This window comes from Gammaproteobacteria bacterium (assembly GCA_013697705.1).
Taxonomy (GTDB): domain Bacteria; phylum Pseudomonadota; class Gammaproteobacteria; order UBA6002; family UBA6002; genus UBA6002.
Window position 1 is genome coordinate 57,672 of sequence record JACCWJ010000027.1, and the last position, 57,671, is coordinate 115,342.

At 40.2% G+C, this 57,671-nt stretch carries 56 protein-coding genes and 1 tRNA gene (1 of these 57 only partly in view); 27 read left to right on the forward strand and 30 right to left on the reverse strand.

The features are described from left to right. The 3 genes from H0U71_06660 to H0U71_06670 form a co-directional block, all read right to left on the reverse strand. Positions 1–3,780 carry the 5' portion of a hypothetical protein gene (locus H0U71_06660; protein ID MBA2654731.1) on the reverse strand. Its footprint begins 2,694 nt before the window's first position, so only the first 3,780 of its 6,474 coding nucleotides appear in the window; the start codon lies at positions 3,778–3,780; its stop codon lies beyond the left edge, outside the window. Positions 3,781–4,022: 242 nt separating this feature from the next. Next, positions 4,023–4,763, reverse strand: a complete 741-nt coding sequence (locus tag H0U71_06665; protein MBA2654732.1) for an amino acid ABC transporter substrate-binding protein — start codon at positions 4,761–4,763, stop codon at positions 4,023–4,025. A 48-nt stretch (positions 4,764–4,811) separates the two neighbouring features. Beyond that, positions 4,812–5,357 carry an HdeD family acid-resistance protein gene (locus H0U71_06670; protein ID MBA2654733.1) on the reverse strand — a complete coding sequence of 182 codons (546 nt, stop codon included), beginning with the start codon at positions 5,355–5,357 and terminating at the stop codon, positions 4,812–4,814. Positions 5,358–5,954: 597 nt separating this feature from the next. Between H0U71_06670 and H0U71_06675 the strand changes: the two genes are divergently transcribed. The 5 genes from H0U71_06675 (at position 5,955) to H0U71_06695 (ending at position 7,983) form a co-directional block, all read left to right on the forward strand. After that, positions 5,955–6,737 (forward strand): DUF3298 domain-containing protein, encoded by a 783-nt coding sequence (locus H0U71_06675; protein MBA2654734.1) that lies wholly within the window; start codon positions 5,955–5,957, stop codon positions 6,735–6,737. After that, positions 6,700–6,909 (forward strand): DUF3775 domain-containing protein, encoded by a 210-nt coding sequence (locus H0U71_06680; protein MBA2654735.1) that lies wholly within the window; start codon positions 6,700–6,702, stop codon positions 6,907–6,909. The genes H0U71_06675 and H0U71_06680 overlap by 38 nt, the downstream gene beginning before the upstream one ends. A gap of 153 nt (positions 6,910–7,062) precedes the next feature. Beyond that, positions 7,063–7,296, forward strand: coding sequence for a hypothetical protein (locus H0U71_06685; GenBank protein ID MBA2654736.1), 234 nt, complete (start codon positions 7,063–7,065; stop codon positions 7,294–7,296). 14 nt (positions 7,297–7,310) lie between these two features. Next, positions 7,311–7,682 carry a phage holin family protein gene (locus H0U71_06690; protein MBA2654737.1) on the forward strand — a complete coding sequence of 124 codons (372 nt, stop codon included), beginning with the start codon at positions 7,311–7,313 and terminating at the stop codon, positions 7,680–7,682. Between the two features lies 1 nt (position 7,683). Then, entirely contained in the window at positions 7,684–7,983 is a 300-nt protein-coding gene (locus H0U71_06695) for a hypothetical protein (GenBank protein ID MBA2654738.1), read from the forward strand. Between the two features lie 51 nt (positions 7,984–8,034). On the opposite strand, the gene H0U71_06700 is transcribed toward H0U71_06695, so the two are convergent. Continuing rightward, positions 8,035–11,427 carry a PAS domain S-box protein gene (locus H0U71_06700; GenBank protein ID MBA2654739.1) on the reverse strand — a complete coding sequence of 1,131 codons (3,393 nt, stop codon included), beginning with the start codon at positions 11,425–11,427 and terminating at the stop codon, positions 8,035–8,037. Continuing rightward, positions 11,420–12,295, reverse strand: coding sequence for an SDR family oxidoreductase (locus H0U71_06705; GenBank protein MBA2654740.1), 876 nt, complete (start codon positions 12,293–12,295; stop codon positions 11,420–11,422). The genes H0U71_06700 and H0U71_06705 overlap by 8 nt, the downstream gene beginning before the upstream one ends. A 161-nt stretch (positions 12,296–12,456) precedes the next feature. Here H0U71_06705 and H0U71_06710 point away from each other — a divergent pair, with 161 nt between their 5' ends. From H0U71_06710 to rpmE, 3 genes are all read left to right on the forward strand, one after another. Continuing rightward, positions 12,457–13,722, forward strand: coding sequence for an MFS transporter (locus H0U71_06710; GenBank protein MBA2654741.1), 1,266 nt, complete (start codon positions 12,457–12,459; stop codon positions 13,720–13,722). Between the two features lie 97 nt (positions 13,723–13,819). Then, positions 13,820–14,242, forward strand: coding sequence for a hypothetical protein (locus H0U71_06715; GenBank protein ID MBA2654742.1), 423 nt, complete (start codon positions 13,820–13,822; stop codon positions 14,240–14,242). A 136-nt stretch (positions 14,243–14,378) separates the two neighbouring features. Next, the gene (gene rpmE / locus H0U71_06720; protein MBA2654743.1) at positions 14,379–14,609 is read left to right on the forward strand and encodes a 50S ribosomal protein L31; all 231 of its coding nucleotides are present in this window, start codon (positions 14,379–14,381) and stop codon (positions 14,607–14,609) included. A gap of 48 nt (positions 14,610–14,657) precedes the next feature. Here the strand turns inward: rpmE and dusA are convergent, their stop codons facing one another. From dusA to H0U71_06740, 4 genes are all read right to left on the reverse strand, one after another. Then, positions 14,658–15,647 (reverse strand): tRNA dihydrouridine(20/20a) synthase DusA, encoded by a 990-nt coding sequence (dusA, locus tag H0U71_06725; GenBank protein MBA2654744.1) that lies wholly within the window; start codon positions 15,645–15,647, stop codon positions 14,658–14,660. 26 nt (positions 15,648–15,673) lie between these two features. After that, positions 15,674–17,395, reverse strand: a complete 1,722-nt coding sequence (recJ, locus tag H0U71_06730; GenBank protein ID MBA2654745.1) for a single-stranded-DNA-specific exonuclease RecJ — start codon at positions 17,393–17,395, stop codon at positions 15,674–15,676. A 76-nt stretch (positions 17,396–17,471) separates the two neighbouring features. Then, on the reverse strand, positions 17,472–18,428 hold the full coding sequence (locus tag H0U71_06735) for a hypothetical protein (protein ID MBA2654746.1): 957 nt from the start codon (positions 18,426–18,428) through the stop codon (positions 17,472–17,474). Then, entirely contained in the window at positions 18,425–19,618 is a 1,194-nt protein-coding gene (locus H0U71_06740) for an aminotransferase class I/II-fold pyridoxal phosphate-dependent enzyme (protein ID MBA2654747.1), read from the reverse strand. Before H0U71_06740 ends, H0U71_06735 begins: the two co-directional genes overlap by 4 nt. 169 nt (positions 19,619–19,787) lie before the next feature. Here H0U71_06740 and H0U71_06745 point away from each other — a divergent pair, with 169 nt between their 5' ends. Together H0U71_06745 and H0U71_06750 are read left to right on the forward strand one after the other, a co-directional pair. Continuing rightward, complete coding sequence (locus tag H0U71_06745) at positions 19,788–20,156, forward strand: Mth938-like domain-containing protein (protein ID MBA2654748.1); 369 nt, start codon at positions 19,788–19,790, stop codon at positions 20,154–20,156. A 21-nt stretch (positions 20,157–20,177) separates the two neighbouring features. Further along, on the forward strand, positions 20,178–21,818 hold the full coding sequence (locus H0U71_06750; GenBank protein ID MBA2654749.1) for an NAD+ synthase: 1,641 nt from the start codon (positions 20,178–20,180) through the stop codon (positions 21,816–21,818). A gap of 236 nt (positions 21,819–22,054) precedes the next feature. Here the strand turns inward: H0U71_06750 and H0U71_06755 are convergent, their stop codons facing one another. Continuing rightward, positions 22,055–22,810 carry an outer membrane protein assembly factor BamD gene (locus H0U71_06755; GenBank protein ID MBA2654750.1) on the reverse strand — a complete coding sequence of 252 codons (756 nt, stop codon included), beginning with the start codon at positions 22,808–22,810 and terminating at the stop codon, positions 22,055–22,057. Between the two features lie 83 nt (positions 22,811–22,893). Between H0U71_06755 and rluD the strand changes: the two genes are divergently transcribed. The 3 genes from rluD to H0U71_06770 all read left to right on the forward strand — a co-directional run bounded on the left by rluD (position 22,894) and on the right by H0U71_06770 (position 26,034). Further along, complete coding sequence (gene rluD, locus H0U71_06760; GenBank protein ID MBA2654751.1) at positions 22,894–23,853, forward strand: 23S rRNA pseudouridine(1911/1915/1917) synthase RluD; 960 nt, start codon at positions 22,894–22,896, stop codon at positions 23,851–23,853. Positions 23,854–23,909: 56 nt separating this feature from the next. After that, positions 23,910–24,653 carry a peptidoglycan editing factor PgeF gene (pgeF, locus tag H0U71_06765; protein ID MBA2654752.1) on the forward strand — a complete coding sequence of 248 codons (744 nt, stop codon included), beginning with the start codon at positions 23,910–23,912 and terminating at the stop codon, positions 24,651–24,653. A gap of 142 nt (positions 24,654–24,795) precedes the next feature. Beyond that, the gene (locus H0U71_06770) at positions 24,796–26,034 is read left to right on the forward strand and encodes a Do family serine endopeptidase (GenBank protein ID MBA2654753.1); all 1,239 of its coding nucleotides are present in this window, start codon (positions 24,796–24,798) and stop codon (positions 26,032–26,034) included. A 71-nt stretch (positions 26,035–26,105) separates the two neighbouring features. Here H0U71_06770 and H0U71_06775 read toward each other — a convergent pair whose 3' ends face one another. The 8 genes from H0U71_06775 to H0U71_06810 form a co-directional block, all read right to left on the reverse strand. Then, positions 26,106–26,969, reverse strand: coding sequence for a hypothetical protein (locus H0U71_06775; protein ID MBA2654754.1), 864 nt, complete (start codon positions 26,967–26,969; stop codon positions 26,106–26,108). A 117-nt stretch (positions 26,970–27,086) separates the two neighbouring features. Further along, entirely contained in the window at positions 27,087–27,842 is a 756-nt protein-coding gene (locus H0U71_06780) for a Nif3-like dinuclear metal center hexameric protein (protein MBA2654755.1), read from the reverse strand. 115 nt (positions 27,843–27,957) lie between these two features. Next, positions 27,958–29,220: a UDP-N-acetylglucosamine 1-carboxyvinyltransferase gene (gene murA / locus H0U71_06785; protein ID MBA2654756.1), complete on the reverse strand. Its 1,263-nt coding sequence runs from the start codon at positions 29,218–29,220 to the stop codon at positions 27,958–27,960. Continuing rightward, a complete protein-coding gene (locus tag H0U71_06790; GenBank protein MBA2654757.1) occupies positions 29,220–29,540 on the reverse strand; it encodes an STAS domain-containing protein in 321 nt (106 codons plus the stop codon). The genes murA and H0U71_06790 overlap by 1 nt, the downstream gene beginning before the upstream one ends. A gap of 2 nt (positions 29,541–29,542) precedes the next feature. Beyond that, positions 29,543–30,124, reverse strand: a complete 582-nt coding sequence (locus H0U71_06795; GenBank protein ID MBA2654758.1) for an ABC transporter substrate-binding protein — start codon at positions 30,122–30,124, stop codon at positions 29,543–29,545. 17 nt (positions 30,125–30,141) lie between these two features. Then, positions 30,142–30,606, reverse strand: coding sequence for an outer membrane lipid asymmetry maintenance protein MlaD (gene mlaD / locus H0U71_06800; GenBank protein ID MBA2654759.1), 465 nt, complete (start codon positions 30,604–30,606; stop codon positions 30,142–30,144). Next, positions 30,606–31,382: a lipid asymmetry maintenance ABC transporter permease subunit MlaE gene (gene mlaE / locus H0U71_06805; protein ID MBA2654760.1), complete on the reverse strand. Its 777-nt coding sequence runs from the start codon at positions 31,380–31,382 to the stop codon at positions 30,606–30,608. The genes mlaD and mlaE overlap by 1 nt, the downstream gene beginning before the upstream one ends. A gap of 2 nt (positions 31,383–31,384) precedes the next feature. Then, entirely contained in the window at positions 31,385–32,194 is an 810-nt protein-coding gene (locus H0U71_06810; protein ID MBA2654761.1) for an ABC transporter ATP-binding protein, read from the reverse strand. 156 nt (positions 32,195–32,350) lie between these two features. On the opposite strand from H0U71_06810, the gene H0U71_06815 reads away from it, so the two are divergent. From H0U71_06815 to H0U71_06855, 9 genes are all read left to right on the forward strand, one after another. Further along, positions 32,351–33,322 (forward strand): KpsF/GutQ family sugar-phosphate isomerase, encoded by a 972-nt coding sequence (locus H0U71_06815; protein ID MBA2654762.1) that lies wholly within the window; start codon positions 32,351–32,353, stop codon positions 33,320–33,322. A 10-nt stretch (positions 33,323–33,332) separates the two neighbouring features. After that, positions 33,333–33,866, forward strand: coding sequence for an HAD hydrolase family protein (locus tag H0U71_06820; GenBank protein ID MBA2654763.1), 534 nt, complete (start codon positions 33,333–33,335; stop codon positions 33,864–33,866). Further along, positions 33,863–34,435, forward strand: a complete 573-nt coding sequence (gene lptC, locus H0U71_06825) for an LPS export ABC transporter periplasmic protein LptC (protein ID MBA2654764.1) — start codon at positions 33,863–33,865, stop codon at positions 34,433–34,435. Before H0U71_06820 ends, lptC begins: the two co-directional genes overlap by 4 nt. Continuing rightward, a complete protein-coding gene (gene lptA, locus H0U71_06830; GenBank protein ID MBA2654765.1) occupies positions 34,413–34,922 on the forward strand; it encodes a lipopolysaccharide transport periplasmic protein LptA in 510 nt (169 codons plus the stop codon). Before lptC ends, lptA begins: the two co-directional genes overlap by 23 nt. Further along, a complete protein-coding gene (lptB, locus tag H0U71_06835; protein ID MBA2654766.1) occupies positions 34,919–35,644 on the forward strand; it encodes an LPS export ABC transporter ATP-binding protein in 726 nt (241 codons plus the stop codon). Before lptA ends, lptB begins: the two co-directional genes overlap by 4 nt. Continuing rightward, positions 35,622–36,182, forward strand: a complete 561-nt coding sequence (locus H0U71_06840) for a hypothetical protein (protein ID MBA2654767.1) — start codon at positions 35,622–35,624, stop codon at positions 36,180–36,182. The genes lptB and H0U71_06840 overlap by 23 nt, the downstream gene beginning before the upstream one ends. Beyond that, positions 36,179–36,583, forward strand: coding sequence for a PTS sugar transporter subunit IIA (locus H0U71_06845; GenBank protein ID MBA2654768.1), 405 nt, complete (start codon positions 36,179–36,181; stop codon positions 36,581–36,583). The genes H0U71_06840 and H0U71_06845 overlap by 4 nt, the downstream gene beginning before the upstream one ends. Next, entirely contained in the window at positions 36,576–36,845 is a 270-nt protein-coding gene (locus tag H0U71_06850) for an HPr family phosphocarrier protein (protein MBA2654769.1), read from the forward strand. The genes H0U71_06845 and H0U71_06850 overlap by 8 nt, the downstream gene beginning before the upstream one ends. A 113-nt stretch (positions 36,846–36,958) precedes the next feature. Further along, positions 36,959–38,302 carry a hypothetical protein gene (locus H0U71_06855; GenBank protein ID MBA2654770.1) on the forward strand — a complete coding sequence of 448 codons (1,344 nt, stop codon included), beginning with the start codon at positions 36,959–36,961 and terminating at the stop codon, positions 38,300–38,302. 5 nt (positions 38,303–38,307) lie between these two features. Here H0U71_06855 and pmbA read toward each other — a convergent pair whose 3' ends face one another. From pmbA to H0U71_06890, 7 genes are all read right to left on the reverse strand, one after another. Next, positions 38,308–39,633, reverse strand: a complete 1,326-nt coding sequence (pmbA, locus tag H0U71_06860; GenBank protein ID MBA2654771.1) for a metalloprotease PmbA — start codon at positions 39,631–39,633, stop codon at positions 38,308–38,310. A gap of 49 nt (positions 39,634–39,682) precedes the next feature. Then, positions 39,683–42,097: an endopeptidase La gene (lon, locus tag H0U71_06865; protein MBA2654772.1), complete on the reverse strand. Its 2,415-nt coding sequence runs from the start codon at positions 42,095–42,097 to the stop codon at positions 39,683–39,685. 38 nt (positions 42,098–42,135) lie between these two features. After that, positions 42,136–43,392 (reverse strand): ATP-dependent Clp protease ATP-binding subunit ClpX, encoded by a 1,257-nt coding sequence (clpX, locus tag H0U71_06870; GenBank protein ID MBA2654773.1) that lies wholly within the window; start codon positions 43,390–43,392, stop codon positions 42,136–42,138. A 99-nt stretch (positions 43,393–43,491) separates the two neighbouring features. Then, positions 43,492–44,130, reverse strand: a complete 639-nt coding sequence (clpP, locus tag H0U71_06875) for an ATP-dependent Clp endopeptidase proteolytic subunit ClpP (GenBank protein MBA2654774.1) — start codon at positions 44,128–44,130, stop codon at positions 43,492–43,494. Then, positions 44,126–45,445, reverse strand: a complete 1,320-nt coding sequence (locus tag H0U71_06880) for a trigger factor (GenBank protein ID MBA2654775.1) — start codon at positions 45,443–45,445, stop codon at positions 44,126–44,128. Before H0U71_06880 ends, clpP begins: the two co-directional genes overlap by 5 nt. Before the next feature lie 29 nt (positions 45,446–45,474). Then, positions 45,475–45,558: transfer RNA gene (locus tag H0U71_06885), tRNA-Leu, on the reverse strand. Between the two features lie 172 nt (positions 45,559–45,730). Beyond that, the gene (locus H0U71_06890; protein ID MBA2654776.1) at positions 45,731–48,142 is read right to left on the reverse strand and encodes a protein kinase family protein; all 2,412 of its coding nucleotides are present in this window, start codon (positions 48,140–48,142) and stop codon (positions 45,731–45,733) included. A 280-nt stretch (positions 48,143–48,422) separates the two neighbouring features. Here H0U71_06890 and H0U71_06895 point away from each other — a divergent pair, with 280 nt between their 5' ends. The 3 genes from H0U71_06895 to H0U71_06905 all read left to right on the forward strand — a co-directional run bounded on the left by H0U71_06895 (position 48,423) and on the right by H0U71_06905 (position 50,693). Then, positions 48,423–48,731, forward strand: a complete 309-nt coding sequence (locus H0U71_06895) for a hypothetical protein (protein ID MBA2654777.1) — start codon at positions 48,423–48,425, stop codon at positions 48,729–48,731. A gap of 137 nt (positions 48,732–48,868) precedes the next feature. Then, positions 48,869–49,393, forward strand: a complete 525-nt coding sequence (locus H0U71_06900) for a hypothetical protein (GenBank protein MBA2654778.1) — start codon at positions 48,869–48,871, stop codon at positions 49,391–49,393. Positions 49,394–49,475: 82 nt separating this feature from the next. Next, positions 49,476–50,693 (forward strand): hypothetical protein, encoded by a 1,218-nt coding sequence (locus H0U71_06905; GenBank protein ID MBA2654779.1) that lies wholly within the window; start codon positions 49,476–49,478, stop codon positions 50,691–50,693. A 57-nt stretch (positions 50,694–50,750) separates the two neighbouring features. Here H0U71_06905 and H0U71_06910 read toward each other — a convergent pair whose 3' ends face one another. The 4 genes from H0U71_06910 to H0U71_06925 all read right to left on the reverse strand — a co-directional run bounded on the left by H0U71_06910 (position 50,751) and on the right by H0U71_06925 (position 54,573). After that, positions 50,751–51,236 carry a PepSY domain-containing protein gene (locus tag H0U71_06910; protein ID MBA2654780.1) on the reverse strand — a complete coding sequence of 162 codons (486 nt, stop codon included), beginning with the start codon at positions 51,234–51,236 and terminating at the stop codon, positions 50,751–50,753. A gap of 159 nt (positions 51,237–51,395) precedes the next feature. Then, positions 51,396–52,337 carry a hypothetical protein gene (locus tag H0U71_06915; GenBank protein MBA2654781.1) on the reverse strand — a complete coding sequence of 314 codons (942 nt, stop codon included), beginning with the start codon at positions 52,335–52,337 and terminating at the stop codon, positions 51,396–51,398. 252 nt (positions 52,338–52,589) lie between these two features. Beyond that, complete coding sequence (murJ, locus tag H0U71_06920) at positions 52,590–54,197, reverse strand: murein biosynthesis integral membrane protein MurJ (GenBank protein MBA2654782.1); 1,608 nt, start codon at positions 54,195–54,197, stop codon at positions 52,590–52,592. A gap of 7 nt (positions 54,198–54,204) precedes the next feature. Then, on the reverse strand, positions 54,205–54,573 hold the full coding sequence (locus H0U71_06925) for a hypothetical protein (GenBank protein MBA2654783.1): 369 nt from the start codon (positions 54,571–54,573) through the stop codon (positions 54,205–54,207). 603 nt (positions 54,574–55,176) lie between these two features. Here H0U71_06925 and H0U71_06930 point away from each other — a divergent pair. Together H0U71_06930 and H0U71_06935 are read left to right on the forward strand one after the other, a co-directional pair. Then, a complete protein-coding gene (locus tag H0U71_06930; protein MBA2654784.1) occupies positions 55,177–55,965 on the forward strand; it encodes a hypothetical protein in 789 nt (262 codons plus the stop codon). A 109-nt stretch (positions 55,966–56,074) separates the two neighbouring features. Further along, positions 56,075–56,257 carry a PLDc N-terminal domain-containing protein gene (locus tag H0U71_06935; protein MBA2654785.1) on the forward strand — a complete coding sequence of 61 codons (183 nt, stop codon included), beginning with the start codon at positions 56,075–56,077 and terminating at the stop codon, positions 56,255–56,257. A 111-nt stretch (positions 56,258–56,368) separates the two neighbouring features. On the opposite strand, the gene H0U71_06940 is transcribed toward H0U71_06935, so the two are convergent. Continuing rightward, entirely contained in the window at positions 56,369–57,628 is a 1,260-nt protein-coding gene (locus tag H0U71_06940; protein ID MBA2654786.1) for a dicarboxylate/amino acid:cation symporter, read from the reverse strand. Positions 57,629–57,671 lie beyond the last annotated feature (43 nt).

Genomic DNA, 57,671 nt, shown 5'->3' on the forward strand with positions numbered 1-57,671 from the left:
AGTGAGATCAACCACTTCTTTGCTAACCGCTTTTAACTCAGGTAAGGCTAACTTACTATTATCACTTTTGAACCATTTTGTTTCGAATCCATCGAGATTCCCCAGAAACTCAGTGACGTTATCCGAAACTCTCTTTTTAAGGGTTACGAATGACTCTGAGAGCTCTTTTTCAACCATCAAAATATTTTTCACATGGCTACGTAATGATGTGAAACTCTCAGAATTGTATTCTTGCGTCTCATCAAGACACATTGACTTATATAGCGCTAATAACTGGGCTGTATAGTCACTTCGTTCCTGCTCACTTAAATTCTTGAGATCAGCGGAGGACCAAATAAAAGTATGTGACAATTTTTTTAAATTTTCATATTGAGCTCTACCCGCGGAGCCTAAAGCATTAAATTTCTCAAGATTGAATAAAATTGTTGAGCCAGTGATTAGAGGCGAGCGAGATTTTTGGACATTAGTTTTTATATAATCTATTGTCCTATCTATATCCTCTTTATCAACCATAGAGGTTAACCCTTTAGTAAAGTGAATTGGTTCTATAAGAAAATTCTCAAAAAATTTCAAGCTAGCTTCAGGGTTTTCTAGTAATGCTGGGGGCATTGTAGCAAACTCGAGTGGCTTAAACGCTTCTTTGTTGAAATATCTATCCGGTAATTTTTGAATGAAACGGATGATATTAGCATGTTGCCCTAAATTATTAAATAAATTGTCAGCAGCCTCATTAAGAGCCTCGACATCGGTTGCAGCTACGGAATTACATGCCGCGTATCTACGCAAATAAGCCAACATACTTGGAGTTGAAAGGTAACGCGGGTCTATTTTAAATATTAACGCTGCATCCCCTGCAAAAATTTCCGACACCTCACTACTAGCATCAGGATTTTCGACTAATACGGAGGGCATTTGAGAAAAATCGAGTGGCGTAAACACTTCTTTGTTGAAAAATCTATCTGGCGATTTATCAATGAAATCGAGGATATTTTCATGTTGATTAAACTTTTCAAATAAGCTGCCCGCAGCAGCATTAAAAGCCTCGACATCGGTTGCAGCTACAGGATTACATGTCGCGTATCTACGCAAATAAGCCAACATACTTGAAGTTGAAAGGTAACGCGGGTCTATTTTAAATATTAACGCTGCATCCCCTGCAAAAATTTCCGACACCTCACTACTAGCATCAGGATTTTCGACTAATACGGAGGGCATTTGAGAAAAATTGAGTGGCGTAACCACTTCTTTGTTGAAAAATCTATCTGGCGATTTATTGATGAAATCGAGGATATTTTCATGTTGATTAAACTTTTCAAATAAGCTGCCCGCAGCAGCATTAAGAGCCTCGACATCGGTTGCAGCTACGGAATTACATGCCGCGTATCTACGCAAATAAGCCAACATACTTGGAGTTGAAAGGTAACGCGGGTCTATTTCAAATATTAACGCTGCATCCCCTGCAAAAATTTCCGACACCTCACTACTAGCATCAGGATTTTCGACTAATACGGAGGGCATTTGAGAAAAATCGAGTGGCGTAAACACTTTTTTGTTGAAAAATCTATCGGGCGATTTATCAATGAAATCGAGGATACTCTCATGTTGCTTAAACTTTTCAAATAAGCTGTCTGCAACAGCATTGAGTGCCTCCACCTCTGTTGCATCTACAGGATTACATGCCGCGTATCTAAGCAAATAAGCCAACATACTTGAAGCTGAAAGGTAACGCGGGTCTATTTTAAATATTAACGTATGATCCTCTGCAAAAATCTCCGTCATCACACTACTAGCATCAGGTTTTTCTAGTAATGCGGAGGGCATTTTAGAAAAATCGAGTGGCGTAAACACTTTTTTGTTGAAAAATCTATCTGGCGATTTATTAATGAAATCGAGGATACTCTCATGTTGCTTAAACTTTTCAAATAAGCTGTCTGCAACAGCATTGAGTGCCTCCACCTCTATTGCATCTACAGGATTACATGCCGCGTATCTACGCAAATAAGCCAACATACTTGGAGTTGAAAGGTAACGCGGGTCTATTTGTAATACTAACTCATCATCCCCTAAAAGAAACTCCGGTATGATAGTATGAGAATCTAACATCTGCTCAAGGATTACTAGTCTATCCGCACTACCTAATTGGGGGAAAAATAAATTGTTCAGTGCCTGGATGTCAAAATTTTCCTCTGACAAGGGGAGTTGAATAGCTTTAGAATATCCCAGTCTTGCACTTTCTAGGGTTACTATATTAATACCTGCTCCATCGATTACAAAACATAGCACTTTATTTAGGTCGGTTAATGTCATGCGGTTTTCTACTAAAATCGAAGCCTCGTCCTCAGAATCTTGAGACATAATCACTTCGAACTTATAAGCGTCTTCCATTTTTTTATATAGCTTTCCCGCAATTTTAGTCCTCATATTTACGAGAGTTTCTGCAAACACTTTGCTTTTTTTCTGTATGCTTTCCGCTTCTTGTCTGGCCGTTTCTTCTTTTTGTTTAGCTTCTTCTTTAGGTGACAATTTTGCTTTATTCTTATCATCCTTTTGCGGTTTTTCCGTCAACTCTAGTAATTGCTTACTATATTTTGTTACTAATTCTTTTGCGAGTTTCTCAATCCATTTTTCTGAGTCAGGATGCCTCTCCTTTTTCTCAGAGGGTTTATTGCGCTCAATGATTTTTCTTAGTTTTAGCAAAGCCTCTATTTCTGATATAAACGGCTCAAGGCTCATAATAGGAGCGAGATTATCTTTCTGCTTTACTAAGTAATTTACCCCCGCGGCAGTTTTAGCAAAGTCGTTAAAAACAACGACCTGCTCTGCAGACATAGCACATTTTAAACGACTCAGAAATTTAAAGCCTTCCGCAGTTGAAAAAATTCGGCTACTCAATGTGCTGAGTATTGTAACGCCCTCCTCTGACAACCAAGAAAAAGATTGAGGTGCCGATTTTTCATTAAAGGGAATCTGACGGAGAAAAGGTACCAAAGTTAAATCCACATAATCAATGTGGGGAGATAATGTATTCAAAGCTTTAATATACACAGGGGTAATTGGATATGTCTCATTTATAGCTATAATCAGACTAGCCATTTTTGTAGTATAGTATTTTTGATCTAATTTCAGAAGCAAAGGCGCAATCTTCCGGGTAGGTTCACCCTCAAAGCTGATTGGAGATTCAAACAATCGCTTAAATTTTGCTACATCTTGGCCCACTAAATCTTTTGCACCAAAACAATTTAAAAATCGCAAACCCTCTGGGGTATGAAATTGGCCATCCAAATTATTTAAAAATTTAACAACCTCTTCCGTATTATTGGAATTAATTATTATGATTTTATTTAACAAAAGAATAGCTTCTTTACTTTCCAGATAAGTGGGTTCCAGAGGAATTTGTTGAGAAAGGATATAGAGGATAACGTCTCTATTCGCTCCCATAATAATCGCTGTGTAAACTGAGCTAAATGTTTCCGCATTATCTTTATAGAGGGTGGCACGTGCCTCTGATGCAAAAAGAGCTAAAGCTTGCTCTTGAAAGATAGTGGCTAGCTCACTATGCGCAGGGCTTTGGGGGGCGTTTTTTTTGATGTCCAGAAAATTATAAATAGCTTCTAAATTGCGGTTAGTTATAGCACCAATAGGGGCGTTGCGCAGCGGTCGTATTAGTAATCTATATTGAGAGCTGAGCATAGAGAATTTGCTGGCCCAGTTCACCTGCTCCTCGGGGGTAAGATTCGTAAACTTACTAAATATATTCTGGAATTCGGAATTTTTAAGCATATTTAATCTCTTAGAAAAAATTGACAGTTAAACAATTCTATCTGTTTATAATTAACGATTTATTAAGTGGGACTACTCAGATCACCAATTTGCTGAGCTCAGGATGCTGGGTAGCCGAAAAATCCGCAATAACGCTCCCTTGACAGCGAACTGGCTATCAAGAGAACCTTTTAATTTGGCTCCATTGCAAAGCATCCAGCCTATGGATGCCGATAGGGGCAAGGAAGTAGGCCTAGAGGGAATTAATTTGAAAAGTAGGAGCTCTTAATCTTCGCAAAAGTCCCGTTTTGAATAATAGTATTCAGTGCCTGATTTAGTGCCCCCGTCAAAGCGGTATTATCTTTTTTAAGAAGGATCGCGTAACCTTCATCAAAAGGCAGAAAAGTTGGAGTGCCAACGCTTTTTAAGACCCCAGCACTGTATTTTATCCAATAATTAGCAGCGGGACTATCCAATAAGATAATATCAACCTCATTATTAGACAATGCCGTTACTACTTCTTGGTTAGTGCCATAGGTCACTAATTGGATGGCACCTTCATATTTGTTTCTCAAATAATTATAAAAGGTACTGTCTTTTACCACTCCCACCCGCTTGCCTTGGAGATTATCAACATTCAAATTAGTATTGGTTAATGTTACATAATCCATGGTGCTCCTAAGATAGGGCCGGGTGAAGGCATATGCGAGTTTGCGCTCAGGAGTCAACGAAATCGCCCCCATAATTGCATCTATTTGATTGGCCGCCAAGGATGAAAATAATTGATTAAGAGGCATTGAAGTAAAAGTACATTCTGTCTTGAGCTGCTGACAGAGTGCTTTAGCCACTTCTATGTCAAACCCATATGTGGGCTGCGACTTCGAGGAGAAAACAAAGGGGGGGTAAAAATCAATGACACCAAAACGTATGGGATTGGCATGGCTCGTCACTGTAAACACACATAGGCTGATACTCGTGAGAACTTTCAATATCAATTTAATCATTTGTCCATCCTTGTTCCAAATTAGGGACTTCTCCGCCTCGTCAAATATCTAAGCTAACAGGGATCGCTTTTTTACGAATAGAGCAATCATAATGAGAGACAACCCAGCAAACAAAAAATCAATACCTAAAAACAAACCTATCACCCACAGACTCGCAGTAGGCCAGTGTATCAAAATCAAAACCCCAAGCAGTATACCAATTACCCCGTTTAATATGTACCATCCCCAGCCTTTGAAACGATAAACGAGCCCTCCTATTATATTAAACAGACCACTGCTTAATAAAAATGCCGCAATTAATATTGTTAAGGTGGCTAAGGTGACAGCCGGACTTGCCAATATGAGAAACCCAATCACCAATGTGAAAGCAGCAATCACTAGATGTATCCAACGATGTTCAGAATTTTTTTCCACAAGCGCTGTGATAGCGTGTACCACTCCAGCCGCAATCAATAACCCTCCGAAAACGACGACTGATGCAATACTGGCGACTATTGGAGAAGCGAGTAAAAAGAAACCTAATAGCATTAAAATTATGCCAAATACCAGCCAAAGCCCCCAATTCTTTACCTTCAAACTACCTACTGTATTCATATCTTGCCCCTTTTACCTTTTAATTGTCTTTTATAAAATATAGCAAAATGTAGCCAACAATTTAATTCATTACAAAAAATAACTATCTTCAATCAATAATATATAAATTCGCAGATGGCAATGAAGTTTCACTGTACTAACCTTAAAGTGACTAAGCGTATTAGTCTCCTTTTTAAAATTGCGGAGGAAATAAAATGTCAAGAGATAAAGGTGAACAAGACAAAAAGCAACAACGCATCAACCCAAAAAGTGATGAAAGAAAAGAAAAAGGGAAAGAACAACCTTTTAAACAACGGTAATAAATCACATCACCTAATGTTGGAGAAATACCTCGGGTATTTCTCCTCCTTAATACACTGATATTACGCATTCACTCCTGGAACATTTCCACATCCCCGGTCATAATCTTTAGACACAGACAAAGATCTAATGCCTATCGCTTCAATATCAAGTAAAATGGGTTTACTTTTGAAGTTTTTATTTAACAAGCATTGTTTGTTTAATCGTAAGTTTCCCCAGCAAACGTTAGAACTGGCAACAACCTTCCTATTTGGGCTGAACATTTACATTTAATCTTATATTAAGAAAGGAAAGCATATGAAAAAAATTTTAGTACTTATTGCAACGTGTTTTACCTCCACATTGCTCGCGAATTCTTCCTTAAATTTTTACACAAAAACAATTTCCTTGGATCAAAAACAACCAAAATACCACATTCAAATTAGCTATCCGCAAATTAATGCGCCTGCGACAAAAAATGAACGACAATTCAATAGTGTGGCTAAAGAATGGGCTCAGAAACAAATCACTGACTTCAAAAAATCTTTTAAAAACTGGGATGAAAATCAATATTCACCACAAATGAAGGCAATTCCTAGTACGTTGACTATCACCTATGACCTTGCAACGTTAGATCCCAGGGAAATGATTAGTCTGAGATACAGCGTGAATAAATATATGATGGGAGCAGCCCACTCCTCCCATATCTATACATCGATTAATTATGATCTTGATAATGGTAAGGAGCTATCTTTAGCTGATTTATTTAAACCTAATGCCCCTTATCTACAACTCCTTTCAAAAATATCCGAACCCCTTATAAAAAAGAAATTAGATAAAGATGCCAATGGTCCAGCTGAAATATTTAAAGAGGGGTTAGCGCCCACCACTAAAAATTATAGTGTATGGAACCTTACGCCAGAGGGCATCAGATTCACTTTTAATGAGTATCAAGTTGCAGCTTATGTATTTGGGCCGCAAGAAGTGACTATTCCTTACACGCAGGTGACGCAACTTATGGAAGACAAAACTGCATTATCAAAATGTATTAAGAATAAGGATTGTGAAATTAAGGAACGAAAAACAAGCTCAACGAAATAATTCTAAAAAGGTTTTCGCCAGGGATTTCGAGAAAGCAGAATGGGATGCTGCTTATGAAGAGGCTCAGCGAGTATGGAATCACCAAACTGCTGAATATTTACTCACCAAGCCGTTACTTGCCGATTTTCTGGAAGAGGCTCTCGATCAATTTGGTCAACACTGTAACGAATAGAAGATCATCAATTTTCTCAGGATGTAACCTATAAATTCGACGCAAGTTGCCTTTTAAAAATCTCATCTTGAAGTGTAATGGGTATAGACTATACTGATAATTGCAAAAAGGCTGCGAGCCTTTTGCTATTAAAAATCAACAGGAGGATTTCACATGGCTAGTCAAAATCAACATACCCAACATTCTCAAAAAAGCCGCCGGGAAAGTGAACACAATGGCGAAACGCATTTTGGTGGCGATATTCTACGTGATACCATTGAAGAATTTAAAGAACGTAGTGAAGATGCTAAAACATTAGTAACTGAATACGTCAAAGACAAGCCCTTTCGTGCACTTGGCATAGCTGCTGCTGCAGGTGTGGTTTTGGCCCTTTTAATGAAGCGATAGTTTCGGAAGCGTGAATGAACGATAATAATTTTGAACATACGCGTCTACTGACTTCAGTAGAACACATCTGGAAATATTCGCTCGGTGTAGTGCGAGATATTTTTAAGCTATTTGCGCTTGAGGTTCAATTAGCAGGCAGAAGTTTAGCGATCATTATCATCTTAGCAATTGTGGCTACATTGCTACTCTTATCAAGCTGGTTTAGCTTATTAGGAGCTTTGTTAACATGGATAATGACTTTCCATCTAAGCTTAATAGTGGGGCTACTCATTCTGTCTGCTATTAATCTCATTATCGCTATAGCAATCGGACTCTATATCGTGAGGATCTCGAATAACCTACACTTTAAAGAGACTCGTAAACAATTAGAAATGATGAGAGAGTAAAATGAAACAATTACACCAGAAAATAGAAGCACGTAAAGACGAAATTGAATTAAAAAAGCAGCATCTTGGTCAAGATTATCGATCAGCCAAGCGGCGCCTTACCTCCTCGCGCATGAAACTTTCCACCATTGGGGGATTAGTGCTAGGATTTTTATTATTACCTAAAAAGTTTAAGCTCATCAAAGGAGCGCTAAAAGCCTACACAATGGCAGCTACCGTTAAACAAATGCTGGATTTAATCCCACACTCCTCTACGACCAAAAGAAGCAGAAGCAAAAGTAAAAATACCACGCATCATTAATTTGATTTATACATCCGTCATGCTGATATAAGTTGGCATGACCTGATGTTTTTACAAAGATTCTCTTTTATGCTGAGGCTCAATCGCTTCTTTAACGACATTTATCAACTGTTGGTTAGTCGTTTTAGACTTAACAAGATGGTCAGCTACATATTCATAATAATTTTCAGGGAGGTCATAAGCAGAAAAAATGATGACAGGAATTTTACGCTCGCTTAATTCCGACAGTAACTCAAATCCATAACCATCTGGCAGCATTATGTCCAGGATGACCAGATCAAAGGTCATCGTAGCAAGCTTTTCTTTTGCCTTTGCGAGAGTCTCTACAGAGGTCAAATTAGAGCCATCTCCCAACATTTTACTGAGAATTAAAGCTATATCAGGATCATCTTCAACGTGCAATATCATGGGATTTTGCTTGTTAAGATACTCTAAAAGATTGTTGAATGCTTGAGTGATACGCTCCCTACTCAGGGGCTTAGTTAGCCAATCAATAATGACAAAGCTATTTCCTTGAACTTGATTAGTCGCTTTATCATCCAGAGCAATAACGATAATGGGGATTTTTACTCCCATTTTTAAATTTTTGATTTCGCTAATGAATTCGAAGCTGTTAGACATCTTAAGATCAATAATTATTGCACTGATATTATCTCGTGAAAGTACGTTCTTAACTATATCAATATTCGTTGCCACCTTAGCTTTGAGTTGGTGATCCCCCATTAACTGCTTAAGATTCGCAATGATATTTTTATCATTGGCACAAAGTAAAATGGTATTTTCAATGCGAGGTAAAGACGCTGGGTGTAGAAGACTTGAAATAAGGGGTAATTCAAAATAAAATTTAGCACCTTGCCCATTATTAGATTCAAAACCTATTCGGCCCCCCATTTTTTCGATAATTGCCTTACTGATACTCAATCCCAGACCAGTCCCTTCATGTATCCGTACCGTGGAGGAATCGGCTTGAGCAAATTTTTGGAAAATTGTTTTTTTGAAATTTTCCGGGATGCCGCTACCTTGATCCCACACTTCTACACGCGCTTTATCGCTATCGAGCTCCGTTTTTATAATCACCTCACTGTGGGGGGGTGAAAACTTAACCGCATTTGAAATCAAATTAGTCATAACCTGTAATAATTTATCAGGGTCCCCGTTAACCAGAATATCACTATCATTGTTAATCGCATGTAGCTTAACGTCGAATTTGTCGGCAAATGGTTTGGTAGCATGTAAGGAATCTTCAATTATTGATTTAATTGCAACGGGCTTTAATGTGAATTCCATTTTTCCGGACTCAATTTTTTCTATATCCAGAATGTCATTAATGAGTCGCACTAAGCGGCTACAATTATTTTCTGCTATGACGAGCAATTTGCGAGCCTCTGCTGAAAGCTCACCTACAACACCCCCTAGTAAAAGACCGAGCGAACCTTTTATCGATGTTAGCGGGGTGCGTAATTCGTGGCTGACCACTGATATGAATTCATTTTTCATTAAGTCAATACGTTTGCGGTCAGTAATATCTCTTATAATTCCAGAAAAAAACCGTTCATCATTTATTTTGAATTCACTTATAGAAAGCTCTAAAGGAAAAATTGATTGATTTTTATGCAGCCCTTTCAATTCTACTGCCCCTTTACCCACCACATGCGCTTCACCGGTAGTGAGAAATCTATGGAGACCATGTAAATGCTTATCGCGGAATTCGGGGGGCATAAGCATCGTAATATTTCTATCGATGACTTCATTTTCCTTGTACCCAAAAATTTTAGCTGCAGCCGGATTGAGTGATTCCACAACCCCTTTATCATTAATTGTGATCAGACCATCACTTACGTTCTCAATAACTGTTCTGAATTTAACTTCACTGTTTTGCAGATGCTTATTACTCAATTCAACCAGATGATTCGAATCTAATAACGCTTTTACTAAAGGTTTAATCCGCCAATAAATGAGACTGAGCCCTATTAATATCATTGACAAAATCACGGGTAACACGGCATACAGTTTTTGACGAATAGGCAGAAATAATTCCGAAGAATTGATTTTAGCAACGATGCCTAATCCAGTATTTCCAATAGGGCCATATGCTCCCAAAACATGTGCTGCCCTGTAATCAACTGCTTCTATAACCCCTTTATTGCCCTGCAGCGCATACTCCATGGGTATCGCTGTTTTGTTAATGTGCAGAGAAGTGATCGGATTGCTATTAAATGCGGAAGGAAGACATTTTGCTGATTGAGGATTAAGTTTGGTGCATATTCTTATTTCACCTGTATTTCCCAAACGTGAATTTAACAAGATGCCTGCAATTTTTAGCGGCCACTCTACCACAATGGTATTCACTTCATTGCTTTTGTTAATCGAATATTCGAGGTCAACAAATAAACCTTTGTTCCAAATTAGCTTTGCAGGTAATTCCAACTTAATAGGAATGACAATTTTAGGTATTACAAAAGTGCCTGCAGATTCTACCAGTTTATTTTTCCGGTATACTTTATACCCCGTAAAGCCCTCACTCATTAATGCTTGGCCAATAGTTTTTTCTTGTGATTTCGAGAATGTATTCAAAAAAGACTGGTGACTGGTTAGCGCCAACAACTCCTTGATCGGACGTTCTACTTCAGTCAAGAATAAATTTATTTTATTATCGCGAGATTCTGCCAATGCTGATTCAGCTAATTTTGCGTACTGTGTGCCCAACATACTAAAACCTACAAATCCTGAAATTAAAGCAATAGTGATTAAAATCAAGGCAGCCCGTAAGGTAACTCGATTAGGCGCACTTTCCTTTATATCACTTGAGGGAAATTGGAGGTTATGCATTTGAAATAACCCTAGGCTTAGAATCAGTCCGCCCATAGAAGTTTGTATTGGCATACGTGTGTAGGAATATAAATTTAAAAAATGTTCAACGTCGAGAGCGTAGCCGATAACACTCAAACTGCAGATTAAAAATATCAAATAGATAGCCCCTTTTTGGGTTGCAGCTGCTATCGTACTTTTGGTATCAGAGAGGAAAAAAACAATTGCTGCTAACATGAAAATAGTTGATGTTAAACCGCTCATCCTACCCAGATGAGGGCCATAATTATAAAACCAGTCATTAACAAACAACTGATCTATTTCTAGATTAATATTAAATATGTATTCAATTAAAGTAAGACTGGCGATAATTAATAATATGCTCGCCATTAGCTTAGTAAACATTTTTTTAAATCTAAACGTCATTCCGTAAACTAAAAATGCAATCCCTGTAATAAAAAAACACAGACCACTATTGAACATAATTGGAACGGATTTTTCGGTTACTTGGATAATAGGAACAATCTTATAAACCCAAGCAATCATTACAGCTAAACCCAGAGCCAGCAAGAGCGCTCCAATCAGGACGATAATAATATGTTGCCAGTATCCAAACGTTTGGAATTTATTATCCATTAATGATCTCACCCCCATTTGGATGAAGCACTTGCCCTGACATATAACTGGAATCATCACTGGCAAGAAACACATAAGAAGGCGCTATTTCTTCAGGTTGCCCTGGCCTGCCAATGGGAACATCTTGACCAAATTTTTTGATATGAGCCTTACTAAAGGTAGCAGGAATTAACGGTGTCCATATAGGTCCAGGAGCAACTGCATTGACACGTATTCCTTTCTTTATCAGCGACAAAGATAAAGAACGAGTGAAAGAAACTATAGCGCCCTTAGTCGCCGAATAATCAACCAAGTGATCACTGCCCCTGTAAGCAGTCACTGATGTGGTATTAATAATAGTAGAGCCTTTTTTCAAATAAGGCAGCGCCGCTTGGGTCATAAAAAAATAGGCAAACACATTTGTTTGGAAGGTCTCTTTCAATTTTTTTGATGATATATCAGCGAAATTTTTATGTGGATGTTGTTCCGCAGCATTATTTACCAGGATATTAATCTGTTTAAAGTGACGTATACTTTTAGCAATCACTCGATGACAAAATTTCTCATTAGCCAAGTCTCCAGAAATCAGCAGACAAGAGCGTCCCTCCTGTTCGACTAATTCTTTGGTTTTTTCAGCATCCTTATGCTCATTCAAGTAAGGCACTACGATATCGGCACCCTCTCTGGCAAAAAAAACCGCCACTGCGCGACCTATGCCACTGTCTCCACCGGTAATAATAGCGACCTTATCTTTTAATTTATTTGACCCTAAATACGTTTTATCATTTGTTTTAGGCTTTGGCTGCATTTGACTTTGCAAACCGGGCTGCCTCTTTTGGGTGTGCTTAGTTTTTGCAATTCTTTTGGAGAGTTTATCGAGGATTGTCATCAGCGCATCCTTGGTTAATAACAATTAAGCTATCTAGTATAGCAGAGGGCAGTTGGTATGAAAAAAGGATATTCGTCTAGAGGTCTTTTTAAAAAAAAGCTATGATTAGCCTTGTCTAACTGACCATTCATTCTTATCGCCAGATTACTACCAGAGGTAACATGTCTAGCAAAAATAATTTTTTCATTGCTGCCGCTCCATTACTGTTAATACTGTTTATTGATGGCATGGGTCTTGGCTTAGTCTTCCCTATATTAAATAATTTAATAGTGGATCCTTCTAGCCATTTTATTGCTTTGTCATATTCCGAGTCAGCTCGAAACTTTATTTTTGGAGCAATTGTAGCGAGTTTTATGCTTAGCTGGTTTTTCGGTGCCCCATTTTTAGGCGACTTATCCGATAATATAGGGCGAAAAAAATCTCTTATGATCTGCTTGATCGGAGCAACATTAGGCTATTTAATTTCAGCAGTCGGCATAATGGGAAATAGCATTGTACTGCTTATTCTGGGAAGAATAGTGGCCGGCTTTACCTCTGGAAGCCAACCGATCGCCCAAGCAGCAATTATTGATATAAGCGAACCTCAACATAAAACACGCAACATCAGTTATATACTTTTAGCCTTGTCTTTAGGTTTCATTTTTGGACCCTTATTAGGGGGTGTTTTATCGGATAAGTCTATCCAGCCCTGGTTTAATTTTTCATTACCCTTCTTTTTCGCCGCGGGTATTTCTCTATTAAATGCCCTTTTCCTACAATTTCTATTTATAGAAACCTTCACTAAAACCCAAAATGTTAAAATCAAATTACATCGAGCAATTGAAATTTTTATCGCCGCATTCCGTCATGAAAAAATACGAGTGCTTTCGTTAATATTCCTTATTATGGTTTTTGGTTGGAGTAGTTTTTACACTTTTATCTCGATGTATCTATTAAAGAAATATAACTTTGACGCCTTCCATATCACGTTATTTATGGCTTTTATGGGTGTAGGCTTTGGCATAGGAAATGGATTTTTAGCCAATTTTTGCGCCAAACGTTTTAACCTACGAGCAACCGTCATTGTCACCTTATTTTTGGGTTCTGTAGGAATTCTTATAACGGTTATGGCAGAACGCCCTCTTTATGCCTGGTGGAGTATTATTCCTATTGCAGCATTATTATCAGTCGCTTATGCGCTCATTCTAACCATATTCTCAAATCAGGTGAGTGACACTGCTCAAGGGTGGGTGATGGGTATAACCGGGGCTATTATGGCATTGACCTTTGGTATTAATAGCTTAATGCTAGGACTTCTCTCAACTCTTGGCGTCAATGTGCCTCTTTATATATCAATTTCAGGGTTAGCCGCCAGCGCAATGCTGATGTTTTTATTCAAAGATCCCGGCGATAAATCAAGGGTATATAATCCAATTACGGGCCACTAAAATACAATTTTTTCTATCATTTACACGAAAACTATCCTATATTTAATATTATTTATTATTGTAGAAGGACCTTATCTCATTCTTGTATGAGGTTACTATGTGGTTAGGCGAAGGCGATAAAGCCCAAAACGACATCTTGATAGACAAATTAAACAAATGTCTACAAATCCTCGAAAAGAATGAAGGTAAGACAAATCACGCATTTCATCCTTTTTTCTTTCAACATTTTAAAGAAATAGTGATGGGTTTATTGCATGATTTGCAGGAACTCAAAATCTATAACAAAGAAGATTTGAAGGAATTAAAAAAGCTCAGCAAGCATGGCCCGGAAATTTTCACGGACAAAGAAAGACTCAAACATGGCTCTTTTATAATGGTATGTGATCAACTTTATTCGACCCTAACCGGGGGAGCAACTCATCGACCTCATACTTTATTTAAAGGCACCGAGGCTAAACAGGAAAAATTCATTGAACGGATAGACAGGGATTTATCCAAGGGAAAATCAAGTTCGAAATGAATGCGGGCGTAGTTTTAATAGACATTTATTTAAAAATTGAGCATACTGAATGCCCTTAGAAATCCATACAAAATGCGCTTAACTTGAAGTCATTTGTATATTTATTAACATTTTCGTCAACCCATGAGATTATCCTATGAAGACGGACATACATCCTGAATATTCTGAAGTAGCAGTTACTTGTAGCTGCGGCAATGCGTTTACCACGCGTTCAACTATGCACAAAAAGAGTCTTCATCTCGAAATTTGCTCTGAGTGCCATCCGTTCTACACGGGTAAACAAAAGCTGATAGATACCGCCGGTCGTGTTGAGAAATTCCGCGACAAGTATAAAAAGCAAGCCAGCACCCAAGAAACCGCTAAATAATCAATTGCTAGCGCTATTCCCCGCTGGGAATAGCGCCTATTGAATGACTCATCCCTGCATTTGTTCCAGCGCCTGTTGTATTATTTCCACCCCCGCGCCTTTTTGCGACCCATTTGAACCTAAATACTTGCGCCAATAACTTGCTTTAGGCTTTTTATGGAATAATTTCACTAAATGGCGTGTCATGGCGGTGAGCTTGGTACCCCGAACGAGTTCATTTTCAACATAGTTCATATAAGCAAGTACAACTGCTTCTTCCGATATACCCACATCGCCTCCAAAATAGCGACTATCGACTTGATGGAGCATATAAGGATTATTATAAATGGCTCGTCCTAGCATTACTCCGTCAACTCTAACCAAGTGGCTATCCACTTCGTCAAAATGCTGTATGCCTCCATTTAATACAATGGTGAGATGGGGGAAATCTGTTTTGAGACGATAGGCTCTTTCATAATCAAGGGGGGGTATTTCTCGATTTTGCTTAGGACTGAGACCCTTCAGCCACGCCTTACGTGCATGAATGATGAATTTAGAGCATCCTTGTGCAGACACCACCTTAATAAACTCCGCAAGATGCTCGTAGCTATCGTGATCATCCACTCCCAAGCGACATTTGACCGTTACGGGTACTGTAGCAATCTTTACCATTGCTTCAATGCAGGCCGCCACGGTCTTAGGTTGCAACATCAAGCACGCGCCGATGCCTCCCTGCTGGACTTTATCACTGGGACAGCCCACATTTAGATTAATTTCATCGTACCCTTCCTGAACTGCCAACTGAGTGCAATGCGCTAGCAAGGCAGGATCACTGCCACCTAATTGAATTCCCACGGGATGTTCAATCGCATTAAGCTGTAAGGCGTAACCTGTCTTATCACACAATATTTCTTTAATCGTCAGCATTTCTGTGTAGAGCATGGTTTTGCGCGAAATTAGACGTGCTAAATAACGAAAATGTCGATCGGTACAATCAATCATAGGGGCGACGGAGAAGAGGTCTCGATCATGGCAATGAATAACAGGGGATAAGAGCATAATTCACACTAAGAAAAAAAAGAAAATTATACCACATCAAAATACTCGATAAGTAATTGCGCACTTTTATTCCCGCGATATTCATTCACATCCAACCGATATGCAACATGAAGAGTATCGTTTTCATTGAGGAGCATTTTTTTTGGGTCTACGTTGAAGGCTATCGCGTCTATATTAAAATAATCATCTAAGCTGCCCAGCACTAGTTTGAGATGTTTTTCTTTTAAAATCCGATGGGTGATAACCTTAAATTGGCCATCGAAGATGGGTTCTGGAAATCCCTGGCCCCAGGGCCCCGCTCCCTTAAGCACCTCAGCCGTGGCTAATGTTAAAGTATCACAGGTCAACTCCCCATCAGAATGAATAATCCCTTGTAGACTCTCAGGTGAAAGTGTTTGAGAAATTACCGTATTAAATATCTGCGCGAAAAGCTCAAAATTTTCCCGTTTGATACTCAACCCCGCCGCCATAGCATGCCCCCCAAATTTGAGGAGGAGACCGGGATAATTGTTATGAATATTTTCTAAGGCATCACGAATATGTAAGCCGGAAATTGAGCGACAGGAGCCTTTCAATTCTTGTGCATTCGATAAAGCAAATGCAATAGCGGGACGGTGCAAAAGATCTTTAACGCGTGATGCTAAAATACCGATAATGCCTTGATGCCAGGATTCATCAAACAAACAAACCCCGACAGGTAAATTATCTTGAAATTCTAAGGAATTAATATGAGCCACTGCTTGCTCTCGCATTTCCTCTTCAATTTTTTGCCGCTCTTTATTCAAGCTATCCAATTCAGTGGCATAGCCTAATGCAATCGTTTCATTCTCCGCCAATAAACACTCTATTCCTAAGCTCATATCGACCAATCTTCCCGCTGCATTCAATCGCGGAGCTGCGATAAAACCTAGGTCTGAAGCCGTAATTTGCTCACACTTTTTACCCCCAACTTGAAGTAAAGCTTTAATGCCAGGCCGCACATTTCCAGCGCGAATTCGCGTGAGTCCCTGGTGAACTAAAATACGATTATTTAAATCTAATGAAACCACATCAGCTATTGTGCCTAAAGCAACTAAGTCGAGAAATGAAGCCATATTTGGCTCTGGGAGTGATCTTTCCTGAAACCAATTTACTTCTCTCAATTTTGCGCGCAGCGCTAGCATTACATAAAATATCACCCCTACTCCGGCAAGATTTTTGCTGGGAAAAACATCTCCTGGAAGGTTGGGATTAACAATCGCAGCCGCTGCGGGTAATATCGGAGGCGCTAAATGGTGATCTGTAATCACCACCCGGATTCCTTTCTCATTCGCACGAGCAACTCCCTCGAGACTAGAAATTCCATTATCAACGGTGATTAATAAATCAGGGTGGGAATTAGCGGCAACTTCCACGATTTCAGGCGTGAGTCCGTATCCATACTCAAAACGATTCGGGACAAGATAAGTCACTTTATGGGCACCAAAACGTTTGAGGCAGGACACTGCTAATACCGTACTCGTTGCCCCATCTGCATCAAAATCGCCAACCACCATAATATGAGAGGAAGAAAGGAGTGCATCAACTATGCAATTTACCGCTTCTTGAATATTTCCTAAGGAATTAAACGATAAGAGCCTCTCTAATCCTTGCTCTAGTTCTTCATTAGAACGAATTCCTCGGGTGAGGTAGAGGCGTTTCAAGAGAGGGTGAATGTTGCCCGACAATGTAACGTCAGGTAATGATCTTCTTATTATTTGTTTCTTCATTCCCTTAAGCCTTTCCTATCAGAATATTTGAACGTGCTTGCCAAGCCTTATTAGACTAGCACTGAATAGTTACACATTATTTTCGCAAATTGAATAGTCGTAATTTCGATACTTGCCATTTATAAATACTGCCATTTCCCAAACAAATTTCGAGAGAACGAATCTGCCTATTATGGATTTTTTCTAACAACTGAATGATGGTTTGCTGCAGTGTTTCTAAAGGGAGTTGATTATGCTCCAAGCTGATAAAATGATGGCCCTCTTCCTCTGTCGCCTTTAAAAAACCCTCGGCAGAAGTGACTGTTTGGGAACTGCCTGATAATGCCAGCATCCCTTTCACAAATGAATTTTCAGACCAAAATTTAGTGTAATTTTTAAGTTTATAGGTCTTTTCAATCTTACCCTCCCCCCATGGCCACACGCCATTTACCAGCGGTTTACCCAGCTTTTGCCTTTGCGCATTAACAGCATGCTGGAATAACAGCATTTGTAGTTCTGTTAAAATTTTATGCCACCATTTTTGGTTAGTTCCTTGAGGCAAGAAAGCTCTAATATCATGGGCCATCACTTCGTATAAAGGACGGGTCACTAAATATTCTTGGCTGGGTAATTGAATATACCACTCATGCAACGAACCATATCGAATTACCAGCTGATCTTCTTCGAGAAACGCATTTAAGTCGGTAATAAGCGCTTGGACTTCGTGTTCCTCAAGCAGTAGATGATCTCGCCCTATTAGGCACACATTGCCTGCATCCACTAAAAATTCCACCGGATCTATCCGTAACCACCACCCGTCATGGCCTTGAAATCCTTGCCCTAATGCCGAGATAGCCGCATGAGGCGGAATTTCCATGCTGCCCGTCAGCACATTAAACAACATTGCCTCACCCGGTTTTACATTACGATGTTTGGCCTTAGCCAACGTCTTGGCCACGCTCAAGTGGGCACGTGCTGCATCAAACAAGGTATTATCTGAATAACTAACATTCGGCAATGCTAATGTAATGTGCGCGTTAGAATAGTTTTTCATGTTACTGCAACAGTATCCATCTTAAACATTTGCGCCATATTCATAATTGCCTTCGATATTTTAGGCTCATCTTCGATTAAGCTAAAACGTACATATTCATCGCCGAAGGGTCCGAACCCAATACCGGGTGAAACTGAAACGCCCGCTTTAAGTAACAATTGTTTAGAAAATTCAAACGAACCTAAGTGGCGATAGGTTTCAGGAATTCTTGCCCAAACAAACATGCTCGCGCGAGGAATAGCGAATTCCCATTGGGTTTGTTGTAATCCAGCACACAGCAAATCTCTGCGTTTTTTATAAACGGCACAAATTTCTTTTATACTTTCTGGCCCACTGGTTAATGCAGTAATGGCCGCCAACTGAATAGGAGCAAACATACCGTAATCTAGATACGATTTCATTTTAGTTAAAGCGGTGATTAATCTGTCATTGCCGCACATAAAACCAACTCGCCAGCCTGGCATATTATAACTTTTCGAAAGGGTATAACATTCTACAGCCACCTCTTTTGCGCCCTTGACCTGAAGAATAGAAGGCGCCTTATAGTCATCAAAGACTATATCAGCATACGCTAGATCATGTAGCACCCAAATACCGTACTGCTTAGCTAATGCGATAATTTCCTCAAAAAACGACACTTCAACGCACTGGGTGGTGGGATTGGAAGGAAAGTTTAGGACTAAAATTTTAGGTATCGGATTGCTGCCTTCAATTGCAACTTTAATTTTGTTGAAGATATCTTGCTGATTTCCCATCAAAGATACATGCTTAACTTCAGCTCCTGCAATAATAAAGGCATAGGTATGGATTGGATAAGCAGGACTCGGCACGAGGGCTATATCTCCAGGACCCGTAATGGCTAAAGCCAGATGCGCAATCCCTTCCTTCGAACCAATGGTTACAATAGCTTCCTTCTCCGGGTCTAGCTCTGCCTGATAATGCTGCTGGTACCAATCACAAATAGCGGTGCGCAGAGGCGCGATACCTTTTGATAAAGAATACCGATGGTTTTCAGGCTTTTTTGCAGCCTCGATGAGAGTATCAACAATATGGGGAGGCGTCGGTAAATCAGGATTACCCATGCCAAAATCTAAAATTTCCTCGCCGCGTGATTCGGCTTCTGCCTTCATGTCAGCCAAGCCATTGAAGATGTATTGTGGTAGTAACTTAATACGATAAAACTCGTTCATGTTATATTCTGCCTGTTCCGGAAAATACATTATAGTGTAGATCACTGTAGCTGCAGTTGTAATATATACTTATAAAAAGAGTAAAATAGTAATCATTTTTGCTATTTTATTCAAAAAATATTGAATTGTACCTACATGCCGTTAGCAATCAAAATATTAGGGTAAAAAGATGCTTTTGACCAAAGATCACAATCACGGTGATTATGAAATTCGCTCCTACCAAGTAGGTGAGATCAAAATCAACGACCAAACGTATAGCAAAAGTCTTATTGTGGGAGCGCACCAGTTAGAAAATTGGACTCCCCAATGCTTCCAGCAACTTACACCGCAAGATTTTGAAAAAATATTAGATTTTAAACCTAATATAGTCTTAGTAGGCACCGGCGAAAAACTCCTCTTCCCCGAGGCAAAGCTACTTCGTTCCCTCTATGAACATCAAGTGGGTGTCGAAATCATGGCCACTCACGCTGCCTGTCGAACCTTTAATGTTTTAATGTCTGAGGGCAGAAATGTGGTAGCAGCTTTGTTAATACTCTAAGAGATGTGAGAGGTTACTTCGATGAAAAAAAAATTAAGATTTGCCATGGCGCAGTTAGACTTTCTTGTCGGTGACGTTGAAGGCAATATGGAAAAAATAATTGATTACTCCCTTCGCGCCAAAAATGATTTACAAGCAGATTTAGTGATTTTTCCAGAACTCGCTTTGACAGGCTACCCTCCAGAAGATCTACTCTTTCGTCAGGCAATTTATGAACGCACCGAGCAGGCTCTCAAATCCATATTGCAGCAAGTGAAAGGAATTGACGTGATATTGGGTTACCCCGAAAAAAAAGGCGAGGATCGGTTCAATGCTGCTTGTTTAATTCAAGGGGGTGAAATTACCGCTACCTATTACAAAGCTTGTCTTCCCAATTACAGTGTTTTTGATGAAGTACGCTATTTTACAGCCGGCGATCAGCCCTTAGTGGTTAATTATCATGGATTATCACTGGGGATCATTATTTGTGAAGATTTGTGGCATAAAAAACCACTTGAAAAAACGGTAGCTGAAGGGGCGAATTTTATTATTAGTTTAAATGCCTCGCCGTTTGACAGTAAAAAACATGAAGCAAGATTAGCAATGCTCCAAGGTAGAGCGAGAGAAAGTCTTGTTCCCATCCTTTATTTAAATTGTGTGGGTGGGCAAGATGAACTCGTTTTTGACGGAGGTTCGTTAGTGTTAAGTTCTGATGGAGTGATTCATCAACGAGGACCTTTTTACAAAGAACAACTTATCCCTGTAGACATTACTTATGAACCTGGCACGCATGATATAACCATCTCCGATCAGCCCATTTTAAAATTACTCAGCCAAGAAGAACGTATTTATGGTGCGCTCGTTTGTGGTGTTCGAGACTATATTGAAAAAAATAATTTCCCCAGTGCCATTGTGGGATTATCAGGCGGAATTGATTCGGCCCTCACTTTAGCAATTGCTGTTGATGCCATCGGTGCCGATCGAGTGTCAGGAATTTTAATGCCATCGAGATATACCTCTGAGATGAGTAATGAAGATGCACTTAAACAAGCCGCATTAATGAATGTAAAAACCTCTACTATTCCTATTGAAGAAATGTTCAACAATTTTGTAACAACGCTAACGGCTGAATTTCAAGGGCCCCCTAATAGTGTGACACAGCAAAATCTTCAAGCCAGATGCCGTGGCCTCATTTTAATGGGCATCTCTAACAATTGCGGTGCATTAGTTTTGTCGACAGGCAATAAAAGCGAAATCTCCGTTGGATACTGTACTTTGTATGGAGATATGGTGGGTGGTTTCTCTGTGCTAAAAGATATTCCTAAAACCTTGGTGTATCAATTGGCCAATTACCGAAATAAAATTCAACCTGTCATTCCAGAGCGAGTAATAACAAGAGAACCTTCCGCCGAATTAGCCCCTAACCAAAAAGACCAAGATACCTTGCCACCCTACTCCATTCTTGATCAAATCTTAGAGCTTTATGTTGAGCAAGATGAAAGTGTTAAAACTATTGTGGCGAAAGGGTTTGATGAAGGAGTGGTCAAAAAAGTCGTGTTGCTGGTAGATAAGAGTGAATATAAGCGCCGCCAAGCCCCTCCCGGGGTTCGGGTTACCCGTCGCGCCTTTGGGAGAGATAGACGCTATCCCATTACCTCCGGCTATCACAAATCCTTAAAATAGCACTATAGCCACTAGAGGCACGCGTCCATATTCGGCTGAATTTCAATGAAAATTAAAAAGAAAACTGCTCACATACTTTAGTATGCTGCGCTTTTTCTTTTTAATTTTCATTGAAATTCAGCGCAAATCTGAACGTTTTTGCTATTTTATAGATTAGCGCTGAACACTTAGAAGCGTGATGACACAATTCAAATTTTAAGAATCTCTGCTCCAGCTACAAGGTGTAGCCACTGATGCTACAAACGCTTGGTTTCGTTTGGATAATTCACCTTAAGTACTTCTAAAGCATCATTGGCTAACTCATCATCCCCGAGGGCGCGATAGGACTTAACCATAATTACTAATGCCGTAGGAACCTGAGGGGTACCCGGTAAATGCTGAACAATATAACTGGCTCTATTAGCGGCAGCTACATAAGCATGGCGATTGAAATAGAACTCTGCAATTTGCAGTTCATGCCGAGCGAGTAAATTTTTTATATGGACCATTCGTTTTTGGGCATCGGCTGCATAAATGCAGCTGGGATACAACTGAAGTAGTCTTTGAAAATCCACAAATGCATGTGACAAACTGGCGAGATCACGTTTTGCTGGGTCACAAGGAAATGCGTTATAAATCCAGCTAATATTTCGATCCATGTTCACCACTCCCCGCAAATAATAAACGTAGGCGATTTTGGGACTCATGGGATAGAGACGAATATATCGATCTGAAGCCGCAATAGCAGAGTCAGGATCGCCTGCCTTGTAATAGGCATAGATTAAATCAACTTGGGTTTGCTCTGCTCTCGGGTCAAAGGGATATAACGCATCGAAGGCTTCAAACTCTGCCACGGCTTCCTTAAAATGCTTTTTAGAAAGTGAGCGCTCTCCCTTAACAAAAATCTCTTGAGGAGGTTTACCCTTATACGCCTCAGAGCCAGTAGGAGGAGCCGCGCATCCTGCTAAATAAAAAAGCACGAATACTAAAATTATCCATTTGTCGTTTTTCATTTTTAATCTTATGAGTTAAATTACAGGTTCGGAATTATAAACAATATGTAGTTATCTTGGTCAATACTTAAATACCATAAATTATGAATCAAATACATCTTAACAATATCATTAGCGACGACCTAGCGGGTTTTCGCCTAGATCAAGCACTCGCAAAATTATTTCCCCAATTTTCCCGTTCCCAGCTACAGCAATGGATTGAGAAGGGAGGAGTGACAGTAAATCAAAAAAAAATCATCAAAAGTAAGGATCGCGTTTATCCCGGGCAGAAGGTCGAATTAAATGTGACCCTTGAAAATAGAGAAGAATGGACAGCAGAAGCCCTCCCCTTGGATATTGTTTTTGAAGATGAATCTTTATTAGTCATCAATAAGCCCCCTGGCCTGGTAGTGCATCCTGGAGCAGGTAACCTACGCTCTACCCTGGTTAATGCTCTCCTTTACTACGATACTGAATTACAAAAGCTGCCCCGAGCAGGGTTGATCCATAGGTTAGATAAGGATACGTCGGGCTTGCTCTTAATTGCGCGAAATTTAACGGCTTTTCACCATCTATCACAGCAAATGCAACAGAGAACGATCCACCGCTCTTATGCAGCTATCGTAGAGGGATCCCCAAAACTCATGGATACTATTAACCTGGCCATTGGACGCCACCCCACGCAACGTACCAAAATGTCGGTTTTAATGCATGGTGGTAGATCGGCTGTGACGCATTTTAAAGTGTTAGAAAAGTTTTTAACGCATGCCTATTTAGATATAGAACTCGAGACAGGAAGAACGCATCAAATCCGGGTCCATATGGCTTATATTAATCACCCTATTTTAGGGGATCCAGTTTATGGCAAGTCTCACCGGTATGATCGATTAAGTGAGGAACTATCTCAACAAATAGCAGATTTCAAACGGCAAGCCCTGCATGCTAAAAAAATCAGCTTTCGACACCCTGTCACTGAGGAATTAGTTACCCTTGAGTCTAACTTGCCCGATGACTTAGAAAATTTATTGCAGGCTTTTAGAAAATATAATGCAACTAGCCTATAAAAATTATAATTTTTTTGTTAAAATCAGATATTTTATGTGGAAGATAAAATAAAATTATGCAATTTATTAAACCAGACTGGCCGGCACCGAGCAATGTATATGCCTACTCTACGACTCGACAACATGGAGAAAGTGACGCCGCTTTTAGTAGCTTTAACCTCGCGGATCATGTGGGTGATGAACCTCAGCACGTAGCAGATAATAGGTTATTGCTTGCTAAACATTTAAACTTGCCAGCGGAGCCTATCTGGCTAAATCAAATCCACAGCAATAAGGTGTTGCGGCTAACAGAAGCGCAAGAAACAAAACCTATAGGTGATGCTACTATTACTGATGCCCTAGATACGGTTTGCGCCATTATGACGGCAGATTGTCTGCCTATATTAATTTGTGATAGAAAAGGCACCCAAGTATCCGCTATTCATGCAGGATGGCGTGGCTTGGCAACGAGTATTATCGAGAATACTATTGATGAAATGAAGGAAGACCCCTCACAGCTACTCGCTTGGTTAGGCCCAGCAATTGGCCCCCAAGCATTTGAGGTATCCAGGGACGTATTAGAATCATTTACACCCTTAGGAGAGCCAACGAATGAGGCGTTCAAACCTAAACCAGGCGTCTCCGATAAATGGCTTGCTAATATATTCTTATTAGCGAAACAAAGGTTGCAGGCACTGGGGTTAACGTCTATTTATGGAGGAGAATTTTGCACTTATTCGGATCAAAAAAACTTTTACTCTTATCGACGTGATCATGGTATAACTGGCCGAATGGCCACATTAATTTGGTTGAGCGCTTAAAATGTTGAGGAAACTTACGATGACAAAAAATTTATGTAGAATGCTGGCGGGGATATTTTTGAGCTTGATAGTAATCAACTCTGTTTCAGCTAAAGTACCGCCGATGTTGCATGGCAAGGCTGACAATCCTGAATTAGCCAATATGCTTCAAAAAATAATGCCCGCTGTTGTCAACATCACTGCGCAAGGAGATGCACCTATGCAGGCTGCCAGCGCTCAAAGACAGCGAGGAGGCGACGCAAATCCTTACAATCCCTTTCCTCGCTTTCAAGCGGTTGGATCCGGCGTGGTTGTCGATGCTGCGAACGGGTACATTGTCACCAATGCACATGTAATACGTCATGCTGATGTATTAATTGTGTCACTAAGTGACGGTCGTCGTTTAAAGGCCAGAAAAATTGGTGAAGACCCCGCTACTGATATAGCCGTTTTACAAGTCTATGCTAAATATCTTGAAGCCATCCCTCTTGCAAACTCGAATGCTGTCAAAGTCGGTGACTTTGTTGCGGCCATTGGCAACCCTTTTGGACTACAACAAACTGTTACCTCTGGTATGGTCAGCGCGTTAAATCGTAGCGTGGGCATTGAAGGGCCGCTCGGCTATGAAAATTTCATTCAGACAGATGCTTCAATTAATCCAGGTAATTCTGGTGGAGCTTTAGTCGATATAGAAGGAAAGTTAGTGGGTATAAACACTGCGATTCTCGCCCCCCTCGGTGGCAATATCGGTATTGGTTTTGCTATTCCCAGCAACATGGTCACAAACGTGGCTGCTCAATTAATAAAATATGGCAAAGTGCAACGAGGCGTTTTAGGAATTATGGTCCAAGATCTAACGCCTGATTTAGCTGATGCTTTTAAAGTGCATGATGCCCGAGGCGCTTTAGTTACCCTGGTTACGCCGGATTCTTCCGCTCAAAAAGTAGGTTTAAAAGCTAAAGATGTCGTCCAATCTATTAATAATGAAACAATTACTAATGCCGCCCAGCTTCGCAGTATTGTCGGAACATTACCTGTTGGCAGTAAATTGAATGTGGTTGCATTACGTAATAAAGAGCGTCTTAATTTTAATGCAGTGATTCAAGATCTTCCCAAAAATGACCTTACCGATCGCAAACCATTGCTTTCAGGCGTAAGACTTAATAATTTTGTGCAACTAGATCCTCAAATTGGGACAGTTAAAGGCGTGTTAGTCCTCCAGGTTGATGACTCCAGCAATGCATGGCTTGCTGGCCTAAGACCTGCTGATGTTATTCTTACTGCCAATGAACAACCTGTAACGGACATTGACCAACTGGTTAAGCTAGCCACACAATCCACCGATCAATTATTATTAAAAGTTAGACGTTCAAACGGAATGATCTACGTAGTGATAACTTAACTAAATAGACACCTTGTAGCCCGGATGTAGCGCAGCGAAATCCGGGACTTCCCCTGAATTACACCGCTGTTTCATACAGAATACTGAAGGCTCCCTGTATTATCAAAATCTGACCCATGCTCTTCTGGTTGGCTCTTGCCCGATAAACTAAATCTTCTCTCACGTGGATTCGAATCCGCTGCAGGAACTCTCCGATAACCCAAAGCCTCTCCTCCCCGCCCCTCTTCCTTACTAAATAAACCCTTGAGAGAATTGGTAAATTTAAAATTATATTTTTTATCAATGATTTCAAATATTTTAATAGCGAGCACAACCACAACGGTGGCTATCAGAATAGCCGAAGGGATAATACCCAAACTTAATACCCCGAGAGTACTCAAAGTACTGATCAACGCTAATGCAGTAACCCCCATTGAAAAAGTGAAATATGTCGCGCCAAAAGCAACCTTATGCTGGGCAGCACTAATTTCTTTCTTCTCTCCGCGGAGTTTAGCTTGCTGAAGCTTATGATACTTTTGAGTGAGCTCTATACCCGAAATTACGCAGACAGTAGCAGGAATCAGAACCGAGGCGACTGCTGCCGCTAGACTGAATCCAACCCCCGTAAAAATTAACAAACAACTGGAGAAAGCAATACCAAAACTGCCCGCTCCTATCTTGGCCTGATTCGAACGCATTAGGAATATATTTTTTTGAAGCTTACGTTTAGCTTTTCTAAAGCCTGAGACACCCTCTGCTATTTCTAAAGGGAAAACCAGAAAACCTGCGGCCCCTAACAATATGGAACCTATTGATCCATAGGCTTTAGGTAAGGTATTTTTTAACAGAAAGGGAATGTCATCGAGAACACAGATTGCCTTCTGGCTCAACTTACTACAATTTTTAACAAAATGTTTAACGCTAGACGCCTTGTTATATTCCTGGGGATTGTGCATCTTACTTTCCTCTTTATTTTCGTAGGGATCATAGCTGCATATTCTCTAGATGTAAATGATAATTGTTCTCATTATAGGAGGAGGATAATACATGGAGGATAGAGGAGTAGCGCCTGGTTAGACGGGGTTATCTATATCTACAAAGTGATGGATAAGATTAAATTTTTGGCTGAGATGCTCTCCAAGCGCCTTCACACCATAGCGTTCTGTAGCGTGATGACCTGCGGCATAAAAGTGAATATTATTTTCCTTAGCCAGATGGAAAGTCCTTTCTGAAACCTCTCCCGTAAGATAAGCATCGATATTTTGATCAATTGCCTGTGATAAATAATCCTGAGCACCCCCCGTACACCACGCGACTGTTTCAATAGAGCGATCATTACTTTCAATGTGTAATGGGGTACGCAAAAGTTTTCTTGCAATCAGCTCTGAAAATAACTCTCCGGATAATGCCCGGGGTAATCTGCCTTTGTAACCTAGATTTAAACCAGGTTCGACTTCAAAAGTTTCAATATTTTCTAATCCCAGAAGCTGACCCAGCTGAATATTGTTGCCATAGAGCGGGTGGGCATCTAAAGGTAGATGGTAGGCCAGTAAATTGATTTCATTTAGAAGTAATGCTTTGATGCGCCGGTATTTCATGCCAACTATTGAGGGAGATTCATTCTTCCAAAAAAAACCATGATGTACCAGGAGGGCATCCGCTTGCAACTCAATAGCGGCTTCAATCAGTGCTTGACTAGCGCTGACTCCCGTTACCAATGTTTTTATGGTGGAATTACCTTGTACTTGCAACCCATTAGGACAGTAATCACGAAATAGTTGAGGTTGCAGTAAATCATTTAAATAATTAATAACCGTACTTAATTCAATCACTTTGATTACCTTTGTGGCCTTTGTAGCCTGGATGCAGCACAGCGAAATCCGGGGTTTTGTCACGGGAAGGCAAAAAACCCCGGATTTCGCTTGCGCTACATCCAGGCTACTTTTAGGAGGAGACTCGCTTTATTTGAGCTCCGAGCGAAGACAACTTTTCTTCGATACATTCATAGCCTCGATCAATATGATAGATACGATCTACAATGGTTTTGCCCTCTGCTACTAAACCTGCCAATACCAGGCTAGCAGATGCGCGTAAATCAGTCGCCATTACCGGCGCACCAGTTAAATTATTTACGCCTTTACAAATGGCCGTATTTCCTTGCAAGCTAATATCCGCACCCATTCTTTGCAACTCATGAACATGCATAAAACGGTTCTCAAATATATTCTCAGTGATCGTTCCGACCCCCTCGGCAATAGTATTAAGCGCCATAATTTGAGCCTGCATATCTGTTGGAAAAGCAGGGTAAGGTGCCGTTGATACACTAACCGATTTTGGTCTATTACCTGCCATATCAAGCTCAACCCAATCAGGGCCAGTGGTAATGATGGCCCCTGCTTCCCTTAATTTAATTAAGATAGATTCAAGAATTTCTGGATGGATATCTTTTATCTTGATTTTCCCACGTGTCATTGCTGCTGCGGTGAGATAAGTGCCTGCCTCTATTCGATCTGGCAACACCCGATAATGACCGCCCGATAATTGCTCAACCCCCATGATGACGATGGTATCAGTACCTGCCCCTTGAATATCAGCTCCCAGCGAATTAAGAAAATTAGCAAGATCCCTGACTTCGGGCTCTCTAGCGGCATTTTTAAGAATGGTTTGCCCATCCGCCAAGGCCGCAGCCATCATCAAATTTTCAGTGCCGGTAACCGTTATGGTATCAAGAACTAGATTTGCACCCGTTAAACGTTTAGGAGCCACCGCCCTAATATAACCATTTTCTACCGTAATTTGCGCCCCCATGGCCTGCATGCCTTTGAGGTGAATATCAACAGGGCGTGAACCGATGGCGCAACCGCCAGGCAGTGAAACTTCTGCTTTTCCATAGCGAGCAAGCAGTGGGCCTAACACCAAAATCGAAGCACGCATCGTTTTTACTAACTCATAATGGGCAGCAAAATTATTAAGCGGTTGTGAGTCTACTTGAATATTCATTCGCTCATCTATCATCAATTGAGCGCCCATTCTGCCAAGCAATTCCATCGTAGTGGTAACATCTTGTAAATGAGGAACATTCGAAATAGTGACCGGTTCAGAAGCTAACAGAGACCCCGCTAAGATGGGTAATGCTGCGTTCTTCGCCCCCGAAATTCGGATTTCGCCATTTAAAGTAATGCCACCTGTTATGATTAATTTATCCATTATTTTATCTTCGTTGTGTTACACATATATTGTTCCAAAAAAGGCATTACTTCGCACACGTTCGCAATCTCTAACAACTGTGCGGGAAGATTCACAAATTCAAAGGATTTACCTTTTTGTTTTGCAAATCGTAACCAATTAAACAGAAGTGCGATTGCCGAGCTGTCAACGAAGGCAACTTTCGCAAAATCTAATCGCACTTCTTCTGTTGTTACAAATAACTCAGTACCTTTTTTGTAGAGTTGAGCTGCTGTTTCAAAATTAATTAGACCAAAAATCTTGAAATCATCTTGGTCTTTCTCAATTCTACATTCATTCATTACTATTGCGCCTTTAAACGATTCATAAGCCCAGCCAAGCCTTTTTGTTGCAAAATACTATCAAATTGAGATCGATAGCTGCTAATCATGCTAATACCTTCGACACTAAAATCATACACTTTCCAAGCGCCGCCAGATTGGACTAATCGATAACTCACAGGAATACGCTGACCTGATTTTCGAAGGACAACACTTTCCACTTGTGGTCTTGCAGCAGCGCTATCTCTCATAGGTTTGAACTCAATGGTTTCGCCATTAAAAGTAGAGAGTGGCGCTGCATAGACTTTAATAACTAAATTGGTAAATGCACGTTTAAACTCTTCGCGTTCAGCGGGAGTTGCTTTTGCCCAATATTCACGGCCCACAACAGATCGAGACATTGTTTCAAGGTCAACATGAGGTAATAGCACGCGATTGATAATACCGCCAACGACTTGTTTGTTAATATTTCCTTGATTTTTATTGAGTTCTGAGAGCATTTGATTAGAAACTTGTTTTAACATTTCTGCCGGCGCCGCATCCGCCAACGCTGTGAGCGTAGATAGTAAAAATAGAAATGATAAACAATATGCTTTAATTTTCATAAATTCCTCCTAGGTTATTAATCTTTGTTCTTCATACTAAACAACAGTTGGCCAATTAAATTTTCGAGTATTAACGCAGGATGCGTATTATTAATTACATCTCCATTTTTTAGAGCTACTTCTTCAAAGCCGGGAGTAAGTCCTACATAATTTGAACCCAACAAGCCCTCGGTTAAGATATTTGCTGAAGTATCGGTAGGAAGATTATTCTCATGTTTATTGATGAGCAACGTCACCTTTGCTTTAAAGTGTTGATTTTGTAATTCAATTTTCTCAATTTGGCCAATTTTGACGCCTGCAATTCGAACCGGAGCCCTTTCCTTGAGGGAGCCAATGTTATCGAACTCTGCCACCAAGCGATAATATTCCGAAGCCCGGCCTTGACTTAAACCACTTACTTTTAATCCTAACAATAATAAGGAAAGCAAAGCCGCTATCATAAAAAGGCCAACTGTCATTTCTACTATTTTCTTTTGCACAATTACCATCCTTCTAACATGACCGCAGTCAAAATAAAATCGAAACCCAAAATGGCTAACGATGAGAAAACCACGGTTCGGGTCGTTGCTCTACTTATGCCAGGCGCAGTGGGTTCACAATAAAACCCTTGATATACCGCAATCCACGTCACAATAAAACCAAAGACCAAACTCTTAATAATGCCGTTAACTATATCTAAACGGAAATCCACAGCGGATTGCATATTTGACCAAAAAGATCCTGCATCAATCCCCAGCCATTCTACTCCGACTAGAAAGCCGCCATAAATAGCAACAATGTTGAAAATAACCGTCAACATTGGCATGGAGATAAAACCCGCCCAGAAACGGGGGGAAATAACACGCCATAAAGGATCAACTGCCATAATTTCCATACTTGAAAGCTGTTCCGTTGCGCTCATCAAGCCAATTTCAGCCGTAAGTGCCGTACCCGCACGTCCTGCAAATAACAAAGCAGTGACCACCGGTCCAAGTTCTCTAACTACACTTAAGGCGACTAATTGACCTAGCTGTTGTTCGGCGCCGAAATGCCGCAAGGTATGATATCCCTGTAATCCCAGCACCAATCCAATGAAAAGTCCCGAAACCAAAATTACCAGTAATGATAGTACACCTACACTAAAAAGTTGTTGTACAACCAACGAAAAACTTGCTTTCAACCTCGGTCGTCGCAGTAGAGTCTTAACTAAAAAAGTGCCTGAACGCCCTAAACGAGTAAAGAATAGCACGCCTATCTGACCAAATGTTTGTATCCACATTGTCACAGTTTTAAATCCTCTTCGTAACTATTTCCTGGATAATGAAATGGAACCGTGCCATCAGGTAATCCTTCCATAAATTGATGGACATCGGGTGATTTTGAGGAGGCAATCTCTTGCGGCGTACCCTGACCAATAATTTTTCCATTAAATAAGATGTAAATATAGTCTGCAATAGAGGAAGTTTCTGCCACATCATGGGAAACAATAATAGAGGTGACTCCCAATACTTGATTAATTTTCTTAATAAGAGAGACAAGCACTCCCATTGTGATTGGATCTTGGCCTGTAAAAGGTTCATCGTACATGAGTAGGTCTGGATCAAGCGCCAAACATCTTGCTAAGGCTACTCGTCGTGACATACCTCCCGATAATTGATTGGGCTTAAGGTGGCGGGCTCCGCGCAAACCCACCGCTTGTAATTTCATAATAACTAAATCGTGAATCATTTCTTTTGGAAGGTTGGTATGTTCTCTCAATGGAAAAGCCACGTTTTCATAGACATTCAAATTGGTAAATAAAGCCCCACTTTGAAACAGAACCCCAATTCGACGCCTAAGCGCATAAAGTTCAGGGCGACTGAGTTTATGCACATCCAAACCATCCACTAAAACACTTCCAGAACGCGCCTTAAGTTGGGCGCTGATCAATTTTAAAAGAGTTGTTTTGCCTGTGCCACTTGGGCCCATTATGGCTGTTATTTTTCCACGAGGGATTTGAAGATTAATTTTATCGAAGACAACACGATCCCCAAAAGCATATGTTAAGTCATTTATTTTTATAAAATGGTCATTTTTCGTACTATGGTCCATATCACCCATTCTTTATTATCCCCGAAACAAAGTATATATTTAGCACAGCCGGTTATGGGACACAACTCCCCATTTATATAAGCTACCGAGAATAATGAATCTAGTTTATAATGCCGAACTCAAAAATAATCTACTACTCAATGTTGCAGAAGATAAATGATAAATGCGAATAATCTCTACGAGTCCGCCCGCTTAGTAATTAATATCGAGATAGATGCAATCAAAAGCTTATTAGCGAGTATAAATGATGATTTTGGTAAAGCTTGCCGTTATTTTCTTGATTGTGAAGGCCGAGTCATTGTTTTAGGTATGGGAAAATCAGGGCATATTGGAAATAAAATTGCTGCCACCTTAGCCAGCACAGGCACACCCTCTTTTTTTATACACCCAGCTGAAGCCAGCCATGGCGATATGGGCATGGTGACCAGAAAAGATGTAATTCTCGCCATTTCCAATTCTGGCGAAACCAACGAAATTTTAAATTTATTACCTTTTATCAATCACCTTGCAATACCGATGATTACTATGACAGGTAATCCATTATCCACACTAGCTCGAAAAGCGACTGTAAATATAGATATAAATGTTCCTAAGGAAGCTTGTCCGCTCGGGCTGGCCCCCACTTCTAGCACCACCGCAACGCTTGTTATGGGTGATGCTATCGCTATCGCTCTTCTAGAAGCGCGGGGGTTTACAGCAGAAAATTTTGCCTTATTTCACCCCGGCGGAAGCTTAGGCAAACGATTATTATTGAAAATTCAAGATCTGATGCGAACGGGCTCCCAATTGCCCAGCGTACTTGAAACGGCATCTATAAGAGAAGCCCTTGTTGAAATGACGCAAAAAAATTTGGGAATGACCTCGGTTGTTAGTGAACAGAATAAGTTGGTCGGCATTTATACCGATGGTGATTTAAGACGCACCCTTCATAAGAACATCAACCTGCATGAAACATCGATTAATGTTGTGATGACAAAATCATGTAAAACTATTGCCCCAAACCTACTCGCCATAGAAGCATTACAGATAATGGAAAATCATAAAATCACCTCCCTCTTAGTAGTAGATCACCACGATAACTTAGTGGGCGTAGCTCACTTACATGACTTATTAAACGCTGGATTATAAGGGTATTATAATGAATGCAGGTATCGAAACAGCTATAAAAAAAGCCAAAAACATTAAAGTCGCCATCTTTGATGTAGATGGAGTGCTAACGGATGGAAAAATTTACTTTACGAGTAGCGGTCTCGAATATAAGGCTTTTCACAGCCAAGATGGCTTAGGCATAAAAATGTTGCTTAGAGCAGGTATTGAAATTGCGATAATCACCGCACGCACTTCTGAACTAGTGCAAAGGCGGATGGACGAGCTCGGAGTTCGGCACGTTTTTCAAGGGCAGGAAAATAAAATCATCTCATACGATATCTTAAAAAACACTTTGGGCGTGAATGATGATCAAATAGCGTATGTCGGAGATGATTTAAATGACGTAGCACCCATTAAGCGTTCCGGATTCGGTATTGCGGTAGCGAATGCTTCACCTTTTGTGCATCAACATGCCGATTGGAGTACCTCACGTCAAGGTGGGTCAGGTGCAGTGAGAGAAGTTTGCGAATTTATATTGAATGCACAAGATTTATTAGCGCCTCTATGTGAGCAATATTTGTGAGTAAACGCGTTTTTTTTATCAATATTACTTTTTTTTTAGCTATTGCTATAAGTGTTTTCTCGATCAAACGCTTTATGGATAGTAGCACGGGGGAAAGAGATTTAAATAACGCAAACAGTCCAGATTCCTACATGGTGGATGCGTCTTATTTACGAACCAATGACAATGGCCAACGCGATGTCATCGTATTTAGCCCTAAGGTAACTCATTACAAAGATCAAGATACGTCCCATTTTCAAAACCCTAAAATTCAAATCTATAAAAATGGCGAAGAGTGGCATATCACATCAAGAAATGCGAAAGGCATTCAAGGAGCAAATACCCTCTATTTATATGACAACGTCAAGGTTAAGCAATTACCTTCTAAAAAAAATGGTAGCACTCTCTTATCCACTAACACGCTCACAATTTTTCCGAAACAAAATATAGTCAGCACTAAAGATTATGTCACGATTGAACAGCCTGGTCTCAAAATTAGCGCCATAGGGCTACGGGGAGATTTAAATACAGGAGACATCCAGTTGTTGTCCAAAACAAGGGGACAATATGATCCGAAACAATCACATTAGATTGGCTGTTTTAGTATTGTTCTGGTGTTTTTTTTCTACAATTTATGCCAAAGATAAGCAAGATATTATTTATTTAGAAGCGGATAATGTTAAATATGATCACAATAAAGGAATTATTAATTACGAAGGTAAAGTCCATGCCATACAGGGGTCGACCAACCTTTGGGCAGATGAAATGTCCGTTTACTACAATGGAAAACATAAAGTAGAAAAAGTAGTTGCCATTGGCAAATTAGCACAATATAAAACACTATTAAATGATAAAGATGTGTTAAAAGCATCTGCCAAAACAATTTATTATTATCCACTTGCAGAAAAAGTAGTGTTACAAGAGGACGCCATGGTGGAATATAATAGTAATCAGTTCGCAGGTCCTTACATCTTTTATGACATGAAAAAAAAGGTGATTTCTTCCCACCCCAGAAAAAATAGCCAAACTAAAATAATATTAGAGCCCATTAAACAACTGAAAACTAATTTATCATGAATATATTAACCGTAAAAAATTTAGAAAAAAATTACAAAACACGCCAAGTCGTCAAGAATGTTTCATTAGAACTTCATTCCGGAGAAGTGATTGGCTTACTCGGACCCAATGGCGCGGGAAAGACCACCAGTTTTTACATGATAGTGGGACTTATTCGTTGCAACGGTGGCACAGTGACTTTAAATGGTGAAGATATTACAGACTTACCTATGCATTTAAGGGCGCGCAAAGGTATTGGCTACCTGCCCCAAGAGTGTTCGATCTTCAGGAAGTTAACTGTTGCTGAGAATATTATGGCCATCTTAGAGTTACGTAATGATCTTTCTAAAGCAGAGCGCCTCAGTAAACTCGACAACCTTTTGACCGAGTTCCACATCAGTCATCTCCGCAATGCAATTAGCATGAGCTTGTCTGGGGGGGAAAAACGCCGCGTTGAAATTGCGCGGGCATTGGCTATGGACCCTAATTTTATCTTGTTGGACGAACCTTTCGCCGGCATAGATCCCATATCAGTCATTGATATCAAACGAATAGTACATCACCTCTGTGGACGAGGCCTGGGTATTTTGATCACAGATCATAATGTGCGAGAAACACTCGCCATCTGCCAAAAAGCCTACATTGTTAATCAAGGAGAAATAATTGCCTTTGGAACACCTACCGAAATACTCAATAACGTCTTAGTTCGCGAGGTCTATCTTGGCAACGACTTCGATTTGTAATGAACCCGCTCCTGAAATTATTGTCCATGGAACTTTCTTAAATATTTATGGGGTTGGTGTGCTTATCACGGGTGAGCCAGGTATAGGCAAAAGTGAGCTCGCTCTAGGATTAATTTCGCGTAATCATCAACTTATTGCTGATGATGCGCCCTATTTCTCTCTGGAAAACAATTGCCTCATCGGCAAAAATCCTTTAAAAAAAGTTTTTTTGTCGGTACGAGGTATCGGTTTGATTGATGTAGGGTTAATATTTGGTCAAGCTAGGGTTAAAATGGGCCACACCCTCGATCTCATTATCCACTTACAGCTGGGAGAGGCCAGCAATACCATAGCGCATTTAAAAGGGCAACATTCCATAAAAGATATTCTAGGATGCTTGATTCCTTGCGTAACAATCCCTATTATCATCCCACGCAATTTAGAGGTGCTAGTTGAAATTATTGTGAAAAAATATTTACTAGAATTAAACAAGGAAGGGGCCTCTGTGGGTAATTTTGAAGAACTTCTTCAAGAAAAAATGGAAACATTTACTTCATGAGCGTTGCGGTATTAATTATTACCCATTATGAAATTGGTCATGCACTCGTTAATGCGCTTCGAACTACCTATGGTGACAGCGTACCTTTAATTTTAGAAACGTTCGAGGTACCCTCTGACGCCGACCCCGATAAACTTCTCCCAGAATTAAATATCATTATTAAAAGACTTGACCAAGGTAACGGTGTGCTCATTTTGACAGACTTATTTGGATCAACACCCAGTAATATTGCTTATGAGTTGCAAAAAGAAAGTCATATTCGAATTGTGACAGGTTTAAATCTGCCTATGCTGATCAGGGTTATGAATTATCCGAGCCTTAGTCTCGCCGACCTGGCTGAAAAAGCAATGAAAGGTGGGCAGGCGGGTATAATTGGATCAGGGGATGTATTGAGTGATTAAACAAAAAATTATAATTGTTAATAAATTGGGGCTGCATGCAAGAGCGGCTGCGAAGCTAGTACACTTAGCCAGTCGCTTTGAAAGCGAAAGCAAGCTAGTACGAGGCGAAAAGTTTGTGAATGGCAAAAGTATCATGGGGGTCATGATGTTAGCAGCCAGCAAGGGAACAGAGATCGAGCTATGGGTGGAAGGACCCGACGAAAATCAGGCTATGACCGCCCTTTGCGAGCTTATTAATGACCGTTTCGGGGAGGGAGAGTAAACCCTGGCTCAAACGGGGGGCAATGCACGTATTTTTTGTTCAAACAAGTAACAAAATTTGCTATTATAATCAATCTCCCTTGCTGACTTTCAAACAAAAGGCCATAGCTTCGAATGAGTGATCCGAGTGACGATCTAGAACAGCATTTTTCAGAATTAACAGACACCTTAGCACCCGATTCTCCTCTTCGCGTATCTTTATACCAACACTATCAGGATAGTATGGGCGAATACGTAGTAAGCCCCATTGAAAAATTATGCGCCTTACATAACTTGTTGAATACACCAGAAAATATTGAAATCTTTACCACACTAAAAAAAAGAAAGCTCCTCGAAGATATCAATTTAGATATATTAAACGTTATTCAAATTAAAATAACACGGCAGTATCAACTTAACCCTATAGCCCCCCCTAAAGAAAAAAATAGACGTACGCGGAAAGCGGGTCTTTTTTTCGCAATTACAATCTTATGCGCCTTGGTCGCTGCATTTGATGGCGCCTCAATAGCAGAAGGACTCATAAGTTCCTTTGCGACATTTGGTAGTGGGGGGTTTTCCAGTGCTTTACTTATCCCCCTACAGCTTATTTTTGCTGGCATTTCAGTGGCCTTATTCTGCGGATTTGAACTTAGCAACATTGCCAAACCGTTAGGAATAAGTATGTTTGGCGTGAACAACCTCGTGAAAAATTATGCCAAACAATCTTTAGTCTATGCTCAAATTTTCACTCTTACTCAAGATGCGCTCATAAGTAAAAGCCTAGACCGTAATCAACTTGAGCAATTAGGTAGGAATTACAAGCTAATTAAGCAATGTTATAAAAGTCTAGACACGAAGGTGAGCCAAGTTAGATATGCACAAGAGAATCCTCCTCGCTGGAAATCTCGAGTACAGTCTGTTTATAAAATTGCAGCTGCGATTTTTTGCGGTTTATTAACTGGGTTTTTGGCCGCTAGTTTCCTTTCCTCCGCTTTACCGTGGATTCTGGGAGCTGGAGTAGCGGGAGGGCCTATCGGAATAGCTATTTCAGTTGGGTTAATTGCTTTATTTGTTATCGGGTCAGCCTTAATATATGCAAACTTCCACGGCAAAGCAGCGTCTAAAGAATTTGTAAATAAAATCTCCGGCACTCCTTCCAATTCTGTTAAGAAGATTGCTGCTAGCGATGGCGTAACAAAAGATAAAATCAGGCTGCTTGATCTGCAACTTGTACAACAGGTAGATTACAAAGAGCTCCAAGAGAAAGAACGTGTGCGAAAAATAGTGCAGCCAGAACAGCAGCTAGGTATGCAACCATTGGCTGGGAGTAAGCCCGAACGGAAGTGGGACAAGCAGCCACCGGCGGAGCCGCCCAAGCTGAGTCAAAACCCTAATAGAATGCAGTTAGGTCCTAATCCGAACATCGAGATTAAAGACCCCGTTGTGGTGAGTAGTAGCTCTACCGAGCTGAGTGTTTAATCGCTTTATTCGCCTGCTATGGTCATGCTATCGATCAATATCGAGCCGGTGTGGATGCGACTTCGCGTGTCAATATCATTGCTTACAGCCACAATATTCATGAACATCTCTTGTAGATTCCCAGCGATAGTTATTTCTTCGACAGGATATTGAATTTTTCCGTTCTCCACCCAATAGCCAAAAGCACCTCGGGAGTAATCCCCGGTGACGATATTAACCCCTTGACCGATGAGCTCTGTGACTAATAAGCCAGTATCCATATTTTTAAGCAGCTCTTCAAAAGAGAGATCACTGGTGGTTATTAATAGATTGTAGACACCCCCCGCATTACCGGTTGTTTGCATACCCAGTTTGCGCGCAGAGTAGCTGCTCAATATATAGTTTTGCAAAACGCCATCACACACAAAATCTTGTTTAAGGGTGCGCACACCTTCACCATCAAAAGGAGCACTCCCCACCGCTTTTGGAAGGTGTGGATGTTGAGTCAAACTAATATGGGAAGGAAAGACGGGCTTATTTAAGTGGTCCACTAAAAAAGAGGACTTTCGATAGATACTGCCACCACTCGTCGCACTGATATAATTGCTCAATAGAGACTTGGCGATGTCTGCGCTGAACACAACGGGTGCAGTGCGGGTGGTAAGACGTCTAGCACCTAATCGGTTGATAGTTTTTTCGCTCGCTTTTCTAGCCAAATCTTCAATTTTCTTCATATCCGCTGCGTTTCTAGCAATAGTGTAATCATAATCCCGATGCATATGACCATTCTCTTGCGCGATTAAAACACAATTAAGGCTATGTTGAGTGGTAAGGTAGGAACCGGTAAAGCCATGCGTATTAGCATACACCTGCAAAGAACGATGGCTTGAAAGTGAGGACCCTTCAGAATTAGTGATGCGGGGATTTTCCATTGCCAAGGTTTCACATTCAATTGTAAAGTCCAATGCGGCTTCAGGCGTAATTTCCCACGGATGATCTAGATTTAAATCTGGATAATCAAATGCCATCTGAGATTTTTCAGCGAGGCCAGAATAAGGATCAGAACTGGTATACTTTGCAATATTGCATGCCTTTGCGATAGTCGTATCAAGGGCGAGAGGCGACAAATCGGATGAGCTAGCCGATCCCGACTGTTGACCAAAAAAAACGGTTATGCCGATGCCTTTGTCGTGATGATGTTCTACCGTCTCTACCTGTTTCAAACGAGACGACACTGTAAATCCCGCCTCTAGACTCATGGTAACTTCTGCATGTGAAGCGCCTTGCTTTTTAGCTTTTTCGAGAATGTCAGCACTCAGGTTTTCATAATGACTTTTATCAAAAATATTCATGTGTTCCGGGTTAACCTCTCAGGATAAGCATTAATCCTCAATATTAGGATTAATGCGCACTTTCTTGTTGTTTAACTTTTTTCCTACCTGGGCTCCCATGAACCACTAATACCTCTTGATCATCAGTAATAACTTGAGGCAAATGCTCCAAGGCGACTTCAAGGACTTCATCTATCCAACGCACCGGTCGAATGTCTAAATTTTGGGTAATGTTTTTAGGAATTTCTTTTAAATCTCTTTTATTCTCGGCTGGGATAATAACGGTTTTGACTCTGCCCCGGAGCGCCGCGATTAGTTTTTCTTTTAATCCGCCGATAGGTAATACTTCACCTCGCAAGGTGATTTCCCCTGTCATTGCCACATCTGCCCTCACTGGAATCTTAGCCAGCGTTGAAACTAATGCAGTACACATGCCAATCCCTGCGCTAGGTCCATCTTTTGGAGTGGCACCTTCAGGTACATGCACGTGGAAATCATACGCATGGAAGAAATCTTCTGGTATGCCTAGTAATTTTGCTCGACTTCTAACCACTGTCATTGCCGCTTGGATAGATTCTTGCATCACATCCCCTAAACGACCGGTAAAAGTTGACTTGCCCTTGCCCGGAATTGCTACCGCCTCTATCTTGAGGAGCTCTCCTCCAAACTCGGTCCACGCCAATCCGGTGACTTGGCCCACCTGATTATCTTTGTCAATTTCACCATAGCGGAATTTCTTAACGCCTAAGTATTTTTCAATATTCTTACTCGTGACGATACGTTTTTTCATAGTTGGTTTAAGAATAATTTCTTTCACCACCTTACGTGCAATTTTAGAGATAGCGCGTTCCACACTTCTGACACCCGCTTCACGCGTATAATGTCGAATAATTTCTCTAACGGCTTGTTCTGTAATTTTGATCTCTTCTTCTTTAAGACCACTGCCTGTCTGCTGTTTTGGAATCAAATATCGTGTGGCGATATTGATTTTCTCTTCCTCGGTATATCCCGCCAACCTAATAACTTCCATACGGTCAAGCAAGGCTGGAGGTATGTCTAACGAGTTCGCTGTAGCAATGAACATCACGTCTGATAAATCGTAATCCACTTCTAAATAATGATCATTAAAAGTCGAGTTTTGTTCTGGATCGAGCACTTCGAGTAAGGCTGAAGCAGGGTCACCCCTAAAATCCATGGCCATTTTATCCACTTCATCCAACATAAACAGAGGATTACGTACTTTTACTTTGCTTAATTTTTGAATTATTTTTCCGGGCATAGAACCAATATACGTTCTTCTATGACCCCGAATTTCAGCTTCATCGCGAATCCCGCCCAAAGAGATACGTACAAATTCTCGGCCAGTAGCATTAGCAATAGATTGGCCTAAGGAGGTCTTACCCACCCCAGGAGGCCCTACGAGACACAGGATAGGTCCTTTAACTTTTTTGGCGCGTTGTTGCACAGCTAAATATTCCAGAATTCTTTCTTTAACTTTTTCAAGCCCATAATGTTCTCGTTCTAGAATATCTTCGGCTTTCTTCAAATCGTCACTAACTTTAGTACGTTTCTTCCAAGGAACGCCTAATAACCAATCAAGATAATTCCGAGAAACAGTAGCCTCTGCTGACATAGGAGGCATCATTCGAAGCTTATTAAGTTCTGCCATCGCCTTATCTTTGGCTTCAGCAGACATGCCGGCTTTATCAATTTTTTCTTTAAGTTGATCGATATCGGTGCCGCCACCCATCTCATCAATCTCACCAAGTTCTTTTTGAATCGCCTTCATTTTTTCATTGAGATAATATTCGCGCTGACTTTTTTCCATCTGCTTCTTAACGCGATTTTGTATTTTTTTCTCAATTTGCAACAGATCCATCTCAGCTTCTAGATAAGCTAAAACAAGCTCCAAGCGTTCTAAGATAGAGGTGGATTCTAATATTTTTTGTTTATCGACAATTTTGAGGGGAACATGCGCTGCGATAGTATCCGCTAGCCGAGCCGGATCATCAATGCTGGAAAGTGAGGTCAAAATCTCAGGAGGTATCCGTTTATTGAGTTTCACGTATTGTTCAAACTGCATTAGCAATGAGCGAATAACAACTTCCATGTCGCTCTGCGGCCCTGAGATATCCTTCATAAATTGAATATCAGCATTATAAAAATCTTCTTCCTCCGTAAAGCGGATAATATGGGCACGTTTATTGCCCTCTACCAATACTTTTACAGTTCCATCAGGAAGCTTTAATAGCTGTAAAACAGTTGAAATAGTTCCCACTTCATAGAAGTCTTCAATGGTGGGCTCGTCTACGCTGGGGTCTTTTTGTGCCACTAAAAAAATTTGTTTACCATCATTCATCGCAGAATCTAAGGCCTTAATTGACTTAGGCCTACCCACAAATAATGGAATTACCATATGAGGATATACTACAACATCACGCAATGGTAAAACGGGCATATTTGAAAGTGTTTTCTTGTCGCTCATAATTTTAATCTTCTCTTTTTTAGGCTATACCTTACCACTTAATCAGAAGCAGCTCTCGATGGTTCCTTATTCTCATATATTAGTATAGGAGCTGATTCTGCATTTATGACAGAATCATCAATTACAACTTTGCTCAACCCTTGAATGGACGGCAATTCATACATGATATCTAATAAAACATTTTCAAGGATAGATCGCAGGCCACGGGCTCCAGCTTTACGAGAAAGGGATTTTTTCGCTATGGCGCGGAGTGCCGAATCTCTAAATTCAATATCCACCTGCTCCATCGAAAATAATTTTGAATATTGCTTAGTAAGGGCATTTTTAGGTTCAGTTAGCACGCGGATTAAGGCTTCTTCATCAAGCTCTTCGAGAGTCGCTAGTACAGGTAAACGACCGATGAATTCAGGAATCAAGCCAAATTTAATCAAATCTTCTGGTTCTACACTACGCAGTAAATCACCGGTCTTTCTTTCTTCCTTACTTTTGACTTCAGCAGAAAAGCCAATACCACCCTTCTCGGTTCTTTCTCGGATAATTCTATCTAGATCAGCAAAAGCTCCTCCACAGATGAACAGAATATTCTTCGTATTCACATGTAAAAATTCTTGTTGTGGGTGCTTTCGACCTCCCTGCGGGGGGATACTGGCAACAGTCCCTTCAATCAATTTTAAAAGAGCCTGCTGAACTCCTTCACCCGAAACGTCACGGGTTATGGAAGGATTATCAGATTTGCGTGAAATCTTGTCGATTTCGTCAATGTAGACAATACCAATTTGAGCTTTTTCAACATCATAATCACATTTTTGCAAAAGCTTTTGGATTATATTTTCAACATCTTCCCCAACATACCCTGCTTCGGTAAGGGTAGTGGCATCTGCAATCGCAAAGGGTACATTTAATACTCTGGCGAGTGTTTCTGCTAATAACGTCTTGCCTGAACCCGTAGGCCCTATCAATAAAATATTACTTTTACTCAACTCAACATCGTTATCGTCATTCGCATTGGATTCGATGCGTTTATAATGATTATAAACTGCAACTGAAAGCGCTTTTTTAGCAAAGGATTGACCTATAACGTATTCGTCAAGCGCAGTTTTGATTTTTTGCGGTGTGGGCAACTTGTTTTGAGCTTCGGGAATCTGTTTGGTGAGCTCTTCTTCGCGGATAATGTCGTTACATAGCTCGACACATTCATCACATACATATACAGAAGGTCCAGCAATCAGCTTTCGGACTTCATGCTGACTTTTGCCGCAAAATGAGCAGTAAAGAACCTTGTTTTCGTCGGTCATTAGCCCTACCTCGTAAATTCAACCACTACATATATGTGGGTAGTAAGTTACTATTTCAATTATAGATAATAAATTAATTATGAGATGCGGGAGTGATTGTCATCCCTTATCCTCAACCTCAGCGGTTTTGGAGCTCGAAGTGCCGGGAATATTGACTCGGTTGGTAATCACCTTATCTATTAAACCATAGGCTACCGCGGATTCAGGCGACATAAAGTTGTCTCGATCAGTATCTTTGCGAATTTGCTCAATGGGTTTGCCGGTATGCATTGCCAAAATTGCATTTAATGTTTCGGCGATTCGAAGGGTTTCTTTTGCGTGGATTTGGATATCAGTGCCTTGACCTTGATAGCCACCTAAGACTTGGTGAATCATCACCGTTGAATGGGGCAGACAATAACGCTTGCCTTTAGCGCCTGAAGCAAGCACTAGTGCTCCAGCACTCGCAGCATGCCCAATACAAAGTGTACTGACGTCAGGCTTAATGAATTGCATAGTATCGTAAATAGCTAAGCCCGCTGTTACTACACCACCTGGAGAATTAATATAAAGGTTAATGTCCTTATCTGGGTTTTCAGATTCTAAGAATAATAATTGAGCGATAATTAGATTGGCCATATGCTGCTCAATTTCACCTACGAGAAAGATCACGCGTTCTTTGAGAAGGCGGGAATATATATCATAGGCACGTTCGCCACGAGCTGTCTGCTCGACTACCATAGGGACCAATTGATTAATCATCTTCACCTCTTTGCATACCTACATTCATTAACTCTTCGAACGAAACGGGTTTATCGACGACTTTAACTACCTCTAAGATTTTATCTATGGCCTGCTCTTCTAAAACCATGCCTTCAACTTCAGCTAAAGCTTCCTTATTGCCATAGTACCAATTAACAATTTCATGAGGATGATGATAGCCAGAAGCAATTTGATCTACTCTATCTCTTACTTTAGCAGCATCTACCTTCAATTGGTTGTCCTGTATCCACTGTGATAAAAGAAGACCTAGGATCACATTTTTACGTGCCTGATCTTCGAAATGTTCCCGCGGCATTAGTGGGCCTTCTTTCTGCCCAGTTTGAGCTGAAAGCTGCTTTTGCATCATTTTTTGTAAACGTTTGATTTCTTCTTCAACGGCTGCTTGGGGCACATCGATTTCATTCTTTGCTAACATTTTGTCTATGATTTGAACCTTAACCTTGTCACGTATGCGACGCTCAAGCTCATTTTCTAGGTTCTGACGAACTTCAGTTTGTAAACCCTCTAAAGAGCCATTAGAAACTCCTAAATCAGCCGCAAAGGCATCATTAAGGTCAGGAAGCTCAGCTTCCATGACTTTGTTAATTTTCACTGCAAACTTTGCCGGCTTGCTGGCATATTGTTTAGCATGATAATCCTCTGGAAATACAACCTCGGCTTCAACCGCGTCGCCTGCTTTTGCCCCTAAAATAGGCTCTTCAAAACCAGGTATCATCATTTTGCTACCTAATTCTAATCGGAAATCTTTTGCAGAGCCTCCTTCAAAGGCTAAATTATCAATGAATCCTTCGAAATCAATAACAACTAGATCTCCTGGGGCTGCAGCACGATCAACCTCTTTCCAGTTAATGTTTTGTTTACGAAGCTTTTCGATAACATCAGTTACATGTGCTTCATCGATCTTTGTTGCAGGTTTTTCAATAGTTATATCCTCGATGTCGAGTTTAATCTCAGGAAAAACCTCGAAACTGGCTTCATATTGCAGTGGAGCATTGACTTCAATGTTTTTTAATTCAATTTGAGGTGTACCTGCAGGGTAGAGGTTTTGCTCTTTGAAGGCCTGTTGCAACGTCTGCCATAAGATATCTTGTATGACTTCTTGACGCACAGCTGGGCCATATTCCCTTTCAACCACTGTTTTAGGAACCTTCCCCTGTCTAAAACCTTTTCTTGTGACTGTTTTGGCTAGATCTTTAATGCGTTTGTCGACTTCTTCTTGAACTTGCTGTTGGGGAACAGTGACTTTAATTTTGCGTGATAAACCACTCAAGTTTTCAACTTCTGACTGCATTTAATTTCCTCTTATTGAACAATTGCAAATGGTGCGAGAGGAGAGACTCGAACTCTCACAGGTTACCCCACTGGAACCTAAATCCAGCGCGTCTGCCATTTCGCCACTCTCGCATAAAACGGATAAAACAAAAGGTATCTTGAGGCTGATCCTTAATTTGTAATTACAAAGAGTAATTCACTTAATTTTAGTATATATTTCAATGGGTACTCCCCCGAACTTCTAAGAATAATATTCTTATTAAATGTTGACAAGGAATTAAGTGAAATCACTGTCACTGGTCAATTAATGATCACCCCTTTTCAAGGACGCGGGAGAGGACTCCAAACGACCCTCTTCAGATCCATGAGGGCTATGAAGCACTTTTTCAAACTCACTAATCATCCCGTGAGGATATCTTTTTCCATTCACATAGATCAATAAATTTTCATCTTTATGGTGTAAGTACATAGCCGCATGCTTAGCCAACCTCTGATTACCCTTGATTGAAATACGCTGCTTGTGAGTAGACATAAAATCATCGACCATTTTGACAACCAGCTTTTGTTCTTCTGGAGTGTAACCATGCTGCCTAGCAAATACCTGTTCTGATGCCTTGATGGTGTTTAAATAATCAGGAGTGCGGTGGTAATGAACTCGTTCTTTAGACTTCAAATATACCAGGCTCGTGCCTTCTACTGCTACAGGTGTTTCAATAGGGTCTACAATCGGGTCAGCACTCGATCGAAAACCATCGTGCTTTTTCAGCTCTAAAACATCTTCAAACTGTTCATTTCTATGCAGAGGTTCGACTAGATGGGTTTGCTGCAGATAAGCTTGATTCATTAATTCCTCAAATTTTGTAATCTTTTTAGACGAAATCTCTGAATGTTTAAAAACCGGCATAAAAGTTTCTGCCGTGTGAAGGGTTTTTCGCAGCTGCTCTAACAATTCGAAATGGCTCAATTTCGTTGTTTCAGGATGCTCTATCTGCTGCAATATGGAATTAATTTCTTTACTAAAATGCAACAGAAATTTCTTAATGGAATTATTAAAATACTTTTTGAGATGATTAAGCTTTTTGATAGCTTGCTGAAAAGGCTTACTTGTCGGGTAGAAATAAGGGTAGCTGGTTGCAAAATAATTTAATTGTTTAATAGTCTGAGAAAGCTCTAATAAGCGCGAGCTATTTTTTTCCATGGTTTCAACATCAGTTGCTGCATTAATGACTGCCACACTATCGCGCAAACTATCAATATTATGAGGGGTAAATTGTACCTGAATAACATCCAACAATTTTTCTTTCTGCAGAAACTGATACCGAACTAAAGCCTGTAATACATTAAACTGTTCTTTATTAACTTTAACCGCTCTCGTCTTAAGCGTGGATTCAACAAATCCATTGAGTGTATGCAACTGTAAGTTAGGATCATTCAACAATTCGTTAAGACGCGTCTTAGCATGCTTATAGTTTTCCAAATACTCTTTGCTTTTTTGATCATAGGCTCCCGTGCCTTGGGGAAATTGTTTGGCAATTTCGTTAATGCGGTCCACATACAACTCTTGTTTCAATGCCTTGTTAATTGCATCTATTACCGCATGTGGCATCTTACATTTTGTCAACGTACGAAATGTAGTAGTTACTTCACTTCTCTCCGGGAGTCTGGTGTTAAGAGCTAATGTGTCTAATGCTGATGCTGCAGTCGCCCTTTGAGGATAATCCACCTCTAACAAACTGAAAATGGTGTCATATAATTCGGGAGGAATTTTATGTGCAGAAGTGTTTTTAATTTTTTGTAACTCATTTCTGAAGTAGCCGAATAGATCTTGCTTTTCATCATCTGAAAGATATCTGACACTTCGCAATATCCCCTGCCCTGCTTTTATACAGCCACACAATTCTAGTAAAGTAAGCCCCACCCGCCAATTATCCAACCCTTTCATATAATCAATTTGCTCATAGATAGGATTATTGGTCATAGTTAAATGATGTAACTCCGGAGAACAAAAAAGGGTATCGATCATAGCTGAGACTTGAAATTCTTCATTTGCATTAAAGTCCGCCGGCCTCGCGATGTAGCCACCTCCAAAATCAGATACGTAAATATTGCCGTCATTATTAATCAATAAATTACTTGCTTTAAAATCGCGATGAAACATTTGAGTGTTTTGCATTTGAGTAAATGTTGAGAGAATAATTGAAGCGGTGTAAATAAGTATTCTATTTCGTTCTGGGCCGTCTAGATATTTCAAAAGTGATTTTAACTGTAAACCAGAGCCCAGTGTGGCAAGAGGCATAAATTGATAGATTTTATGTCCACCCTTAGAGGAAGGAGCATCCAATATGCCGAGCGGCGCCATCACATTTGGAATATTTTGTTTAATCAGTTCACGGCCATAACAATATTCTCGAAACGTACTTTGAATCTCCATTTCTTTGCCGGGTTCCCACTTGGTTTTTTTTACAGCAAGAAATTGACCATTACACCTTGCTAAACGTACCCTTCCAAAATTTCCTTCTCCAAATACAAGCCGACCATTGGGACCGATAGGGAGGACCCCCGCAGGGAGGTGGAGTGATTTTAGTACTTCTTTTTGATTCGCTTGAGTACGAAGATTGCTCCATAATTCAAAAGTGGTTCCTTCAGGCGCAATGAGCCTAGAGTGACCAATTTCAAAGGGACCAAAAGTAACCTTGCTTTTTCGAGTTGCAGCCATAGTACATCACCTATTTATTAGACACAGTATACTCCACCTATTCTCAATAAGTATTATGAAAAGCTTAAATAGGCGGTCTATTTAGGATAATATTTTTGTAGGCGGAGGGGTATATGAGATTGACTCACCATTGCGTTATCTTGTGGTTTTTCCTTGATTCCGCTTTGCTGCATCAAGGCTACTGTTTCTATAGAGTTGCCTTGAGGCCCCCAGTCATTTAATCCCTTTCTCGTCAACTTGAGGGCAAAGGGATCTATAATAAAATTAAAAGGAGACAATCATGATTAGAGGGATTTTATTTTTAGTGGGCGCCTTTTTTACTGTTAATGGCTTTGCTGATTCGTTATATCAAGCTGACGTAGGCGGCTATTCTAGCGGCGCTGGTGTGGGGTTAGGTGTGGGTGTAGGAAGTGCAGGCGTCCCTTATACTGCTCAAAGTGGCGTCCCGGTATATGGTGGTTATGGGCCCACTCCAGGGGCGGTCAGATCAGCCATCCCCTATGATAACTTCACCTATCCTTATGGGTCAGACTGTTGTGGCTGTAACCGCTGCAATAATTGTGAAACAGGGTATGGGGATCGCCGTTAGGCTTAAGATGAAATTAAAGCGTTGCAATAGTAATATATCCAGGGGTTTTTGCTCTTGTTTAATAAAAAACATCGGTTTACTATGGTATTTTTATTAGAAATATAATATGAACAGATCACAACATTAGGAAGAGATATATGAAGAGAAAAAATATTTATGTAGTAGCTACTGGATTATTTTTCCTAATTAGTAGCTTTTTGAGCTTATCAGCTTTCGCACAAAAACCTATTACCTCTCTGAAAGAAAACACCCAAGTTCTATTTATTCAAGTGGCTAATGCAGGCGAACTCGTGCCAAATAAAAATGAAGCCGGATCGTATCGGTTGACGTTAAAAAATGTTGATCCCTTCACCAGTTATTTTACCGATCGCCCCAATCGCGTCACTGGGATAGTGCCTACTCAGGAATTTGTATCTATGTGGCAAAATCGTGATATTCAATCTAGCCCACCGAATGTGGCGATAGAAACGTCTGACCTCAAAAATGGCCACAAAATAAATCGTGTATTTGTGCTCTCTAACCCTGTTTATGATGCACAAAAACAGGAAATCACTTACAGCGCTAAATCGCTCTCGAAGGAACGCACCCATAAGCCGATCTCAATGGGATACACCGTTTTATTTATTGATGATTTTCATTGGCACGGTAACAAATTTGGCTAATATGATACTCATCAGGGGAGACCAGCTCCCCTGATTATTCCCTCTTTATCCAGTTACATTCATACTTAAAGGTAGATACGTCATGTATAACGCTATTGAGCAAATTGATACTATAGCCCCCGAAATAATACCCTCACAAGCCCATGTGGAAATTGAGGAAATTGATTCCTCAGCCCCTCCAATAGTACCCTCACAAACCCTTATAGAAAGAGCCAAAACTCGCGGCAAGCAGTTCAAAAACTATGTCATTAATCCATTTATTGCTGGTGCAACTGGTGCATCTCTAGGTTACTCCATTTATCTAACCATAGTGGCAGACCCAGGCAATGAAAGTAAGCTAGGTTATATTCTGGTTGTGAGCGCAGGTGTGGCGGGAACAACTTTAGAGATACTCAATAGAAAACAGATCATCAATGACAATCATTATCATAATTTTCTTTCTGTAGTTGAAGCGCTAGCAGGTTCCACAGTGGCCACATTATCTATGCAAAGTTCCCAAAAGCCTAATCAGACTACCGTCGCACTCGGCTTAGGGTCTACCTTGCTATTAACGACCAGTAAGTCCTTACTTAATGTTTTTAGAGATCATGCATTTTTTCATAAAAGACCGGCCAAATATCTTATCCAATATCCTGCAGAAACAATTTACGACGTGCTTGCAGGCGTCGGTTTAGCCAGTTCGACATCTGGACTCCTAACAGGACTAGGGCTAAAAATTCCTGCTGAAGTTTATCTTGCCCTTCAGATTGGTTTTAGTATTACCAGCGTATTAGCGAATCTTCCCGTCACTCAGGCAAATGATGACAATAAAGTCGTGTGCTTTACCCCTGCTTCCTTTGTCCGCGCAGTGATGTTTGCCCTCGCAGTGGGGGTATTTTTGCCCACGCTACTCTTTGATTGGGTAACCGATATTGAGGATTCTACTGACATTAAGGATAGTGTGTTTTATTCCATTATTTGTTATGCCCTGGCACAGGCATTGCTGGTCGGTGCAAAAAAATTCCATGACGACCATAGCCACTCTATGTCGACAACAAGGGAGAATTTAGAGAAACAGCCACTTCTTACAAATTCAACCACCTCAACAAGAGGCGCTGCTTTCAATGTAGGCAGCAAAAATAGAAACGCTTTCTTTAGTCAACCACAATTAAGTAATAGCAACTTTGAGTACCGTGAATTAGAGGGCCATCATTCCGGAGATGAGGAGGAAGTTCGATATAGTTCTGAAAATGGGATTCAATTTGCTGGATCGGACTCTGAAGAAGATAGCAGTGACTCAGAGCCATCTGGTCCTAAATAATAGAAGCAGAGAAAATGAAATCAAGAGATTGCTCTCTTGATTTCATTTTCTTAAATACTATGCAGAAACTTGGCCTGTTTGCATATTAATAGTAACGTCTTTTTGATTACCTTTGTTATCTATTACGGTAACTTTGTATGCATCGTTATCCATAGTAACAGAAACTACAGAAGCGCCATTTTTCTCAAGTTTTTTTACCGCTTGAGCTACTGGAACTTCGCTAGGAGTCTTCTTCTGGTCTGCCGTTAAGCCGGATGTGCCATTAACTTCTAAAGTTTGCTTTTCACCATGTTTATCAATTGCTTCAACTTTATATTGATTGTCATCTTTGTTGTATTCAGCGCTTTTAACGATATAACCTGCTTTTTGTAATTGTTGCAGCAGATTAGACATGCTCATTGCCTTAGCCTTAGCAGCTGCGTTGGCATCAGTTGAAGCAGTCGTTGTTGACGTTGTGGTGGTGGTTTGATCAGCCGCAAAAATTGGTTGAGAGAAGGCTGAAACTAAAGAAGCGATAGCAAGAAAACGAACTAATTTTTTCATATTGAATTCCCTTTACTGTTTGGTAATTAGATTGCAAATTATAAACTAGAAAATTTCTAGCGTCATTAAGTTTTTAGTAATATCACGACTCGAATGGAGGCATCTTCTACCGAGAGCAGCAGATTTAAAGCCTCCCCTCCATCGCGTAGAGGGGGGTTACTAACTTATTTCAGACATTTTCTTTAAAAGCGGCTTTATCTGGCGTTTGTAGTCATTGTATTTTATTAAAGCTACTTGGACGGCCGGCCTTTTTTCTGCAAGTGTCTTTGCGGCCAAATAACCTATGTAGTAACCGCTTCGTGGTTCAAAAGGTTTGCTAGCGCCGCCATCAGCAGAAAAATATTTATTGTATTTACGTTCATTATGACTGTTCCAATCTTTCAAAATATCATGAATGATCGCTTTTTTGTTTGCTTGGAATTTTAAAAATTGCGAATTATCCTTGGTGAAATAGGAGATATATTTCCAATCAGAATAGCCAGGGTAGACAAGTGAAGAGGCATAAGTGGCCCAACCTTCACTGTATAAATTGCCGGCAATCATGTCGGAATTTGAATGATCAACTTCAATCTGATGTTGAAGAACATGGAATAGCTCATGAGCAAGTACGATTTTCAAGTCATCATTCGAGTACTTGACCATTTCGCGCAAATTTAATGCCACAACGGGCCTGCTGATATTGTCTCCCGTCGTCACTGCATCGGTTTCTGAAACAGAGGTAGACAATACGACATCCGCATTTATTTTCATGCCAAAAAGATGCTGAGTTCTCTCTTGAACTTCGCTGACTATGGTGCGTATCTCTGGAACCTTTTTCTCGTACGCTGCAACCAGTTCAGGTAAGTCGGCTACATAGCTTTTAAATAATGTTTCGATACGGGGATCACGCGGAATAGGATGACCATCAAAAAAAATACTGCATATTTCGGGTACCGTTACCAACTCATATTTGAGAATAAAATTTTTCTTTGACTCAAAACTGTTGGTTTTCAAGGCGCGGTAGTCTTTTATAAATTGCGACGTGTAATCTCGAACATGAATATTTGCAGATACTGCATTGGAAAAAAGAATAGAGGTAACTGAAAATAGTACAATTTTCATTATTAGTTTCATTGGCAACACTCATTTTATTAATTAGAAAAGACGGGGAAAAGCGAATCCATGCAGTAGAGGCATTCTAACTAGATTAATGAGAAAAGTCCAATTTGGCCTTTATTTGTAGGATTAAATGGCTTACAGGTATATTTAGTGGTTTATTTAAAATGATCTTTAAGGGTAAATCCGTTAATGATTTAGATCTTTTTGGGTTTCCTTGATTTCATCAAGGCTACATTTAAATGATCTTCAGTTTTGTCAGTATTTTTTGAAGATACTCTTTAGATGGGGGGGGCCGAATTTATAAACAACCATTACGAAAATTGCGCTGATTAAACTACCTGCTGTTACTAAAATTATACACGCCTCCCAAAAAGTTAATGCCACCATTGACCAAACATTTTGTAACAACCAAACACCCACTAAGCAAATCACAAAAGTTGCCAGGTTCATTAACAAGGTTTGATAAGTAAAAAATTTACCTCCCGAATGATAGGGAGAGCCATGATAACCTTTGCGATGAAAATATTTTTTGATGGAAAAATAATTAATCCAAAAATCCATACTCGTCGCAATGCCAAAAGATATTCCAATGCCAACAACTCCAAAGCGAGGCACCAAATAAATGTTAAGTAAGGTATTAACAATTAAATATAAGAAAGCGTTATACACTATTTGACGAGTGCCATCTAAAGCGAACAAAGTATTCAAAAGAATCTTATTTCCTGACGCTAAGATTATTCCCGTTGAGTAGGCACAAATTGCAATACTATTGTTAATCGAATCAAAAAAAGTAATCTTGCCATGTTGAAATAACACAACATAGAATGGAAAAATAAGAAGCGCAAAACAAAGGGTGGTAAAAGAAGCTAACCAAAAAGAGGTACGTAAACCTTCTATCAGGAGTCGGGAGAAATTAGTGTCATCGTTCTTTGCAAGCGTCGCTAATAAAGCAGGTAATGCGGCAAATCCTGTAGCGACACCGAACAAACCAATGGGCACTTGAATGATGGTTACTGCTGTCACGATGTAAGTTAGAAAACCCGTGCCTATTTGAGTGGCAAAATAGGTATTTATGCTCAATGCAATCACCATTGCCCCTTGCCCTATAGCACGAGGGGTCATCTGGATAAGAATTTTTCTAAGCGGTTTGTAATTTAACCAGACTTTGGGATTTAAATTTGGCAGGGGAATCAAGTGTAGTTTAAATAAGGGCAGCATTTGATAAAGCATTTGCAACACAGCACCTAATAATGCCCCAAAGGCTAAACCATAAATACCTAAAATGCCAAAAGACTTCAGTAACGGAGCAAAAAGGAGTGCGCCGCAGATCATTCCCACGCTTAGAAATATAGAACCATTCATTGCACGAAATGTTTTTTGATGCACTCCAAGAATAGCCATTATGACTGCATTTACCATGGTGAGTGGCAGATAAAAAATTAAAAATTTGAAGAGGTCAGATGAAACGCTTAACGCACCGGTGATTTTAAAATTTGAATCAGTGATAAGATTAATTATTTGCTCTGAAAAAATCATTGCTATGACCGCAATGAGCAGAGTAACTACTCCAAAGAAACCTAATACTATAGAGATCAATGTCTGTTCGCTCTTTAATCCTTTTTGTTTTTCCGCAACTAATGCCGTCATAAAAGCAGCGGATAGCGCTCCATCGGCAAATAAATCTCTCAAGCTATTAGGTAGACGAAAGGCCGCATTGAATGCATCAAGTGCAGTCGCCGCACCAAAACTAGCATTCACAATTATCGTGCGCACAACACCTGAAGCTCTTGAAAATAAGACGCCTGCCATCGCAGCAAAACTTGACTGGGTAATATTCTCGGAGGCTTTTTTGGTGGCGTCCATCAGATTCCTATTTTAGTTTTGTGCAATACTCATCGCCTACCATTCTGGAGTCTTTTATAGACCATTTTCCTTTTAGATCTCCATTGGGTAGCACTCTATATGTCACCACACCCGGGGCATTGAGATGTGTCGGTGTCCAAAACACACTTGAGATGACATTATCTTGTAGAATTGCTGTCCCGTAAAACACCAAATTTTTATTGATCCAGGTAAACAAATAGGTTTCACCCGTTTTGGTAACCACCGTGGGCTCATCAAACGTGGAATGATTTAGAAAGTCATTACCCTGACATCGATAATGCCCCGTAAGGTCGATGGAATTAGCGTGGACGTTCAAAGCAGAGAATAAGATTAATAATGAAATAAATTTTTTCATAACAAAGTATATAAGTAGTTCAATAAGGGGCATACCTTAACATGGCATCCAGCTAGATGCCATCCCTGCCTGGGACCTAGATTAGATCCCGCAATCAAGTCGCGGGACGACGTGGAGAGGGTGTAGCGAGACGAGTGGAAGAGTATAGCGGAACGCGTCTATGTAATATGCCTATCCAAGTATGCATGCAGTCATAGCCATCTAGAGTTGAATCAATAATCAACAAGCAGTTACGGTGTGGATTAAGATAATTTTTTTGGTAATGGGTAGAACAAATTTCGGCTATATTTAAGCAGTTTTAATGAAAATAAAGTACAATTAGCCCTATTATATATAGAATACTTACTAGATGGACAACGGTTTGATCAGAATTCATAAGTTTTCTCCTACGAATGTTACGCAGCGGCAATAGCTAATTGAAGTTACTAATGTGCAGTGGTAAATATTTAAACATAACAACAATTATAGCTCAAAATTCTTAAGGAATTATTAATAATTAATAATACACCATCAAGATTTTTTTCTATTTAAAGCCCCTTGCTGTACACTATTCTTACTCATTTTTCTGAGTTTCACTTTTCATTATAATAATAGGAACGCTATATGAGAATCCGATCAAACGAAATGAGACGCGAACAAATTGAAACCCAGCTCAGACAATTACAAATGGAAGCCGAGCATATATATACACTGCCAAATGCAACCATTGAACAAATTCAGCAAACATCTCAACAGCAATTTGCTCTATTAGTTCTTAAATTTGGGGCGTTAAACACACCGACTATTATATATAAAGTCTTATCTCAGCAAGGTCTTACAGTAGGGGAAGTAGAAGCGACCGCTCAATTAAACAAGATGATTTTTATTCCCAATGGAACTGTCTTCGAGTCTAGGTGGAATTATAAAAATAATCATGCCTCAGCCTTGGTGATCTTAACGTTATTGACCCAGCTTCAGTGTCATTACTCTCACATCCTCAGTAGCTCTCCTCAGGAAGCTAAAAAGATTGAGTGGATTCCTAAGTGGTCTAAGGATCAAGCAAAAAATATTGAAGAAAAATTGATTTATAAGAATGCTCCCAAGCCTTCTTATCGCTCTGCACAAAATATTTTAATTTTACTGGTGTGTCTGTATTATGTTTTGTACGAAGAATCAAACTTCAGTTTACTCAAAAAATTAACCTTTTATTTCGGCGCTCTGGCTGCTATTTCAGCTTTAAGTGAAAAATATATCATTCATCCTCTCGATAAATATTTGACCTTTCGTACTGAAAAAGAAAAATACGGTGCGGCACATGTAAGGATTACAGATTTAATTAAACAAGTAATGAATTATAATGAGAATAGCACTGCAATTGAGGATCCTTCTTATAGCCCTGTTAACGTAGTTTAAGTGTCAACAGGTTCGCACCCTCGTAGTGCAGCAAAGGAACGGTGGGTTAGACAAAATACTCAATTACGAACTACACTATACTAGTAAACATCCACATAGGAGGTGTCATATGGATCATTATCAAGGTTTTTTTGGCTTAATAGTTCTTATTTTAGATATCTGGGCAATTGTGAATGTAGTCGCTAGTAACAATGGCGTCTTAAGCAAGGTAGTCTGGGTGTTTGTGATTCTTATATTACCTATCCTTGGCTTCTTGATCTGGTTGATTTTCGGCCCCAGAAGAATCAGATAAGGGACTGTAAGTAGCTGCTCATAACTAAAATTTACCCTTCTCAAGAAGGGTAAATATTTTGTAACGACTCAGCAGTAATTTAGAAGCTTTTGCGCCCCGAGCTATTTGCTTCTATCTAAGGGCTAGATCGCTTTCACCCAAATCACTCTGTTTAGTTGCATCAACTGTTCGCGCATTAATGACCGTAGTCACACACGAATCAGACCACACGTTAAGGGAAGTTTCAATCATATCGATCAGGCTATAAAAAGGCAGTATAACCCCCATAAGCGCAATCGGAATATTCATGCTCGATAACAAACTAGCACTTAAAAAGAAACACCCCATCGGCACCCCGGCATTGCCAATCGCAGCGATGGTTGCGATGAAAATCCAGACTATCATTTTTCCGAAGGTTATTTCTATACCGTGGTTCTGCATTAAATAGATAACCGTTGCAAAGATAAACGCAGCGCAGCCATTCATATTAATGCTGGTGCAAAGTGGCAGCACTAATCTGCTGACTCTTGCATTGATGTTAAGATTTTTTTCGGCGGTTTCAATAGTAATCGGTAATGTCCCTGCGGAAGACTTGGAAAAGAAGGCCACAGATAAGGCGGGCATCATTTTGCGCAGCGTTTCAAAAGGTCTTATATTATTTAAGCGCAGCCAGAGGGGTAGCACAATCAGACCTTGAACAAGATTCGCTAATACCACTACCGCTAAATATTGCCCAATTCCCCCTATATTCATTCCTTCGCGCAATTGCACCACCGTTGCAGTGATAAAGCCGTAAAGACCCAGCGGTATTATTGTTACTACCCATTTAGTAATAACTAAAAAAACGCCATGAATTCCTTTGAAAAACTGGGTGATGGTATTACGTGGGCCTTCTTCCGGAATATAACGGATCGCTATCCCTATAATTATCCCCACCAACAGCACCGCCATTACTTGATAATCGATAAAAGGGGCAAATATATTTGCGGGAATAAGTGAAGCTAGGTGTTGAAAATAATTAGTGCTACTCGCACTCACTACCGGAATGGATGTGGTCCGATTTATATTAGCAGGATTAATGAGGAGGTATAAAAGGCAACTCACTGTCGCTGCGATGATCGTGGTAGAAAGGGTGTATAGAATTATTCGTTGCCAGATTTTTTTCATTACTCCTTCAGCTCGATAACTGGAGAGAGTGACGATAAGTGACAAGGCTATTATCGGTAAACTAATACAGCGAAATATCCGAATAAAGATATCTGAAATTGCCAGGCCAAAATTTTTAAATAGCGAGATATCAGATAAGCCACTTGCTATCCCCAGTACAATCATTAACGTGTACAATGTGAATGTATTCAAAAATCGTTGCTTAGACTTATTTGCTGTGCACATTTTTCACCCTTAATTACGGTTCTCTCAGAGCCGCCCCCTTACA

Excerpts from the sequence above, each read along its gene's own strand:
- H0U71_06665 (MBA2654732.1), bottom strand. The coding sequence starts at position 4,763 with ATGATTAAATTGATATTGAAAGTTCTCACGAGTATCAGCCTATGTGTG.
- H0U71_06670 (MBA2654733.1), bottom strand. The coding sequence starts at position 5,357 with ATGAATACAGTAGGTAGTTTGAAGGTAAAGAATTGGGGGCTTTGGCTG.
- H0U71_06675 (MBA2654734.1), top strand. The coding sequence starts at position 5,955 with ATGAAAAAAATTTTAGTACTTATTGCAACGTGTTTTACCTCCACATTG.
- H0U71_06685 (MBA2654736.1), top strand. The coding sequence starts at position 7,063 with ATGGCTAGTCAAAATCAACATACCCAACATTCTCAAAAAAGCCGCCGG.
- H0U71_06690 (MBA2654737.1), top strand. The coding sequence starts at position 7,311 with ATGAACGATAATAATTTTGAACATACGCGTCTACTGACTTCAGTAGAA.
- H0U71_06695 (MBA2654738.1), top strand. The coding sequence starts at position 7,684 with ATGAAACAATTACACCAGAAAATAGAAGCACGTAAAGACGAAATTGAA.
- H0U71_06700 (MBA2654739.1), bottom strand. The coding sequence starts at position 11,427 with ATGGATAATAAATTCCAAACGTTTGGATACTGGCAACATATTATTATC.
- H0U71_06705 (MBA2654740.1), bottom strand. The coding sequence starts at position 12,295 with ATGACAATCCTCGATAAACTCTCCAAAAGAATTGCAAAAACTAAGCAC.
- H0U71_06710 (MBA2654741.1), top strand. The coding sequence starts at position 12,457 with ATGTCTAGCAAAAATAATTTTTTCATTGCTGCCGCTCCATTACTGTTA.
- H0U71_06715 (MBA2654742.1), top strand. The coding sequence starts at position 13,820 with ATGTGGTTAGGCGAAGGCGATAAAGCCCAAAACGACATCTTGATAGAC.
- rpmE (MBA2654743.1), top strand. The coding sequence starts at position 14,379 with ATGAAGACGGACATACATCCTGAATATTCTGAAGTAGCAGTTACTTGT.
- dusA (MBA2654744.1), bottom strand. The coding sequence starts at position 15,647 with ATGCTCTTATCCCCTGTTATTCATTGCCATGATCGAGACCTCTTCTCC.
- recJ (MBA2654745.1), bottom strand. The coding sequence starts at position 17,395 with ATGAAGAAACAAATAATAAGAAGATCATTACCTGACGTTACATTGTCG.
- H0U71_06735 (MBA2654746.1), bottom strand. The coding sequence starts at position 18,428 with ATGAAAAACTATTCTAACGCGCACATTACATTAGCATTGCCGAATGTT.
- H0U71_06740 (MBA2654747.1), bottom strand. The coding sequence starts at position 19,618 with ATGAACGAGTTTTATCGTATTAAGTTACTACCACAATACATCTTCAAT.
- H0U71_06745 (MBA2654748.1), top strand. The coding sequence starts at position 19,788 with ATGCTTTTGACCAAAGATCACAATCACGGTGATTATGAAATTCGCTCC.
- H0U71_06750 (MBA2654749.1), top strand. The coding sequence starts at position 20,178 with ATGAAAAAAAAATTAAGATTTGCCATGGCGCAGTTAGACTTTCTTGTC.
- H0U71_06755 (MBA2654750.1), bottom strand. The coding sequence starts at position 22,810 with ATGAAAAACGACAAATGGATAATTTTAGTATTCGTGCTTTTTTATTTA.
- rluD (MBA2654751.1), top strand. The coding sequence starts at position 22,894 with ATGAATCAAATACATCTTAACAATATCATTAGCGACGACCTAGCGGGT.
- pgeF (MBA2654752.1), top strand. The coding sequence starts at position 23,910 with ATGCAATTTATTAAACCAGACTGGCCGGCACCGAGCAATGTATATGCC.
- H0U71_06770 (MBA2654753.1), top strand. The coding sequence starts at position 24,796 with ATGCTTCAAAAAATAATGCCCGCTGTTGTCAACATCACTGCGCAAGGA.
- H0U71_06775 (MBA2654754.1), bottom strand. The coding sequence starts at position 26,969 with ATGCACAATCCCCAGGAATATAACAAGGCGTCTAGCGTTAAACATTTT.
- murA (MBA2654756.1), bottom strand. The coding sequence starts at position 29,220 with ATGGATAAATTAATCATAACAGGTGGCATTACTTTAAATGGCGAAATC.
- H0U71_06790 (MBA2654757.1), bottom strand. The coding sequence starts at position 29,540 with ATGAATGAATGTAGAATTGAGAAAGACCAAGATGATTTCAAGATTTTT.
- H0U71_06795 (MBA2654758.1), bottom strand. The coding sequence starts at position 30,124 with ATGAAAATTAAAGCATATTGTTTATCATTTCTATTTTTACTATCTACG.
- mlaE (MBA2654760.1), bottom strand. The coding sequence starts at position 31,382 with ATGTGGATACAAACATTTGGTCAGATAGGCGTGCTATTCTTTACTCGT.
- H0U71_06810 (MBA2654761.1), bottom strand. The coding sequence starts at position 32,194 with ATGGACCATAGTACGAAAAATGACCATTTTATAAAAATAAATGACTTA.
- H0U71_06815 (MBA2654762.1), top strand. The coding sequence starts at position 32,351 with ATGATAAATGCGAATAATCTCTACGAGTCCGCCCGCTTAGTAATTAAT.
- H0U71_06820 (MBA2654763.1), top strand. The coding sequence starts at position 33,333 with ATGAATGCAGGTATCGAAACAGCTATAAAAAAAGCCAAAAACATTAAA.
- lptA (MBA2654765.1), top strand. The coding sequence starts at position 34,413 with ATGATCCGAAACAATCACATTAGATTGGCTGTTTTAGTATTGTTCTGG.
- lptB (MBA2654766.1), top strand. The coding sequence starts at position 34,919 with ATGAATATATTAACCGTAAAAAATTTAGAAAAAAATTACAAAACACGC.
- H0U71_06845 (MBA2654768.1), top strand. The coding sequence starts at position 36,179 with ATGAGCGTTGCGGTATTAATTATTACCCATTATGAAATTGGTCATGCA.
- H0U71_06855 (MBA2654770.1), top strand. The coding sequence starts at position 36,959 with ATGAGTGATCCGAGTGACGATCTAGAACAGCATTTTTCAGAATTAACA.
- pmbA (MBA2654771.1), bottom strand. The coding sequence starts at position 39,633 with ATGAATATTTTTGATAAAAGTCATTATGAAAACCTGAGTGCTGACATT.
- lon (MBA2654772.1), bottom strand. The coding sequence starts at position 42,097 with ATGAGCGACAAGAAAACACTTTCAAATATGCCCGTTTTACCATTGCGT.
- clpX (MBA2654773.1), bottom strand. The coding sequence starts at position 43,392 with ATGACCGACGAAAACAAGGTTCTTTACTGCTCATTTTGCGGCAAAAGT.
- H0U71_06880 (MBA2654775.1), bottom strand. The coding sequence starts at position 45,445 with ATGCAGTCAGAAGTTGAAAACTTGAGTGGTTTATCACGCAAAATTAAA.
- H0U71_06890 (MBA2654776.1), bottom strand. The coding sequence starts at position 48,142 with ATGGCTGCAACTCGAAAAAGCAAGGTTACTTTTGGTCCCTTTGAAATT.
- H0U71_06895 (MBA2654777.1), top strand. The coding sequence starts at position 48,423 with ATGATTAGAGGGATTTTATTTTTAGTGGGCGCCTTTTTTACTGTTAAT.
- H0U71_06900 (MBA2654778.1), top strand. The coding sequence starts at position 48,869 with ATGAAGAGAAAAAATATTTATGTAGTAGCTACTGGATTATTTTTCCTA.
- H0U71_06905 (MBA2654779.1), top strand. The coding sequence starts at position 49,476 with ATGTATAACGCTATTGAGCAAATTGATACTATAGCCCCCGAAATAATA.
- H0U71_06910 (MBA2654780.1), bottom strand. The coding sequence starts at position 51,236 with ATGAAAAAATTAGTTCGTTTTCTTGCTATCGCTTCTTTAGTTTCAGCC.
- H0U71_06915 (MBA2654781.1), bottom strand. The coding sequence starts at position 52,337 with ATGAAAATTGTACTATTTTCAGTTACCTCTATTCTTTTTTCCAATGCA.
- murJ (MBA2654782.1), bottom strand. The coding sequence starts at position 54,197 with ATGGACGCCACCAAAAAAGCCTCCGAGAATATTACCCAGTCAAGTTTT.
- H0U71_06925 (MBA2654783.1), bottom strand. The coding sequence starts at position 54,573 with ATGAAAAAATTTATTTCATTATTAATCTTATTCTCTGCTTTGAACGTC.
- H0U71_06930 (MBA2654784.1), top strand. The coding sequence starts at position 55,177 with ATGAGAATCCGATCAAACGAAATGAGACGCGAACAAATTGAAACCCAG.
- H0U71_06935 (MBA2654785.1), top strand. The coding sequence starts at position 56,075 with ATGGATCATTATCAAGGTTTTTTTGGCTTAATAGTTCTTATTTTAGAT.
- H0U71_06940 (MBA2654786.1), bottom strand. The coding sequence starts at position 57,628 with ATGTGCACAGCAAATAAGTCTAAGCAACGATTTTTGAATACATTCACA.